Origin of the sequence: Aromatoleum toluolicum, assembly GCF_012911005.2 — a bacterium.
Taxonomy (GTDB): Bacteria; Pseudomonadota; Gammaproteobacteria; order Burkholderiales; family Rhodocyclaceae; genus Aromatoleum; species Aromatoleum toluolicum.
On the sequence record NZ_WTVS01000037.1, the window covers coordinates 1 to 52160 of the forward strand.

Annotated in this window: 65 protein-coding genes; 5 read left to right on the top strand and 60 right to left on the bottom strand. The window is 61.8% G+C overall.

Annotated features, from left to right (window positions below):
* Positions 1 to 642: 642 nt before the first annotated feature.
* The 21 genes from GPA27_RS16810 to GPA27_RS16910 form a co-directional block, all read right to left on the bottom strand.
* A complete protein-coding gene (locus tag GPA27_RS16810) occupies positions 643 to 1290 on the bottom strand; it encodes a phosphohydrolase (protein WP_009242119.1) in 648 nt (215 codons plus the stop codon).
* The gene (locus GPA27_RS16815) at positions 1287 to 1814 is read right to left on the bottom strand and encodes a retropepsin-like aspartic protease family protein (protein WP_009242120.1); all 528 of its coding nucleotides are present in this window, start codon (positions 1812 to 1814) and stop codon (positions 1287 to 1289) included. The genes GPA27_RS16810 and GPA27_RS16815 overlap by 4 nt, the downstream gene beginning before the upstream one ends.
* Complete coding sequence (locus GPA27_RS16820; protein ID WP_009242121.1) at positions 1811 to 2212, bottom strand: DUF1294 domain-containing protein; 402 nt, start codon at positions 2210 to 2212, stop codon at positions 1811 to 1813. The genes GPA27_RS16815 and GPA27_RS16820 overlap by 4 nt, the downstream gene beginning before the upstream one ends.
* On the bottom strand, positions 2209 to 2991 hold the full coding sequence (locus GPA27_RS16825) for a hypothetical protein (protein WP_009277738.1): 783 nt from the start codon (positions 2989 to 2991) through the stop codon (positions 2209 to 2211). The genes GPA27_RS16820 and GPA27_RS16825 overlap by 4 nt, the downstream gene beginning before the upstream one ends.
* On the bottom strand, positions 2988 to 3806 hold the full coding sequence (locus GPA27_RS16830; RefSeq protein ID WP_232295879.1) for a retropepsin-like aspartic protease family protein: 819 nt from the start codon (positions 3804 to 3806) through the stop codon (positions 2988 to 2990). Before GPA27_RS16830 ends, GPA27_RS16825 begins: the two co-directional genes overlap by 4 nt.
* A 9-nt stretch (positions 3807 to 3815) precedes the next feature.
* Complete coding sequence (locus tag GPA27_RS16835; RefSeq protein WP_009242124.1) at positions 3816 to 4871, bottom strand: OmpA family protein; 1056 nt, start codon at positions 4869 to 4871, stop codon at positions 3816 to 3818.
* A gap of 3 nt (positions 4872 to 4874) precedes the next feature.
* On the bottom strand, positions 4875 to 5150 hold the full coding sequence (locus GPA27_RS16840) for an HU family DNA-binding protein (protein ID WP_009242125.1): 276 nt from the start codon (positions 5148 to 5150) through the stop codon (positions 4875 to 4877).
* A gap of 155 nt (positions 5151 to 5305) precedes the next feature.
* Positions 5306 to 5830, bottom strand: coding sequence for an HAD domain-containing protein (locus GPA27_RS16845; RefSeq protein WP_009242126.1), 525 nt, complete (start codon positions 5828 to 5830; stop codon positions 5306 to 5308).
* On the bottom strand, positions 5827 to 7038 hold the full coding sequence (locus GPA27_RS16850) for a DUF1173 domain-containing protein (protein WP_009242127.1): 1212 nt from the start codon (positions 7036 to 7038) through the stop codon (positions 5827 to 5829). The genes GPA27_RS16845 and GPA27_RS16850 overlap by 4 nt, the downstream gene beginning before the upstream one ends.
* A gap of 15 nt (positions 7039 to 7053) precedes the next feature.
* Positions 7054 to 8736: a zeta toxin family protein gene (locus GPA27_RS16855; RefSeq protein WP_009242128.1), complete on the bottom strand. Its 1683-nt coding sequence runs from the start codon at positions 8734 to 8736 to the stop codon at positions 7054 to 7056.
* Between the two features lie 17 nt (positions 8737 to 8753).
* On the bottom strand, positions 8754 to 9014 hold the full coding sequence (locus GPA27_RS16860) for a hypothetical protein (protein ID WP_009242129.1): 261 nt from the start codon (positions 9012 to 9014) through the stop codon (positions 8754 to 8756).
* Positions 9015 to 9026: 12 nt separating this feature from the next.
* Positions 9027 to 9488, bottom strand: coding sequence for a hypothetical protein (locus GPA27_RS16865; protein WP_009242130.1), 462 nt, complete (start codon positions 9486 to 9488; stop codon positions 9027 to 9029).
* Positions 9489 to 9520: 32 nt separating this feature from the next.
* Entirely contained in the window at positions 9521 to 10609 is a 1089-nt protein-coding gene (locus GPA27_RS16870; protein WP_009242131.1) for a Fic/DOC family protein, read from the bottom strand.
* A complete protein-coding gene (locus GPA27_RS16875) occupies positions 10606 to 10833 on the bottom strand; it encodes an antitoxin VbhA family protein (protein ID WP_009242132.1) in 228 nt (75 codons plus the stop codon). The genes GPA27_RS16870 and GPA27_RS16875 overlap by 4 nt, the downstream gene beginning before the upstream one ends.
* A 12-nt stretch (positions 10834 to 10845) precedes the next feature.
* Entirely contained in the window at positions 10846 to 11076 is a 231-nt protein-coding gene (locus tag GPA27_RS16880; protein ID WP_234710895.1) for a hypothetical protein, read from the bottom strand.
* Between the two features lie 140 nt (positions 11077 to 11216).
* Positions 11217 to 11585 carry a hypothetical protein gene (locus GPA27_RS16885; RefSeq protein ID WP_009242134.1) on the bottom strand — a complete coding sequence of 123 codons (369 nt, stop codon included), beginning with the start codon at positions 11583 to 11585 and terminating at the stop codon, positions 11217 to 11219.
* A gap of 23 nt (positions 11586 to 11608) precedes the next feature.
* The gene (locus tag GPA27_RS16890) at positions 11609 to 12133 is read right to left on the bottom strand and encodes a PD-(D/E)XK nuclease family protein (protein ID WP_009242135.1); all 525 of its coding nucleotides are present in this window, start codon (positions 12131 to 12133) and stop codon (positions 11609 to 11611) included.
* On the bottom strand, positions 12130 to 12549 hold the full coding sequence (locus GPA27_RS16895; RefSeq protein ID WP_009242136.1) for a CFI-box-CTERM domain-containing protein: 420 nt from the start codon (positions 12547 to 12549) through the stop codon (positions 12130 to 12132). The genes GPA27_RS16890 and GPA27_RS16895 overlap by 4 nt, the downstream gene beginning before the upstream one ends.
* A complete protein-coding gene (locus tag GPA27_RS16900; protein WP_009242137.1) occupies positions 12549 to 12809 on the bottom strand; it encodes a hypothetical protein in 261 nt (86 codons plus the stop codon). Before GPA27_RS16900 ends, GPA27_RS16895 begins: the two co-directional genes overlap by 1 nt.
* A gap of 11 nt (positions 12810 to 12820) precedes the next feature.
* A complete protein-coding gene (locus GPA27_RS16905) occupies positions 12821 to 13546 on the bottom strand; it encodes a M48 family metallopeptidase (RefSeq protein WP_009242138.1) in 726 nt (241 codons plus the stop codon).
* Positions 13547 to 13621: 75 nt separating this feature from the next.
* Positions 13622 to 13951: a TrfB-related DNA-binding protein gene (locus GPA27_RS16910; protein WP_009277741.1), complete on the bottom strand. Its 330-nt coding sequence runs from the start codon at positions 13949 to 13951 to the stop codon at positions 13622 to 13624.
* Between the two features lie 83 nt (positions 13952 to 14034).
* Between GPA27_RS16910 and GPA27_RS16915 the strand changes: the two genes are divergently transcribed.
* Both GPA27_RS16915 and GPA27_RS16920 read left to right on the top strand, forming a co-directional pair.
* Positions 14035 to 14289: a hypothetical protein gene (locus GPA27_RS16915; RefSeq protein ID WP_009242139.1), complete on the top strand. Its 255-nt coding sequence runs from the start codon at positions 14035 to 14037 to the stop codon at positions 14287 to 14289.
* Positions 14289 to 14600 carry a hypothetical protein gene (locus GPA27_RS16920; RefSeq protein ID WP_232295882.1) on the top strand — a complete coding sequence of 104 codons (312 nt, stop codon included), beginning with the start codon at positions 14289 to 14291 and terminating at the stop codon, positions 14598 to 14600. Before GPA27_RS16915 ends, GPA27_RS16920 begins: the two co-directional genes overlap by 1 nt.
* Before the next feature lie 24 nt (positions 14601 to 14624).
* Here the strand turns inward: GPA27_RS16920 and GPA27_RS16925 are convergent, their stop codons facing one another.
* The 22 genes from GPA27_RS16925 to GPA27_RS17030 all read right to left on the bottom strand — a co-directional run bounded on the left by GPA27_RS16925 (position 14625) and on the right by GPA27_RS17030 (position 34547).
* Entirely contained in the window at positions 14625 to 17672 is a 3048-nt protein-coding gene (locus tag GPA27_RS16925) for a conjugal transfer protein TraG N-terminal domain-containing protein (protein WP_009277742.1), read from the bottom strand.
* 11 nt (positions 17673 to 17683) lie between these two features.
* Positions 17684 to 19138, bottom strand: a complete 1455-nt coding sequence (locus GPA27_RS16930) for a conjugal transfer protein TraH (protein WP_256223008.1) — start codon at positions 19136 to 19138, stop codon at positions 17684 to 17686.
* A complete protein-coding gene (locus tag GPA27_RS16935; RefSeq protein ID WP_009242098.1) occupies positions 19101 to 19913 on the bottom strand; it encodes a conjugal transfer protein TraF in 813 nt (270 codons plus the stop codon). The genes GPA27_RS16930 and GPA27_RS16935 overlap by 38 nt, the downstream gene beginning before the upstream one ends.
* A 4-nt stretch (positions 19914 to 19917) precedes the next feature.
* Complete coding sequence (locus GPA27_RS16940) at positions 19918 to 20280, bottom strand: hypothetical protein (protein WP_009242097.1); 363 nt, start codon at positions 20278 to 20280, stop codon at positions 19918 to 19920.
* Entirely contained in the window at positions 20277 to 21521 is a 1245-nt protein-coding gene (locus GPA27_RS16945; protein WP_009242096.1) for a conjugal transfer protein TraN, read from the bottom strand. The genes GPA27_RS16940 and GPA27_RS16945 overlap by 4 nt, the downstream gene beginning before the upstream one ends.
* Positions 21518 to 22816: a hypothetical protein gene (locus GPA27_RS16950; protein WP_009242095.1), complete on the bottom strand. Its 1299-nt coding sequence runs from the start codon at positions 22814 to 22816 to the stop codon at positions 21518 to 21520. Before GPA27_RS16950 ends, GPA27_RS16945 begins: the two co-directional genes overlap by 4 nt.
* Entirely contained in the window at positions 22813 to 23589 is a 777-nt protein-coding gene (gene trbC / locus GPA27_RS16955; RefSeq protein WP_009242094.1) for a type-F conjugative transfer system pilin assembly protein TrbC, read from the bottom strand. The genes GPA27_RS16950 and trbC overlap by 4 nt, the downstream gene beginning before the upstream one ends.
* Positions 23589 to 24590 (bottom strand): conjugal transfer pilus assembly protein TraU, encoded by a 1002-nt coding sequence (gene traU, locus GPA27_RS16960; RefSeq protein WP_009242093.1) that lies wholly within the window; start codon positions 24588 to 24590, stop codon positions 23589 to 23591. The genes trbC and traU overlap by 1 nt, the downstream gene beginning before the upstream one ends.
* Positions 24587 to 25225, bottom strand: a complete 639-nt coding sequence (traW, locus tag GPA27_RS16965) for a type-F conjugative transfer system protein TraW (protein ID WP_009242092.1) — start codon at positions 25223 to 25225, stop codon at positions 24587 to 24589. The genes traU and traW overlap by 4 nt, the downstream gene beginning before the upstream one ends.
* A complete protein-coding gene (locus GPA27_RS16970; RefSeq protein WP_009242091.1) occupies positions 25212 to 25688 on the bottom strand; it encodes a S26 family signal peptidase in 477 nt (158 codons plus the stop codon). The genes traW and GPA27_RS16970 overlap by 14 nt, the downstream gene beginning before the upstream one ends.
* Positions 25688 to 26116, bottom strand: coding sequence for a hypothetical protein (locus tag GPA27_RS16975; RefSeq protein WP_009242090.1), 429 nt, complete (start codon positions 26114 to 26116; stop codon positions 25688 to 25690). Before GPA27_RS16975 ends, GPA27_RS16970 begins: the two co-directional genes overlap by 1 nt.
* Positions 26106 to 28670 (bottom strand): type IV secretion system protein TraC, encoded by a 2565-nt coding sequence (gene traC / locus GPA27_RS16980; protein ID WP_256223010.1) that lies wholly within the window; start codon positions 28668 to 28670, stop codon positions 26106 to 26108. The genes GPA27_RS16975 and traC overlap by 11 nt, the downstream gene beginning before the upstream one ends.
* 97 nt (positions 28671 to 28767) lie before the next feature.
* Complete coding sequence (locus GPA27_RS16985; protein WP_256223011.1) at positions 28768 to 29355, bottom strand: TraV family lipoprotein; 588 nt, start codon at positions 29353 to 29355, stop codon at positions 28768 to 28770.
* Between the two features lie 59 nt (positions 29356 to 29414).
* Positions 29415 to 29564 (bottom strand): hypothetical protein, encoded by a 150-nt coding sequence (locus GPA27_RS16990; protein WP_009242087.1) that lies wholly within the window; start codon positions 29562 to 29564, stop codon positions 29415 to 29417.
* Entirely contained in the window at positions 29561 to 30310 is a 750-nt protein-coding gene (locus GPA27_RS16995) for a DsbC family protein (protein WP_009242086.1), read from the bottom strand. The genes GPA27_RS16990 and GPA27_RS16995 overlap by 4 nt, the downstream gene beginning before the upstream one ends.
* Positions 30303 to 31652: a TraB/TrbI/VirB10 family type IV secretion system protein gene (locus GPA27_RS17000; RefSeq protein WP_009242085.1), complete on the bottom strand. Its 1350-nt coding sequence runs from the start codon at positions 31650 to 31652 to the stop codon at positions 30303 to 30305. The genes GPA27_RS16995 and GPA27_RS17000 overlap by 8 nt, the downstream gene beginning before the upstream one ends.
* Entirely contained in the window at positions 31645 to 32382 is a 738-nt protein-coding gene (locus GPA27_RS17005) for a type-F conjugative transfer system secretin TraK (RefSeq protein WP_009277744.1), read from the bottom strand. Before GPA27_RS17005 ends, GPA27_RS17000 begins: the two co-directional genes overlap by 8 nt.
* Positions 32318 to 32911, bottom strand: a complete 594-nt coding sequence (locus GPA27_RS17010; protein ID WP_009242083.1) for a type IV conjugative transfer system protein TraE — start codon at positions 32909 to 32911, stop codon at positions 32318 to 32320. Before GPA27_RS17010 ends, GPA27_RS17005 begins: the two co-directional genes overlap by 65 nt.
* Before the next feature lie 14 nt (positions 32912 to 32925).
* Positions 32926 to 33219: a type IV conjugative transfer system protein TraL gene (gene traL / locus GPA27_RS17015; RefSeq protein WP_009242082.1), complete on the bottom strand. Its 294-nt coding sequence runs from the start codon at positions 33217 to 33219 to the stop codon at positions 32926 to 32928.
* Between the two features lie 15 nt (positions 33220 to 33234).
* Positions 33235 to 33567 carry a TrbC/VirB2 family protein gene (locus GPA27_RS17020; RefSeq protein ID WP_009242081.1) on the bottom strand — a complete coding sequence of 111 codons (333 nt, stop codon included), beginning with the start codon at positions 33565 to 33567 and terminating at the stop codon, positions 33235 to 33237.
* 94 nt (positions 33568 to 33661) lie between these two features.
* A complete protein-coding gene (locus tag GPA27_RS17025) occupies positions 33662 to 34045 on the bottom strand; it encodes a hypothetical protein (RefSeq protein WP_009242080.1) in 384 nt (127 codons plus the stop codon).
* Position 34046: 1 nt separating this feature from the next.
* The gene (locus GPA27_RS17030; RefSeq protein WP_009242079.1) at positions 34047 to 34547 is read right to left on the bottom strand and encodes a lytic transglycosylase domain-containing protein; all 501 of its coding nucleotides are present in this window, start codon (positions 34545 to 34547) and stop codon (positions 34047 to 34049) included.
* 294 nt (positions 34548 to 34841) lie between these two features.
* On the opposite strand from GPA27_RS17030, the gene GPA27_RS17035 reads away from it, so the two are divergent.
* On the top strand, positions 34842 to 35690 hold the full coding sequence (locus tag GPA27_RS17035; protein WP_231403503.1) for a response regulator transcription factor: 849 nt from the start codon (positions 34842 to 34844) through the stop codon (positions 35688 to 35690).
* On the opposite strand, the gene GPA27_RS17040 is transcribed toward GPA27_RS17035, so the two are convergent.
* The 8 genes from GPA27_RS17040 to GPA27_RS17075 all read right to left on the bottom strand — a co-directional run bounded on the left by GPA27_RS17040 (position 35659) and on the right by GPA27_RS17075 (position 43968).
* Positions 35659 to 36594 (bottom strand): sensor histidine kinase, encoded by a 936-nt coding sequence (locus GPA27_RS17040; RefSeq protein ID WP_232295875.1) that lies wholly within the window; start codon positions 36592 to 36594, stop codon positions 35659 to 35661. The genes GPA27_RS17035 and GPA27_RS17040 overlap by 32 nt on opposite strands.
* 41 nt (positions 36595 to 36635) lie before the next feature.
* The gene (locus tag GPA27_RS17045) at positions 36636 to 36911 is read right to left on the bottom strand and encodes a YunC family protein (RefSeq protein WP_009242076.1); all 276 of its coding nucleotides are present in this window, start codon (positions 36909 to 36911) and stop codon (positions 36636 to 36638) included.
* A 32-nt stretch (positions 36912 to 36943) separates the two neighbouring features.
* Positions 36944 to 37798, bottom strand: a complete 855-nt coding sequence (locus GPA27_RS17050; RefSeq protein ID WP_009242075.1) for a PAS domain-containing protein — start codon at positions 37796 to 37798, stop codon at positions 36944 to 36946.
* Between the two features lie 90 nt (positions 37799 to 37888).
* Positions 37889 to 38101 carry a hypothetical protein gene (locus GPA27_RS17055; RefSeq protein WP_009242074.1) on the bottom strand — a complete coding sequence of 71 codons (213 nt, stop codon included), beginning with the start codon at positions 38099 to 38101 and terminating at the stop codon, positions 37889 to 37891.
* Positions 38102 to 38242: 141 nt separating this feature from the next.
* Positions 38243 to 41119, bottom strand: coding sequence for a MobF family relaxase (gene mobF / locus GPA27_RS17060; protein WP_232357563.1), 2877 nt, complete (start codon positions 41117 to 41119; stop codon positions 38243 to 38245).
* A 5-nt stretch (positions 41120 to 41124) separates the two neighbouring features.
* Complete coding sequence (locus GPA27_RS17065; RefSeq protein ID WP_009242072.1) at positions 41125 to 41580, bottom strand: protein-disulfide reductase DsbD N-terminal domain-containing protein; 456 nt, start codon at positions 41578 to 41580, stop codon at positions 41125 to 41127.
* Between the two features lie 11 nt (positions 41581 to 41591).
* The gene (locus GPA27_RS17070) at positions 41592 to 43589 is read right to left on the bottom strand and encodes a type IV secretion system DNA-binding domain-containing protein (protein WP_009242071.1); all 1998 of its coding nucleotides are present in this window, start codon (positions 43587 to 43589) and stop codon (positions 41592 to 41594) included.
* Between the two features lies 1 nt (position 43590).
* Positions 43591 to 43968 (bottom strand): plasmid mobilization protein, encoded by a 378-nt coding sequence (locus GPA27_RS17075; protein WP_009242070.1) that lies wholly within the window; start codon positions 43966 to 43968, stop codon positions 43591 to 43593.
* A 312-nt stretch (positions 43969 to 44280) separates the two neighbouring features.
* Here GPA27_RS17075 and GPA27_RS17080 point away from each other — a divergent pair, with 312 nt between their 5' ends.
* Both GPA27_RS17080 and GPA27_RS17085 read left to right on the top strand, forming a co-directional pair.
* Positions 44281 to 44601 carry a hypothetical protein gene (locus tag GPA27_RS17080; RefSeq protein ID WP_009242069.1) on the top strand — a complete coding sequence of 107 codons (321 nt, stop codon included), beginning with the start codon at positions 44281 to 44283 and terminating at the stop codon, positions 44599 to 44601.
* 592 nt (positions 44602 to 45193) lie between these two features.
* Positions 45194 to 45415, top strand: coding sequence for a hypothetical protein (locus GPA27_RS17085; RefSeq protein WP_009242067.1), 222 nt, complete (start codon positions 45194 to 45196; stop codon positions 45413 to 45415).
* Positions 45416 to 46049: 634 nt separating this feature from the next.
* On the opposite strand, the gene GPA27_RS17090 is transcribed toward GPA27_RS17085, so the two are convergent.
* The 9 genes from GPA27_RS17090 to GPA27_RS17130 all read right to left on the bottom strand — a co-directional run bounded on the left by GPA27_RS17090 (position 46050) and on the right by GPA27_RS17130 (position 52038).
* Positions 46050 to 46667 carry a recombinase family protein gene (locus tag GPA27_RS17090; RefSeq protein WP_009242066.1) on the bottom strand — a complete coding sequence of 206 codons (618 nt, stop codon included), beginning with the start codon at positions 46665 to 46667 and terminating at the stop codon, positions 46050 to 46052.
* 7 nt (positions 46668 to 46674) lie between these two features.
* Positions 46675 to 46911 carry a hypothetical protein gene (locus GPA27_RS17095; protein WP_009242065.1) on the bottom strand — a complete coding sequence of 79 codons (237 nt, stop codon included), beginning with the start codon at positions 46909 to 46911 and terminating at the stop codon, positions 46675 to 46677.
* A 12-nt stretch (positions 46912 to 46923) separates the two neighbouring features.
* Positions 46924 to 47250, bottom strand: coding sequence for a ParB N-terminal domain-containing protein (locus GPA27_RS17100; protein WP_009242064.1), 327 nt, complete (start codon positions 47248 to 47250; stop codon positions 46924 to 46926).
* A gap of 14 nt (positions 47251 to 47264) precedes the next feature.
* On the bottom strand, positions 47265 to 47594 hold the full coding sequence (locus GPA27_RS17105) for a hypothetical protein (protein WP_009242063.1): 330 nt from the start codon (positions 47592 to 47594) through the stop codon (positions 47265 to 47267).
* Between the two features lie 172 nt (positions 47595 to 47766).
* The gene (radC, locus tag GPA27_RS17110) at positions 47767 to 48261 is read right to left on the bottom strand and encodes a RadC family protein (RefSeq protein WP_009242062.1); all 495 of its coding nucleotides are present in this window, start codon (positions 48259 to 48261) and stop codon (positions 47767 to 47769) included.
* Between the two features lie 554 nt (positions 48262 to 48815).
* The gene (locus GPA27_RS17115; protein ID WP_009242061.1) at positions 48816 to 49034 is read right to left on the bottom strand and encodes a hypothetical protein; all 219 of its coding nucleotides are present in this window, start codon (positions 49032 to 49034) and stop codon (positions 48816 to 48818) included.
* 43 nt (positions 49035 to 49077) lie between these two features.
* Positions 49078 to 49527 carry a hypothetical protein gene (locus GPA27_RS17120; protein WP_009242060.1) on the bottom strand — a complete coding sequence of 150 codons (450 nt, stop codon included), beginning with the start codon at positions 49525 to 49527 and terminating at the stop codon, positions 49078 to 49080.
* A 13-nt stretch (positions 49528 to 49540) separates the two neighbouring features.
* Positions 49541 to 50008, bottom strand: coding sequence for a stable inheritance protein KleA (gene kleA, locus GPA27_RS17125; RefSeq protein ID WP_009242059.1), 468 nt, complete (start codon positions 50006 to 50008; stop codon positions 49541 to 49543).
* A 53-nt stretch (positions 50009 to 50061) separates the two neighbouring features.
* Entirely contained in the window at positions 50062 to 52038 is a 1977-nt protein-coding gene (locus GPA27_RS17130) for a DUF3560 domain-containing protein (protein ID WP_009242058.1), read from the bottom strand.
* Between the last annotated feature and the right edge of the window lie 122 nt (positions 52039 to 52160).

Here is a 52160-nt window from a genome sequence, read left to right on the forward strand (position 1 = left end):
AAAAGCCTGATTTTTCGCGGGTTCCCGGCTTGTGTTTCTTCGGGGTTCAGGCAAGCTACCTTGGAGCCTCGGGGCGGGGTTTGGGGGCCGGAACAGGCCCCCAAGGTGTTGCAGTTGCTCTTGCCCCGCAGGGGCACAAGCTCCCCTGCTCCCCGTCGATTACCCACATGGCCAGCGGAGCGCGGGGCCGGCTTTTGCATCCCACCATCTACCTCGTCGCCTCGGCGTCCAGGGGCACGCAGGACGGGCGCGGTCAAGGGAGAAACCGGAGGCCGCACGCGGAGCGCAGCCCGAAGGGCGAGCACCGAACGGGTGAGGATTTCAGGGCGCAGCCCGGCCCTTGACCGGAGAAGCCCGGCCGGAGGGCACCATGACGACGAATAAAGGCGCGAGGTAGTGGTGGGGTGCGGCCCCGCGCGTAGCGGATTCAGCGCACCAGCGCCGGCACACCACGGATCAGATCCACAGCCTGAACTTTCGCGCGCGAAAGTTCCTCGATGCGGCCTTCAGGCCGGGCAAGCGGAGCGCGCAGCGCCGGCACGGCGCGGAGGCGTCAGGGATTGACGCCCGAAGGGGCGAGACGCCGCAGGCGGCTCGATGCGCAGCACGAAAGCCCGGCCCCGCAGGGGAGACGCCCAGGGGTCACGCTTGCGCCTCGATCTGCCCATGCACAGCAGCACGCAACGACTCCAGCGCATCCAGGAACCGCTCGGCCGCAACGTCAGCCGCCCACGGCTCCCACGGCCGACAACCGTAGATTTCAGCCAGCGGATCGACATCAAGCACCGGATGCACGATGCCCAGGACATCACGCACTTCATGAGCTGCCCAGCCAATGCAATGCACAGCCTCGGAAGCGGCCGCCACCGAGTCGGCCCGCTTGTGGACGGCGTGCGCTGCCGGCGACCAAGCGCGCAGCTCGTACCGTTCCGAAACCGCAGCCATCAGGCGAGACGAAACAGCACGGAAGGAAAGGCCCAGCACGTCCTTCAACGGAGAAATGCAATCGAACCCAAGGAAACCTTCCTCGGCGTCGTGTAGAAGCTCCAGGAGCGCGTCAGAGGCCGGCAAAGGGGTGTCGCTCCACAGCCGGCGCAAAGCGAGCACCAGGAGCGAATGCTGGGCCACAGAGAGGGGCAGGGGCCATGATGATTCCCCACCCCAGCGGTACGTCCTCGCCAAACGCAAGGCAAGGTCACTGTCGAGCCACGCGCCGGGATCGGGATTGATGAGGTCGAGGCGACGGCCAGAAGGAAGCCGAACCCACGCGCGCGCCTTTGCCTGCGTCATCGGCCGCCTCGCAAGATCATGAAGCCGCCCGAATAGGCGATCTGGAAGCGGTTGAGCACGTCCATCCCCAGCAGCGGAGCGGAAAGGCGCTCCAGGACGGCGATAGCCGCACCCTCAACGGCGAAGGGGCCGACGATCACCGTGTTGGCCGCAGTGATGCCACCACGTTCACGGCCTGCGGCCGTGTCAAAGGATGTTGCGCGGCCAGCGCGGATGCCAGCATTGCGGGCGAGCTTGACCGGCAGCGTCGTGAAGCGCGCTCCGGTGTCCACCATGAAGACCACGGGAAAGCCGTTGACGGCCCCGGCGATGTAGTAGTGGCCGTCCGCAGCGCGCGGGATGGAGTAGTCCCCATTGCCCAGGCGCTGCGCCGGCTTGACCATCACGGGAGAGGCCGCCGCAACGTCTAGCTGGTCGCCGGGGTAGCTCTGGCCGTCATAGACGATGTATTCGCGCTGCTGCGCGTGCGATGTTCCAATGGCAAGGCAGGCCATCAGTGCCACAAGGGCGCGAGTAGCGTTCATTGCCAACTCCAGCGATAGAAGCCAGTCAAGTGCGCGAAAATAGCGGCGTTCGCGGCACTGGCCAGCCAGGTGAAAAACAGAAAGGAAGCCTTCCGCGACTTGTGGCGGAAGGCATGTTGACCAATCAAGGCACCGGGCCAGCCGCATAGCAGCGCGATCCAGTGCAAAGACTTTTCAGACCAGCGCCAACGGTCAGCGACGGCCGCTGATTTGTCGAGGCCGTAGGCCAGAAAGGCCAAGTTGCTCATGAGCGCATAGGCCCAAGCGTAGTGAGGCCGGATACGCCCGGCGATGCTGGCGACAATTACGCCCCCAAGGAACACCGTGCCCAGCGCAAAAGCGGCCCAGCGATGGGCGATCCAAAAGCGATCCGCCAGTGACAGGCCCGGCGCGTTCATTTCGCCAAAGCAGGATCAGCGGAGAGGCCCAGGGCCACAATCAAGCCGGCAGCCTCCTGCAAGCCCGCAAGGGACGACTGGATGAGTCGCGCCGGCACCAGCTCGGCATCCTCGGCCGTGGCTAGCACGGAGCACTTCTGTTCCGTGCTGCCTTCCTTGCGCGTCAGGTTGACGACATTGCGCTGACGGTAGCGCCACGTCTCGCAGCGCGACAGGCATTTGCCGTCCGGGTCGCCGGCCGTGGCCGCGTTCACCGAGTCCTGCGCGCCGGTTGCATTCCCGACATTGGATGCAATCGTGCCGATCAGCATGGCCAGCGGGTTCAGCGACAGCATCACGGAGCCGCCCCGGCCGCTTTTGGTGGCCAAGGGTGCGGGGTTCTCGGCATAGTCGCCCACGCGAACCTCGGCGGTACGCCGGGTCGCGGGGCGCAGCGCCTGGAAGGCACCATCCAGCTCGTACACCACGTCAGCCTGTTCGCGGGTGTCCACCAGCTCGAAGCCGCTGGAGGCCAGCGAAGCCCGCGCGGCGGCCGTCAGCTTTGGGCTGGCCAGGAATTCGATGAAGACTTTGCGCCCTCGATCAGCAGTCAGGTCGATGCGCCCGGTGATGGCCACCTTGACCTCGGCGGCCGTGGCGGCCGCTACAGCAGCCGGAGCATCGTCGGGCACCGCTTCAGAACTGGCCAGCGCAGGTAGGGTGCAGCCGGCCGCAGCGGTCAGAAGCAGGTAAAGCGGAAGGTGACGCATGTTTTCCTCCTTGTTGTTCTTGATGTTCAATCGTCTTCTCGGAAATGGGTGGTGGAGAACAGCAGCGCCGATCCGCGTTGCTCGATCTGCACCATCCCCAGGATGTTCATGCCCAGCAATGCAGGGCCGTTCATGGTGGGCATGACGGCAACCTGGACGTTATGGGCACGGAAGGAACCGAAAACCACTTCTGCTACCGTGGCGACGCATCCGAAGACCTCGCCGGCCGCCGTGCTGAACTGGCGAGGTTCGCATGATGTGATGCCCAAGGGTTTGGCCAGCGAGCCAGGAACGGATGTCACGCCCGCGCCGGTATCCACAATGAAGGTGACAGGCTGGCCGTTGATGCTGCCCGGCGTCTCATAGTGCCCGCGCTGATTCTTTGGCACGCTCATGGTGGCCACGCGCGGCGGCTCGCCCGCTCGTTGTGCGGCCGTGGCGGCAGGCTTTTTGCCGAAGTAATCGAAGGCAACAAAGCACAGGAACCCGATCCCGATCCAGACATAGGCGATGCCGGCGAGGCGCGGCCTTGCCATGTAGAAGGCCGCACCGGCCACCATCAGGAGGCACAAGACCGGATGGCTCAACACGAAACCTTTGAGCCATTGGGTCGTCATCAAGAGGGCGTCGTGTGGAGTCGCCCCATGCGCTATTTGCCAGATCGCGCCCGCGACAATCAGAAAGGCGTAGGGCAGCGCATTGGCGATGACGAACTGCAAAAAGGTGATACGGGGTTGGTCTGCGCGAACCTCGCGCGAACCGCGAAACACCTTCGGGTCATAGTAATGATCCTGCATGGTTTTCGCGGCCCGCTCTCGATACCAATCCCGGTCATCTGCGCTCATGGCCAGCTTTCACTTACTGAAGACCACGGCCGGCACTGGCATCACCAGCTCAACCTCTACGCGCCGGTTTGCGCTGCGCCCAGCCTCGGTGTCATTCGAGGCGACAAAGCAGGTCACGCAGTAGGAGACTTTCAGCTTTCGGGGGTCAACGCCACCACGGGCAAACGCGGCGCGCACAGTCGCAGCTCTTGCGATGGCCAAGGCGCGATTGCCGGCCACGGTGCCGGTCGAATCAGTGCGGCCACGGATCAAGACGCGCTCGGCCGTCATGGCCAGTGGCAGCAGCTCGGACAAGCTACGCTTGGCCTCATCGTTCAGATTTGCCACGGAGCTAGAAAACGGGAGCGAGCGCAACGAACTGGAGGCAGTAGCCGCGACTGGCGCGGCCGTGGCCGGGCCGACTGCAACTACCGTCACGGGGCGCACGTCGTCGGTGAGCTGGGCGGAGCCGGCCGGGATGGCATCCGCTTCGGCCGGGATGGCGAGTGTGGCGACAGTATGGGCGTCTAGCTTGGCCAAGACCGAAGGCTGCGGCCGTGCAGCCGCCTTGCCAGTCGCCTCTGGTGCAGCATCGGTGCTGCCCAGCATCGGAGTCTTGGGCGTTGGTGCCGCACACGGATTGCATGGCACAAAGTAGTCGGTGCCGGTTTGTGGATCGCGCACTTGGGCCAGCCCGGTGAGCACGGGCGCGCCCATCAGGAGCACACGGGGTTGCTCGGGAGGCATCGGCGCGCATCCGGTTACGCCAGCGGCAAGCATGGACGCCCCTAGCGCCCAAGTCACAGGCGCTGGCCAGAACGGCGTGCCAGGATGGAGTGCGCGCCGGCCCTTGCGCGTCAGAGACAGTCGGATGGATGTGCCGGCAGGCTTGCGCGACAGATAGCCGCGGTCGATAAGGTGGCGGGTTTCACCCAGGTACTCGCGCATCACGGCCAGATCGACAGCACCGCACAATGGGCGGCCCGCCGCGCGTTCCGAAAGCACCCGAATGCCCCGCACTTCGCCACGGTCGAGCGCACGCAGCAGCGCAAGCGCGGTTCCGTTCAAGTCGGGATGTTTGCTCATGGTTCAGTCCTTCACCAAGTCCTTGAACGTGGCCCCAGGCGTGAACTTCGGCTTGTGGGTCGAGGGAATCTTGATCGGCGCGCCGGTCTTCGGGTTGCGCCCGGTGCGCGCCGCGACGGCTGCTTTCTCGAAAGTGCCAAAGCCGGTGAGCTTCACCGCGCCGCCCTTGGCCACCTCGTTTTGTACGATGGTGATGAGGCTATCGAGAAAGCGCGTGGTGGCCGCCTTGGATGCTTCGGTGTCTTCAGCAATGGCGTCGATCAGGTCTTGTCGGTTCATGGAAATCTCCGTGTGTCAGTTGAGAATATGACCCAGCACCTTGCCGCAACGGGCGCAGCGCCGTTCATGTACTTGGGTTCCGTCCCAGCTCGAATAGATGGGCGTGGACAGCGGCGAATGGATGCCAAACAGGCAAAGCAGGGCGTTCCACACCTTCACGGTGCGGCCCACATCACGCGGGTGAGCTGAAGCAGCGACTCCCCGGTAAGTCCGTCCAGATACTCGGTGGCCACCAGCCGGCGTGTATCTGGAAATTCCTGCACGCGGTCATCGAGGGCAGCCCACTGGGTGACGCCGTACTCGCGGACAACGCAAAGGATCTCGTCCAGCCTGGTGCAATCAGGCAAAACGGGCGTGCAGCCGATAACGCGCTCGCGCAGCTCGATGGAGAAGAAGTTGCGCAGCTCATCCAGCGTGTGCGTCTCGCGCCAGTTGGACGAAATCACCACATCAACATCGGGATGCGTTCGCAGCCATGTTTCCAGCAGGGGCAGGTAAATCAGCGTGCCAGACTGGCCAGGGTGTAGAACCCCGTCGATGTCCAGCATCAGGACGGGGCCACGGGGAGCACGCTGAAGCGCCCATCGTGTTGCGCGTTGAGTCGCCGGCAGACTTTCGCGCGCGAAAGTCGGGGCGACGGTCGGGCGAATGCCGACGAAGCGGAGTAGGGCGCTCATCATCGGCCGTGCTCCGGCAGCGCCGGCAGCGCCGGCATAGGAGCCTCGCCAGCCACCCACTTCCATGAAGGGAGCTTGCTTTCCGCAATCAATTCATCGACGGCGGCCGCATAGTCTTCACTGGCCCCAGGCGGAACCACGTACATGGCGGTCGGCTCCGGCTCGGTATCCGAAGCCACCGCGCAGGCCAGTGGCCGCGTGGAAGGCAGGTTGTACCGCATCCCTTTCATGAAGCGCCGGTTCTGCTGCGTCAGAGCATCGAGCGCCATCTTCTCGAAGGTGCTTTCAAACGGAATCCAGTTCTCGGTCACGCACATCAGCGCGACTTCCTCCAGCGAGGCCACGCCGGTAGCGCCGATGCTGAAAGTGCCGATCATCATCAGGTGGGTGCCCTCCAAGGCATCCCACAGGCCCAGCTCCACCTCGAATCTCTTGAGCAGCCTCTTGTAGATGTCGTCGTTCATCATGAAGTGGCAATCGGGCAGGTGCTTGAGGACGATCTTGTGCCCGTAGCGCGACTGAGCCAGTTCCTTCACCTCCCCCACCACCAGCATCAAGCGCCGGGTGCCCTTCTCGGGCGTGGCGATTCGCATCATCTGCGCGAGTCGCCGCTGGGTGATTTCGTTCTTCTTCTCGGCGTTGAACGATTCGGGCATGTAGAGCATTCCGGCCAAGCTCGCGCCTTTTGCAGTCTTGTCCTCGGCTGCTTGCAGCAGATACTTGCGGATCACGTACCAACTGCGCTTGCCGGCCATCGTCGGTGCCCATCGGTTGAAGCCCGCTTCTTCCCACAGGTAATGCAGGGTGCCGCGCAGGGTCAGTTTGTTGCCATCGGTCTTGACGCTATCCGTCTCCTTTCCGCTCGGTGCCGGCGCGGATCGGCTGGCCCCCTTGGACAGCGCGAAGTCGAACTTCAGCGCCGTGGTGCCTTCGTCGGGGTTCTCCTGGATCGCGGAGCCAATGACTTGGCCAAGCCCGGACAGCTCGGGCGGCGGCTCGTAGGAATCGCAGGCCGGGGCGTGGCCGCTACCAGAATTGGGCATCCGTTTGATGAGGTACTTGTCATCGACCTTGGCCACGTACATTTCAATGCCAGGGGTACGGCACAGGCACAGCGGCCGCTCCCGCGAGCTGTAGATATTGGCCAGCAGCTCGGACAAGGCTGGGTCGTCTGAATGAATGGATTGCCCGCCAATCTGGTAGATCGCCATGTTTTTCTCCCTTGCTTACCGGCCCATGTCCCGGCCCACGTCCCGCGCGTTCTCCCGCGCAGGCTCTTTGCCCTGCTCGTACACCTGACTCTTTTCGTTGCCGTGCTGGATCGTCACTTTCTCGCCTACCCGGACATCCCGATCCAGCCCTTCCTTCTCGTAGCGCACAGCCACCATGTCGGACATCTTCACCAGGGCGTGATGCGATGAGGTGGCCACCACTTCGCCCTTCACGTCCTGCTTGAGTTCTTGCGCATCCAGCACCACCAAGCCCCGATGACTGGCGGCCATGTCGATCACGCGCCGCGATTCATCCACGGTGACACTTCCCTCCGGGACGCGGCCCCGATGAAGCTGCTCGGACAGCTCGGCACGCGCATTGAAGTAGCTGGTTTCCCGCTGGTCTTGACTGGTCTGAGGTGTCCAGCTCTGCTTGATGTCGTGAAGCTGCTTGTAGGCCCCGTCCAGCTCCGGGTGGCGCTCCAGCGCCTCCCGCTTGGTGAGCTGGTCGAATGCCTGGGCGCGCTGATAGGCCGGGGTCTGCTCGAAATGGGCCAAGTCGTTTCGAGCCGCTTCGAGCTTGGCCGCCAGCTCGTCACGGTCGGCCAGCACCGGCCGCGCGGTGCGCTCCTGTTCCGGCCGCAAGGCATCAGCGTAGGCCCGCTTCAGGGCCTCGTCGTTGCCCCCGATGTACTTGCCATACTCCCGCACACCCTCCTTCTCGGTGTACGTGGTCTGCCCCGGCGTCGAGGCCGACTCCCGGCCATTGGGAAGGCGCTCGGTGCGGATCACATAGGGCTGGTCTTCAGCCTTGGCATCCCGGAAGGCCCTGGCGGCTTCATTGACGTTGCTGTAGTCCTTCGCATCGTTCTTGGCCACGGTGCCCACGGTGTAGGTCACGTTGTCGCGCACACCTTCCCGCTGCTTGGCCAGCGTATTGATGTCGTCCAGGGCGGACACGTAATCGCGCCGCTCGGCGTGCGTCCAGGCGCGCCCGCGCTCCTGCTCCAACACATCAACCGCTGCTGCTCGCCGTTTCCACTCTCCGCGCTCTTGGCTGTTCTCGTAGATTTGCCGTTGGTTGGCGTCATAGACGCGCACCGAGTCGGTGAGCTTGTCGCGCTCCAAGGCGCGCACGGACTCCACCATGCCGTTGTAGGCGTTGTCGTGCTGTTCCTTGTTGACGAACCGCCCGGTGCCGCGCTCGGCCACCTGTTCCTCGAAGCGCAGCCGTGCGCGGGTCACTGAGGTTTCCGGGTTGACGGCCAACACTCTGGCCTCCACCTCGTAACCCTGTTCCTTCAGGCGAGTGGTCAAGTCCCGGATGTTCTCCGGGCTGCGCATCGTGCCGTCCACCACCAGATTGCGGCGGTTCTCCACGGCGGCCAGCGTGAGGCGGGTAGCCCATTCGCCGGCCTCTTTCTGCGTTCGGTCGGCGGCGTGCTGGGGGTCTTCGCGCGAAAGCTGCTTGTAGCGCGGGTTTTCCTCGCGCATCCGGTCGGCGTCGATCACCACAGCGCCACCGTTGGCGCGCAGCTCGCGGATCGCCTCGGCCGCCAGCGCCGATTTACCCGATCCCGGTTGGCCACCCAACAGGATCGCCTTCGGATTCTCCTGCGCCGTCGTTCTTGCCAGTGCATCGCGCTCTACGTCTTTGTAGGCGCTCTCCATTGCGTACTTGGAAACCTCCCCAGCCATTTGTCTGCCCTCCTGCCTTATTGGTAAAGGTCGCGGGCCTGCTGGCCGTACTGAGTGATGACGCGCTCGATGGCCTCGTCAGCATTCGGATCGAGGTCTTCGCGGATCGTGCGCAGCTCGTCCTTCGCTTTCTGAGCGGCCGCAATCACGGCCTCGTCAGGGGTAGCTTTTTCGCGCTCGGCGGCAATGGCTTCGGAGTGGTGGGCGATGATGGCCCCCAGGACATCCAGCGCCACCTCGTAGCGGACGCCGGCACGGCTGAAAAGTTGATTGGTCATGGTCTGGATTCCTCACTGATTACCGGATTGGTTCTTGGCTTGGTTTGCATGGAGCGGCCACAGGGCCGCGTGCAGCAGGCGGTAGGTGATGCGGTCGCGCTTCAGCAGGCGCGCATACACGTCGTTGGCCGTCAGCCCAAGGCTGCGGGTGGCGTACAACCCCCAAGCCAGATAGACGGCCAGCAGCACGGCAGCAGCCGGGACAAAAGCCAGAAACCACACCCCAGCTATGACAAGCCCCACCACAAGCAAGCGGCCCCCTACGGTCGCCCACTTGGAGCCGAACATTTCGAGCTGGGCCTTACGGTTCAGGTCGTGCTCGGCATGAGCGCGCTTCCAGACATCGGCCCACAGCTCTCCGGGGGAACGGCTGAAGACGGCATCCAGGTAGGCACGAAACTCGCGCATCAACAGGTAGGACGCGGCAAAGCACATCCCCACAAAAACCAGCAGCTCAAGCGTTTCTCGATTCATGTTCTTCTCCTTTGGTCTTTCGCGCGCGAAAGTCAGCGCGGCGTCGGCACGCGCTCGCGCTCCATCTGCATGTCCTTGCCGCCACGATCCCGCGCCGGCTCCTTGCCCTGCTCATAGACTTGGCTGCGCGCCTTGTCGTACTGGATCGTCACGCGGTCGCCCACGGCAAGGTCACGATCCAGATTGGCGCGTTCGTAGCGCACGGCGATCATGTCGCCCACTTGGAGCATCGCGTGGTGCGACGAAACCGCCACCACTTCGCCCTTGAATTGCCCGCCAAGCCGTTCGGCATCCCGCACCATCAGGCCGCGATAGGCTGCGGCGTGGTCGATGACTCGCTTGGACTCGTCCAGCGTCACGCCATCGCCCACCAGCCGGCCGCTGTGCAGCTCTTTGGAAATTTCTGCCCGCAGGTAAGCGGCGTCCTGCCCGGCCCGGTGGGCGTCGTGCAGCATCTTGTAGGCACCATCCAGCTCGGGATGCTTGGCCAGAGCTTCGCGCGTGGCCAGCTTGTCGAAGGCCACCGCCCGCTCCACGGTCGTGATTTCGTAGAAAACCTCGCGCGCCGGCTCCAAGTTGCCGCGCGCGGATTCCTTGGCGGCCTCGTTCCACGTCTGCTTATCGACCTTGGAGTAATCGAGCTGGTAGCCCGCATCCTTGGCGAGTTGCCCGATGAATTCGCGCGTCGTGCGGCCGTTCCCTTCGCGGAAGGGGTGCATTTCGTTCACGCCGGCATAGACCTCGGCCATCTTCCCGCTGAACTGCTCCTTGTCCATCCCGCGCAGATAGTTGGCTTCCTTGATCGCGGATTGGATTTCCTGCGCCTTCTGCGGGATGTCTTCCTTGAAGGTGAACAGGGTTCGGTCGCCCGCAGGCCCCTTTGCAATATCCACCTTGCGCACTTCGCCGGCCCACTCGTAGACATCCCGAAAAACCTGCTTGTGGATCGCCTGAAGGTGGGCCAAGTCGTATTCGCCCCGTACCGGGTTTTCGCGCAGCTCCTGGATGCGAACGGCCGTTGCGCCGCGCTCGAAGCGTTGAAGCGCCGCGAGGTCGCGGATGTCGGCCTTGTTCTTGAGAACGTGCGTGCCGGGGTAGGTGTAGTCCTCTTGCTCGCTCATTGGCTGGCCCCGCGTGCGCGCTCCAGGTACTTGGCTACCGCCTCGTCAGGGGTCAGGGTGCCGGCGATGACGGCCTCCTGAATGGCGAGGTCGGCGGCGTCCACCGGCATCCCCTCCAGGGACAGGGAAGCATTGGCTTGAACAAACTGCGCACGGCGCACGTCGGCCGGATGGGGCGCAGCCACGGGGCCGGTATCGAGTTCATAAGGGTTCTTGTCTTCCATGTTCGCCTCCAGTCAGCCCAAGCCGGGCACAGCAATGCCAAACACCCGCACGGCAACAAACACCACTGCCGCCAGCCCCGCCACGATCAGCACGCCGCGCAGCACGCGCGCGAGCAACAAGCCAACGACAATGCCGATTAACAGCGGGGTAGGGGTTTCAGCGAAGATGCGTTGCAGTGCGGCCCAGGCCCCGCCCACGTAGGGAGAAACCATTTGCCATATCTGCGTCAGCAGCGCATCCATCGGTAAGTTGTCCATGCGGGTGTCCAGTGCCAGTATTCAGATGCCGTTTGTTTGCTTTCACGGTGAAAGCAAGTTTATCAAAAAAATCCTACTGGCACTAGGCGTTTAGCGCGATAACGTCAATAGGAAGGGGAGGGCGATCACGCCACCAAGCTCTCGCGCACCGGCCGCAGCGCGGCGGATGTCTGGCTGATGATCTGGTGGATTTCGCCCAGGTAGCTATCCACCCGGTTCTTCATGCTGGCCCAGGTATGTTTGGTCTGAACCAACGCATCGAGCGTTTCAGCGTCGAACCGCCCCGCCTGGATGCAGTTGTGGATGGTCAGCAGGCGAATCTCCATGTTGCGCAGCGCATACTCGCAACGATTGATTTGCTGGCCGTCGATGGGGGTATGGCAGTAGCGGACGTTCTCCACGTCGCGCACGAAGCCCTCGAAGTCCTTTTGATGGTCGCTGAGAAGGCCGACAAAGGTTTCCATCAGGCGCAGTTCGCGGTCAGGGGTAGTCATTGGTGGAATCTCCATGTTGTTGGTTAAGGGTTGAGAGAAAAGCATTCGGAACGATGGCCGCATGTGTCGCATTTGCGGCCCCGGCTTTTGCGCGCCTTGGCCCTGCGCTCGGTGAGGTCGATGTACCGGGCCACCAACTGCTCGCAATAGGCGTCGTCGCGCAGCTCCACGCGCATGGCTCGGCGCTCACGGGTTTTTCGGTTGTTGATGGCCACGAAGCCAAAGGGCGCTGTTTCGAGTCCGTTCAGGCGAAGCAGCCACGCTTGCAAAGAGAGCTGTGCAATGTCCGTCTCATAGACGCGGTGGGCATCGCGGTTCTTGTTTTCGAGGGGAACATGCAGCCCATCAGGAAGCCGATACACCTGATCGGGCCGGCCCACGACGGGGAACGGTGCATTGATGAACAGGTTGCGCTCCACTTGAGCCACCTTGCCGGCCGCAAGCTCGGGAGGGAGCCAGTTCTGAGTGAACCCTCGCCAGACCATGAATGTCCAGCCGGCCAGCACCAGGGCCAGGGCGAATAGGATGTAGCTGGCCAAGTTGCTCATCGCGGCATCCCCAGCAAGCGAAGCAGGGCGTTCAGCCCAGCGCGCACAGCCGTGGCCGCGCACCGGCTCCTGCACAGCAGAGGCACCAAGCCAGGTGAGACGACGTAGTAGGCTCGGACGAACAAGCGCCCTACCATTGCCGGCATCAGCACCCGGTCACGCCAAGCGCGGAGGAAATTTGTCTCGGCGGCGTCAGGCCCGTAGATCGCGGTGGCAATGAAACAGCGCCGGTCAATCGCCGCGCGCGTCTGCCCTTCGACCTGAAACCGTAGGTGCTCGAAGGTGCCGGCAGCGGCCTTCGCCCGAACCTCCAGCGGCCGGGCATCCCCGCGCTCACGGTCGAAAACCACCTTTTGCTCGCAGTAAACCGTGCCTACGATGTCGGTGATGGTGTGGTACTTTTTCGCCCGCCTCATCACCCCTCCTGCTTTCGCGCGCGAAAGCCGGGCTTGGCCAGCATCCAGCGATAAATGCCCAGCAGGCTTGTGGCAGTGAAAGCCACCTGCATGAAGATAAGGCCCGGCGCGTCGGTCATGACGCCGAAGCCGATCCAGCAGACATTCGAGGCTAGGAAAGACACGAACCCCCAGCCCGACAAACGGTTGTTGAGGGCCAGCAGCAAGGCCCCCAGCACCCCAAACGCGCAGCCGATCCATTGCAGGTAGAAGGCATCCATGCGCACTCACCTCACAGAAGGGCCTTTCGCCCGGTTTCCACGGCCCGCATCCGCATGGCCAAGGTTGGGTAAGCATTGGCGAACGAGAACCAGCGAACCCAGGATTTCGAGGGGTACAACACGGCCAGCTCGCGCAGCGCCGTCAACATCGCTTCGCGCCCTACGGACTGCGCAGCGCCGGCATCCGCCCGGTACTCGCAATACCGGCGAATCCCCAGGAACAGGAGGAAGGCGGCAAAGAAAAAGTTGTTGTTGTCCAGGAGGTGGCTGCTCACAGCAAAGCAGCAGGCATAGGTGAACGTGGCGAAGATATGGCGCTCATGAACATGTGCGTTTTCATGGGCGATCACGCCCCGCATACCCTCGTCGCTCATGCTGGCCAGCAGGCCGGTTGTCACGTAGATGCGCGAATGACTCGGCAGCAGCCCCACGGTGTTGGCTTCCTTGTCGGCATGGTCATACAGGAAGACGGGGCGACTATCAGGGACGGTTGCCACTATCCTTGCCAAACGCTCTTGAAGCACAGCATCCCGCGACGGTCGCGGAGCAAGGAAGCGCGCCGATAATGGCGCGCTGGCATAAAAGCCGAACAGGAATATCAGGCTACCGAGAGCCTGAGTCATTGGCTTGGCGGCCGGATTCGTGGATAACCTGCCAGTTACCCACAAAATGCCGCCAGCAACCTCCATGATGAAGACGATCAGAATGATCCGTCTGAACCAGTGAGACGGGATCATTGCAAATTGCAGTCGTCACAGATTAAGGCTGTGGGGATCGAGCGATACGGCGTTTGATCGGTGCCAGCGCGCCAGTCATTTCTCATGCTGAGAGGCTGTTGCGAAGCACATCCGCCCAAGGTGGCCGTGGTAATGAGAATCAGGAGTAGTTTTTTCATCGGTTGCCCTTTCAGGGGAAAGTTGGTTGTTGATTTCTTCCAGCAGCTCCCGGCACACTGAATGCACCCGCTGACGCGAGACGCCGACGTGGCGCGCGACGGTTGCCTGCCGGTAGCCTTTGAGGAACACTTCTTCAGCGATGCGGTAAGATTCGGACGAAAGACCCAGCCGCCGCGCTGCTTTCACGAAGACAGCACGCGACACATGGCCACACGCTGCGGAAACAGTCTTGAATATCTGGCTCATCCCCTTGCACCGTAAGGGTTTTGAGCGTATTTTGTCAATAGACAAGATGCGCAAATTCTATCCAAATTGGAAGGAGAGTTGTAATGAAAAAGATGCTTTACGTTGCTTTCATCGTGGCAGCACTTGCCGGCATGACGAACGCCAGCGCCCAAGCGGCCGCCGCGAAGCGTGGCGGTGTCTGCATCGGCCCCTTCCGTGGTGGCGACTCGGTGTTGCAGTGCGAACACATCGGCAAGGTGACGATCAAGCAGATTTACGAAAAGGGCTTCCGTGTCGTGCATATGCAAGATGACAAAAACACGGCCACCTACGTGATGCTGGTTATTGAGGAACAATAATGATGCGACTGAAAAAAATGCTGTTCTCTCGAAGGCGCTGGATGCTCTGGCTTCCATTGCCGGCCGCTGCCGCACTTTCGGCATCCGGTGGTAATTTCCTTGCCGACTACATTCCAATGCTCGGCGGCGGATTGATTTTCTGGATTCCATTCTGGCTTGCATGGTGGTTAAGCGATGGATTCAAGGGAATGTCGAAATGGCCCGGCACTGGCGCGCCAAATAGCGCAGCAGGCGTTAATCCATTTACCGGCAAGTCTTGTGTTGTTCATCATTTACCCTGGGGCGATAACTACACGGGCGGCAATTCTTGAAAGGGGGCAAAGCCCCCTTTCCCTTTACTTGCTGCCGTTGTTGATCTGAACCGAGGCGGCCGTTTCCCGCTTCATGTTGTCGTTCAGCTTTTCGCCGTCTGCCGTACCGTCGCCGCCAGTCAGCTTGTCCCAAGCCTTCTGAACGGTGTCCTTGCCGTCGCGGATCATGTTGTCCTCGTTGACGGCTGCGGGATTGGCCCGCCCAGCGCCTACAGCCTTGTCCGGGCTGGCCCAGGCATTCACGTTCTCGTCCAAGGCCCCAGCACGCGCCGGGATGCTGCCCTTGTTCTTCGGGTCGAGCTGGCCCTGTACGTCCCCTCTGGATTCCGCAATGATCGGAGGCGCAGAGGTATCGACCTTGAGCGGAGCGGTTCCGCCGTAGCCGGTCTGTGCCACCTTCTTCTTGTGGACGCCCTGGATGTCCTGCGGGATGCCGGCGCGATCCTTGGCGGATTGCTTCTCCAGCTCGCCCTTCGTGGTCGGCAGTTTTTCGCCTGCGAAAGTCTGCTGCGGCATGGTGGTAGCTTGTTGAACCATGCCCTTCTCGCTCACGTAGTCCTGCACCATGTCCATGATCCGGTCTTCGGATTGGTTGGCGAAACGCATGGCGGTCATGCCATTGCGCGCGGCCACCTTCTCGAACAGATACGGATCGGCCATCAGATCCTTGTGAGTCGTGAAGCTGTTGCTGTCGCTACGGTTGGCGCGGTCGCCAGTACCGAACTCACGGCGGTCAGAGACATCACGCACGCGGGAAACTTCATCCACGTTTGTGAGGGCTGCATCGCGGCCGTGGCGGTCGTTTTGGGCCGATTGGTTGCCCGTCCCGGCCTGCTCGGTTCGTGAGCCGCGTTCAGCAAACGTGCGCTCGGTGCGCGCGGCTTCCTGGTTGCCATGAACCGTATCCACGCCCCGATCCCGGCCGTGCTCGGCCGTGTAGGTCTTCGCGCCGTTGTACCCCAGGCCCGCGTTGATGAGGCCGCCCGAAGGCTGGGCACCACCCTTGCCGCCCCGGTAGTTCTTCAGAGCTTGGTCGATCTGTTGCTGGTTCGCGCCGCCCTGCTTCATGGCGTCGGCAATGCGCTTTTCCTCGCGCGGATCAGGCGCACCGCCTGCACCGCCAGCACCAGGCGCACCGCCGCCGTTGGGGTTCCCACGGCCAACACCCAAATTCATGTGGAGCTGGTCATTGGCACCGGCCGCCGTGCGGAAGTGCGAACCCTCACGGAAGTTGCGATCCAAGTTCTGGCCGGTTGAGTGCTGGCCACCATACCCACCCTCGCTCCCGCGAGCCGCCACCACACCCGTATTCTGATATTGACCACGGGTTGTATCGTGCCCCTTCACGTCCGTGAGGCTGGAGCTGTCGCCGTGCCGGCGCGCCAGTTGATCCCCGGTCGATGTGATGTCGGTACGATGCGCTTCCTGGTTGCGGCCGGCTTCCAGTCGGTGATCCATGTTCATCTGCGTCAGCATCCGGTTTTGGAGCTGTTGCAAGGCAACCGCGCCGTTCGCGGCCATCGTGGCCGTCGAGCCATTGCCCCGACCGATGGTTGCCCCGCCGCCTTGCAGGCCGATGTTGCTGTCGTACTTGTTCATCGAGGTCGTGTTGACCGATGCGGTATCAAGTCCAGCTTGGCCCATGCTGACATTGCCGCTGGCATTGCTTGCGCCCACCGCCGCCCCGGCAGAGGCAAAGCCGGTCATCATCCGGTCGGCAACACCCATGAAACCGCCCTGCCCCAGCTTGATGATGGCCCCGGCGATGAATGGCACCAGGACAACCATGTAGCCGATGGCCGCCTGCTCGTTGGTCAGCGTGGCGTCGAAAGCATCGGTGAGCTGGAACGGCACACCGGCCGCCAGCTCCAGCGCGCGCGCCTTGTAGCGCAAGTGCATGAGCGACAGGTGGTTGATGACGGCAAACAAGATTGGCCACAGGCCGATCCAGGCCAGCGACATCATGTAGCCCGCAATGATCTTCTTTGCCCCCTCGGTCGAGCTGACAACCATCAGCACCACAACAACCGGGAACAGACCGTAGATGATTGCCTCGATCCAGTTGCGCATGTGGGGCAGCGTCTCTTGCGCCAGCAGGCTCAAGGTGCTGTTGGAGCCGTCCGCTTGCCGCGCCGCTTGGGCAGCGCCGGCCAGGGCATTAACCTCGGCCACCCGCGCAGGATCGTTCAGCAGCGCCGGCAGCTCGGTGCCGGCCTCCTTCCAGATGTTGTTGAACATCGCCTGCTTCATCGCGTCTGAGGCGTTGCTGGAGTTGTTCAGAATCCAGTCGTAGGACGTGCCCACCGTCGAAACGAACATGCTGGTAGCGATAGCATCACTGCTTGCCCGCGTGAAAGCCTGCTTGCCGTAGAAGGCTTGGCCAGCCGTTACCGCGTCGTTGACCTTCTCCTTCAGGATGGCCGCAACATTGGTGCAGGTATCGGTGGTAGGCGCATTCGTCAGGGTGTTGTAGGTGACGAAGCGGGCTGGACTCGTGTTGTTGAAAATCACGTTCCAGGTATCGGTGCCGCCCACAATCTGCTGCGGGGTGATTTCACCGTCTTTCACGTCGTACAGCGTGCATTCCTTGATGAACTGCATCAGGTCGGAGCGCAAGCTGGGGTCGCGGATCGTCGCGTTATTGACTTGTTTCAGGATGCGGTGCCCGAAGCCCACATCCCCTTTTTGCAGGCCCAGGTCTTCAGGGACACCGAAGACCGTTTCATAGGTGTTGGTCAGCGCGCCGAACACCAGATTGGTCGTCTGCGCAGTGACGGCCAGGGCAAAGGGCACGTTATCAACCACGCGCGGCGGCTCCAGCCCTGTCTTGTCTGTCAAGGCAACGCGCGCGATCGGCAGATTGAGCACGGTCACAAAGGCCAGGGCGTGGATAAACCACTTCGCCATTTCGAGCTGCTTGTTCATGTAGCCGAACATGCCGATTGCGATGGCGAACAGGAAAACCAGCTTCAGCAAGCCAGCGAAGCCAGCGCCGGCCATCATCGAGGCCACGGCGTTGAAGACGTAGTAGAGCGTTTCTACGTTCCAGTAGGTTTGAATTTCGATGTCCACGGCATCCCCCCTTAGCGCAGGCTCTTGCCGAAGGCGAGCGAGTTACGCAGCGTCTGCGACAGGTTGGCATTCAGCGCACGCTCCATGTACTGCACCTCCTGGGCGATGTTGTAGGTGCTGATGGTCTGCGAGTAGGCAGTGGCCAGCACCTGCTTTGCCGCGCGCGAAATTTCCTCCAGCTCGGGCTTCATCTTGCCCAGCTCGGCGGCCTGGGTGGCATCGGCTGCGGCAGAGAACTTCGCCATCGCGCCGCGCAGGTCGGTGACGGCACGCTGGATGTAAACCTCGGCGTATTTGGCGGCGATCAGCTCCTGGTAGCGGCCAATCAGCGCGTCGGCCATCGAGGTGTTGTTGAGGGTTGTCGTCACGGCCAGCATCTTGTAGATGGGCAGATCGGTTGCGTTCAGGAAGCCGATGGTGGCCGCCATGTCGTCGTGAGCTGAACGGTTGGCGATCTTGTCGGAGATTTTTTCCATCTTCTCCCGCACCATCGTCTTGAAGCTCTTGGTGGTCACTTCATCCTCGGTCGGACTCAAGCAGCCGTCCGCGCTGGTGGTGTCGCAACGCCAGATCGGCACCGTGATGGTGTCGGAGGTGGTACGCGCACCCACCAGGGCCTCCACCGTGATTTCCTTGCGCAGCAGCGGGATAGGCAGTTGCGGGGTGTCGCCGGTCGGGAAAATCATGCTGCCGATCATCGACATCAGGATCATGCGTTGCTCGTCGGTGACGCCATCGAGCTTCTTGAGCGCCTTCCAAACCACGTTGCCGGTCGGGAGCTGGTCTTTCGCCTCGGGTCGCGCGCTGGCCGCCGAGTTCACCGTCTGGTTGGCCCGGCTTTCGCTGTTCATCACGTTCGTCCAAGCGTCGGTGATGTTCTCGAAAATGTTGGTGTCCACACCGAAGTTCTTAGCCGCGTTTTGCTTGCCGCGCGTCCAGGTGTCGGGCACGGCCGCATTGACGATCCCCTTGGCCGCCTCGCAGGAATCCATGTTGAGACGATTGGCAGCTTGCGCCGTGGCTTGCAGGGCCTGCATCACGTTGTCGCAGGTCGGGCACAGGTTCTGAATGGCCAGCTTGAAGCCGTAGCCCAGGGCATTCGAGCCAATGTTGCGCAGCATGGCCACGAACTGCTCTTTGTTGATGAACGAGAAGCCGCCCGCGAACAGGTCAATGCCGCCGCACCCAGCGTTCCAGCTCGGCGGCGTCACCGTCGCCAGTTGGTAGGTGCGCTTGGGCATCCGCATGAACAGACTGCCCCCGGTGTAGAGGTTCATCGTCTGGCCTTGCAGCACGGCCGGGTTGCTGACGTTGCCTTGAGCATTCACGGAGTCGAAAAGCTCCTGCATGTTCATGGCGTAGGTAGAGGTGGTGAAAGCAAATGCCGTCACCAGCGCCGTTACTTTTTTCAGTAGCATGGGCAGCTCCTTAGAAGTTATCGCCGGGCTTGGTGCCGGTGAGGACAAAGATTCGATTGACGATTTCGGTTAGGGCCATCATTCCGAAGCCCACGGGCGCACGGTCGCCGGTCTGCTTTGAGCCAATGAACAGTGCCGGCACGCGCTCAATCCCCCAAGCCGCAGCTTGCGCGCGGCCGTCGCGGGGGTTCGGGAACTCGGGCAGGCCCATGCCATCGACTGATACCGGCAGCACCTCGATGCCGTACTTGTCGGAAAGCATCTTCAGCGTCGGGGCCATTGCATGGCAGTACGGGCAGTCGCTACGGAAGAAGAAGATCAGCCCGTGCTCCTTGGCCAACATCTTCAGTTGCTGTTCCTCGTTCTGAATGCGGCCTTCGTCGTAAATCTTGATCGCGGAGTTATTGACCGGCCGCTTTTGCGCGTAGTCGAGGCTCGGGTTTTGCCAGACCACGCGCCGCCAGTTGTCAGCGAAGACAGCCCCCTTGTCCTGCGTCATCTGCCAAAGCTCCAGGTAGTCCTTCATGTTCTGGTCGGTGGGGTTCATCACCGCCACGTCTTCCCGGCGCTTCAGTTCTTGTCGCAGTTGCTCGGCGGTCTTGATGTCCTTCAGCTCGATGCGCTTTGGCTGGTCAGCCTTGCGGCTAGTCTGCTGCCGTGCCGGTGCCGGCGTCGGCTGCACAGGTTGCGGCTTGGCGTCTTCCATGTCGCAGTACCAGTTGGGCTTGTTCGCATCGCACTGCCAAACAGACGGGTAATCCAGTGACTGCGCATTGGCGTACCCGGACAGCAGGGCCAGCAGGAGAAGGCTTCGCTTCATCATTGGCTTACTCCACGGAAATTGGCGGGGTGCCGTCGAGGCAGTAGTTGAGCTGGGTCTTCAGGATCGCGTCGGTGCGGCCTTGTGGGGTATCCACGTCCTTCTTGGTGAACACCATTTCAAGGCGCTTGCAGTCGGCGCGGCTGAAAGACTTGATGACCTTCGCAGTCACCAGCAGCGGCCCGGTCGAGCGGAATTGGCGCGTGAAGTGCTCGGCCACCTCCCCTTCCATGACGCCGCTGGAGCTGCCGTTGCGGATCGCAGCGGCCAGCACGTCGTGTTGCCGGGTATAGACGGTTGGCCCAGCGAGGCTTTCGCGCGCGAAAGTCGAGCAGGCCAGCAGAATGAGGGCGATAGAGAGAGTTTTCATTGGTCGTAGTAGCTCTGAACTTTTTTGTTGACGGTCTGCTGCACCCGGTTGCTCATGGTCGATGCCGGCACATCCTTGGGCACGATGTCCGCGATGAACTCGGACAGATCAATCCGGGAGAAATCGAGGGCCTGGAGCTGCGCCTGGTTGAAGCCGCCGCAGCTATTCATCGGCATCCCGAGTTGGGCGCGGCCTTGGCGGTTGATGATCTTGGCCAGCTTGGAGTTAAAGCAGCAGTGGCGTTCCTTCTTCTCCACGCAGACCTTGAGCACCTTCTTGCTGCAATACGTCTCAATATGGACGCACAGGTTTTGGCCGCGCTTCATGGCCATGACCTGCTCGGCCGAATCGCAGCTCAACCATTCCTGCACCAGCATGATTGCCACGGACAGGGCGAAGCTGTACGGGTCAAAACCGACGAACTGGAAGCCGTTGGCAAAGGTGAACTCAAAAGTGAAGCCATAGAACCCGAATTGCGGATTGAAGACACCATCACCCAAGCCGGAGGCCCAGCTATTCATTGCGCCAAGTCCCTTATCTACAAGGGAGCTGTCGAGCTGGCCATACAGCGAGTCGTACATGTACTTGGAACCCAGCACGATGGATTCGCGGCCCGCTTCGCCTGCCGCCTTCATGCCGGCGCCCAGGAGCGCGTAATTGCTGAAGGCAGCGCCACCACCGGCTGACTTGCAGCAGCTCTTGAGCGTGGTGCCACCCAAGACCTTGATGCTGCATTCCTCCATGTAGCCCTTGAAGATTTCGACCTTGTTCGGGTCGATGCCGTACACGCCGGCCTCGCGGGCGGCCTCCATCATCACGGCCGCTTGGCCAAAGTCCTTGTCGGGTGGCGCGCTGGTATCAAAGCACCCAGCCCCGCCGTTCTGGCAGAAGGCGCTTTGATCGCACACCGTTTTCTCGGTGTAGGTTTCAGGCTTGTCCGGGCAGTTGTATTTCTGCTCGTACATCACGCAGGTGCCGGAATCGTCGCGCTCCACGCATGACGATCCGATCTGAGAGCACCCCTTGTCTCGCAGCGGCTGGCAGTCGTTGACCATGTTCTGGCTGCGGCATTGATAGGTGTCCTGGTATTCCCAGCATTCACGAAAGACGGACAGGCCCGACACGTTGCGGGTCTGGTTGGGCGCGGTGCAAACCGTTCCCGTCTTCTGGCAGTCAGGCGCTGCGAAGGCGCTGAAGCTGGCGACAAAGGCCAATGCGGCAAGAATCTTCTTCATCATCATTGAGCCCTCTGTTCCAGGGGAGCGCACTGGCTGTTGTCCCATTGGTCATAGCAGTTGCGCGGGCACAGTTGGCGCGTCGTGAGCTGGATCGCCCCTTCCCCGCCGCCCGCAACAATCGTCCGCATGAAGATCGTGTTGGAGCCGTTCTTGAGGTAGGGCTTCACGTCGATGTTCAAGCCGAAGTTCCAGCTCGTCGAAAGCTCCGGGCCGCTGAAGCAGGTGGCGCAGTACTGAACCATGCCGGTGCGGTAGTCGCTGGTTGTGCAATTCCAGCCGCCGCCCACGGCCGTGCAGGATTGGTAGGAGACGGCATTACCGCCACCGCCGCCGCCCCACCAACCGCCGCCGCCCGTATCGGAGCACTGCCAGCCACTGCCCCAATCGTCCCAAGTCTGCGTGCATGAGCGCGTGCTGGAGGACTCGAAGACCGGAGGCGGCGAATAGATTTCGAGGCGGTCGCCACCACGCGGGCCGACATAGACGAGGTTGCCGTTCACCTTGACCATCAGCCAGTCGTCAAACGCGGCACGGGTCAGGGCGAAACGGGTAATCAGCCCCACGTCACGGATGTCGAAAGTGAGGTTGCGGTCGTACACCGCACCCCAGCCGCCCCAATAGTTGTCCGCGATGGTGCCGAACTGGAGGATGTAGTTGCCGGCCCCGTCCGGGGTGAAGCTGGTGGCCATGTCGCCGGCCCAGCTATTCGGGACAATGCCGCCCTGGTCGCAGCCGTCGCGTTCTGGATCGCACGCCACCTTGAGCACGCGCTTGCAGGACAGGTTTTCCAGCGTCTGCGTTTCCGTGCAAGTCTCGGTGATGTAGGTCGCCGGGTTTTTCACGCGCTCCACGCGGCATTGCTGCGTCGAAGCGCCGGGGATGCTGCCGGGGTTGTTGATGACGCCTTTGGAGCCGGTCAGGATCGGGTCGGTCTGCTTGTCGATGGTGAACTTCGGCCGCTGCGTCGGGTTCTTGCTCATGAAGTTCACCGCGTCGCATTCCTGCTGCTGGAAGGCATTGGGGGCCTTGTACGTCTCGCACTGAATCTGCTTGTTCGTGCCCGCCCCGCCGATGAGGTTGCGCCCCTCCTGGAAGTTTGCCGTCTCCGGTGCCGTGGTGCTGTAGTACGGCAGCACGTTGGAGCCAGTTGCCCCATTGATCTTGCCCCCCACCACACCTTTGCCCGTGTTGGCGAAGTCCTTGCCGGCATTGAAGGCGTCGGCCGGCGTCGTGATGGTTTGTGCGCTGGCTACGCCCACAGCGGCCAGCATCGCGGCGATGGAAAGGACGCGCTTCATTGGTTCCCCCTGATCTGGCGAAGGTAGCGAGACGCCACGGCTTCAAACTGCGGCGCGCGGCGCACAATCTCGTCCAGGGCGTAGTCCAGCGAAACGTCACCGGCCACTGCCACAAAGTTGTCAGGGAGGGCGCAGCCCTCGTTGTCCACTTGGTCGATGGTTGCGGCCTTGGCCAGCACCATCGTGGGAACAGCCTTGACCTTGTACTTGGTGAAGGCGTTGGGGTTCACCAGGACGTTGCCGCCCTGCTCTCCCAGCTCCTTGATGGCCAGCGCCGTATCCTTCAGCGAGTTGTTCTTGAAACCGCGCAGCACCACAGAAGCCCCCACCCGGTTGGCTTGGCTGACGATCCGCTTGAGTGATTCGGCCGGCATCGTGAAGCTGGCGAAAATCATCAGGTCATCCATCTTGCGGGCCTGGGCCTTTTGCTCGTATTGCTTGGCCAGCGCCTCGATGTCGATCCCGGCGCGCTCCGGCGTCGGCACGTTGGGGAACACGTTGGCGGCGTTCTTGGTCGCGGGGTTGTTTGGATCGAACATCTGCTTGCGCTCACGATCTACGCGGCGCATTTCCCGGTCGATGTCGGCCGAGTTGGGCATAGCGCCCTTCTTGGCCTTCGAGGCGGGGTTGTTCGGGTCAAACATCTGCTTGCGCTCAAGCTCGATGCGTTGGCGTTCTTGGTCGAGCTGGGATGCGGTCGGCGTGCTCTGCGCCACGCTTTCGCGGGCGAAAGCGGCCAGCAGCATCAGCCCGATGACAGTTTTCTTGTTCATCAGAATCCCACTCCCAGGCAGCAGTTTTTCTTGCGGAAAATCATGTAGGCGAAGTCTTCGCCGGCATACGGGTAGCTCTTGCCAGCGCCCCAAATCGCGGTCGTGCGGCCATAGGGTTGGCAGCAGCGCCCGTTGATCTTTTCCGTCTGCGGGATCGGGTAGAGCATCTGGTACTTGTATTGGGTCTTGTCCATCACCGGCTCGGGATAGATGCCGCACAAGCCGTCAGCGCCAGAGGTGCCCCACATCAGGAATTCGCGGTGCAGCTTGGCCGTCATGCGCTGCACCAGCAGCGAACTGGCTTGTACGTGTGAGACGTGGGCCTGCACATGGCCGTTGAAGGGGTAGATCGAACCCTGGCAGCCGGCGCACCAGAAAAGCGCGTTACTGCCAAAGCCAGCCGATGACAACACGCAGTCGCCGGCACACGCGGCTTGGGCAATGGGGTTGCCGAACAGGAAAGTTTCCGGGTTCAGCAGCATGGTCAGCTCGTCGTCGTTCCAAGTCGGATCGACTTCGGTGATGTAGGCCACGTCAAAGGAACCCGTCTCCAGGCACGGGTTATCCAGGATCACCTCCAGCCAATAAAGGATCGGATCGGCGTACCAATGAACCTGATAGTTGGACTGCTTGGTGTTGTCCTGCTGCAAACGGATCTCGCCTTCCGGGGCACGGATACCGGGATCGAGCTTGATGCCTCCCAGCGAGACAAAGCAGTACGGGGTGCGGGTCACATCCACGCGCCGCGCCGGCTCCCAAAAGCCGGTCTTGATGCCGATGCGCAGCGGGTTGGTGCAGGTGCAGAGGAAGCCGTCCGGGTTGCCGGTGTCCTCCTGGCCCATCGTCATGATCGGCGTGCCGCCCAACGTCAGCGGGAACAGGCAGCTCCAGCAAATATCGGTGATGGGGTTGGCAAACTTGCCCTGGCACACGCCGGCCATACTTTCGCGCGCGAAAGTCGCCGCGAGCACCATGAAAGCCATTACAAGCCAGCGTTTCATTGCAGCTCCTTCGCGGGAATCTCATCGAGCACAAGCATCTTTCCCTGCTGACGAATCACAGCCGGCACGGCCGTGATGCCGAACCGTTTGGAAAGGGTGCCCTTCTGGTCGTAGAAAACTTGGGTCTTCCAGGCTTTGGTGAGGTCGAGCCAAGACCCAGCAACGAGAATCGGCTTCACCTTGAGCTGGCCGCCCTTGGCCACCAAGCGCCCCACTGCTTCGCGCTGTTCGGGGTCGCGGCCGTCGAAGAAAACCAGCGTCTTCGTCAGGCTGGTCATGTCCAGCGGGTTGATCTTCGTTCCAGCCGGCACCACGATGCGGCCGTCGTCGGTCGTCACCGGCTTGGTGTAGGTCACGGTGGGGTCGATGAAACGCTGCGCGCGGGCGCGCACGGTGGTGATACCGTCCACCGGCTTCATGTTCTTGATGCTGCCCATCGAGCGGCGGATGGCTTCTTCCTGCAACCGCTTCAGCTCGCCGCTACGCTCCTTTTCGCGCAGCTTCTTCATAATCATGTCGAGGGCGCTTTCCTCCCCAATCGGGTAGGTCGGCCCGATGCTGCCCAAGCTCGCCGCGTTCGCGGCAGGCAGGATCGAGGCGATCAGCAGGGCTGCGATCAGCTTAGAAAATCTCATAAGCCCTCCCGATGACTTCGGCCTGCTTCACGTTGCCGGTCAGCGCATACCGCGAGTCCAGGCTGTTCGGGTTGGGCGTCGAAACGAAATACTCCCCTGCCCCGATAACGCCCTCTTGCGCGGGCTGGAGAGGCACGCCAGCCTTCGAGAAGGGCTTGGCGGTGCCGATGTATTGGTCATTCACCCAAAACGCGCTGCCGGCCCGTTTAACCGTGTCGCCAGCCACACCGGCCACGCGCTTGATGAAGGTGGTGCCAGCGGGATAGGTCGCACCGCCATGCCAGCGGTAGGCGATCAGCTCGCCCTTCTTCACTTCCCCGCCCTTGTGGATCACGTAGAGGGTGCCGGGCAGGCTGTTGGTGAGGTTGAAGGTGTAATCCAGCCAAGGGGTAGTGGCGGCGGCCAGCGCACCCACGGCGAACACACCCGCGCAAACTGTCCAGTAGATGCGCTTCGCCTTCATCACTTCATCCTCGCCCGGACTTGATCCGTGTAGTCGATGGTCACGCCACCCAGCAGCGCCGCCTTGTTGACGATCACGCAGTTGCACTCTTGCCCCAGCGCATCCACGGTCGCGGACAGCTTCTTGGCAAAGTCGATGGTCAGCTTCTGCGCCACGGCGCGCTGCTCGTCGGTCACGTCGCCACCCTTCCCGATCACGTCGAGGGTGCGCTTCTGGTCTTCCTCCACCAGCACCTGCAAATCAACGGTGGCCACACGCGCAGGCATGTTGCGGTTGATGACGTAGGCCACTGGCGCGAGCGCCACCAGCGTGAGCAAGGTGGACAGCACGGCCGGGATCACATAACGCATCCGGTCGGCGGCCGGCACGGCGGCCTCGGCCGGCGCTGGCGTCTCGGGGGTTGGGTTGGTGTTCGGTTCAGTAGTCATCTTTCCTCCGGCGCGGGGACAGTTGTTCTTGAGGGGCGCGGCGGGCCAGCATGATTTCCAGGGCTTCCATCGTGGAATGGCCCTGCTCCAGCAGCGCGTTGCATTCGTTGAAGTCCTGCGCGTTGGTCGAAGCCATCAGCAGGGAGAAGGGATCGGGGATGTGGCGCACCACGGAATCGCCGTTGGGCGAGGAAATGAGCATTTCGCTGAAGCGGCCGCGCTCGGTGCGCAGCGACAGCAGCATCCGCTTCACGGCCGGCGAGAAATTCACCATGCCGTCCTCGATCAGCTTTTCCAGGTTCTTGCGGTCTTGGCGCAGCAGAATCTTCCAGTCGGCGTTGTTGTAGGCCGCCTGGGCCGCATCATTTTTATAGGCGTCTTCGATACCTTGCGTGCCCACACAAAAAATGCCGTTGTACTTCCGGGCGCGGCGGTAGCCTTCCTCGATGAACTCTGCGGTTTCCTTGTCAGCCCCCAGGAGCTGCCATGCCTCATCGACCAGACACAGCTTCTTGCGGTCGCGGGTCAGATACATGTCGTGGGCAATGCGCGAGGTCAGCACGAACAGCACCACGCGGCGCAGCTCGGGAGCGTTCTTCAGTTCCTCCAGCTCCAGCCCCACCATGTCGGCGTCCAAGCTGATGTTGGCGCGGCCGTTGAAGAAGTCCCCATAGACGCCATCCTTGGTGAACGGCGCGAGCTGCTTGGCCAGCTCGTAGGCCACGCGCTCGGTGCTGCCCGACTCGTTCTTGATGTTGCTCAACAGGTAGTCGCGGATGCGGGTCGGGTTGGTGTCCTGCCCGTAGTCTTGCCAGACGGCGGTAATCGCCTCCCCGATCAGCGCGTACTGGAATTCCGTCAGCGGCGCATTGGGGGACGCCATGCGGCCGATCATCGGCTTGAGCATCCGCATTTCCGCCTTGAAATCCAGCTCGTCGTCAGTGCCCACCCAAGTGAATGGATTGATGCACAGCTTCGTGCTCGGCGTGAACTCCAGGAAGGTGCCTTTCTGGAGCCGGATCAGGTTCTGATAGCTGCGGCCCACGTCGATCACCCACACCCGCGCGCCAATACCTCGATAGGCCGAAACGACTTCGTTCATGGTCACGGACTTGCCCGAACCGGACACGCCCGCCACGAACACGTTGTAGTTGCCCTGCTGGTTGCTGTAGAAGTCGAGGAAGGTAGGGGTGCCACGACGGCCAAAGAACATCATCACCGGGTCGCCTGCGCCCTTCCATTCGCCAATCACCGGGGCCATGTCCACCGCGTTCACCGTGGTCTTGGACGTGATGAGGCGTAGCTTCTGCAAGTCGTCGCGCACCGTCTCGGTGAGCGTCATGGGCAGGCTGGAATACAGGGCCGTCAGTTGCAGCAGTTGCAGCGGGCAGATCGTGAAGCGTTCGCTGCGCCACACGTTCAGGGCCACTTGGCTTGCCCGGTTGATGACGCGCTTGGGTGCGAACAGCAGCAGCGTGTGGTACAGCTCGCACATGCTGCCGCCGTTGTTGAGCTGGTGCAGCACGATGTCCCAATCGTTCGCCTGGGCCTGAAGCTCGGGCTGGAACTCGGCCATCTTGGACTTGGCGTTTTGCTTGGTGCGTGCGGCCTTGATCTGAGCCTTGCCGTCCACCACGTTGGGGTCAAGCGTGAAGACGCCACCGCACACCAGGAATGGGCACGGGTATTGAAGGCCGTCATCGAAAAACGAACCGATGATGTTGGCCATCTCCCACAGCTCTTTCTTCTGCGGGTACTGAAGCACGCCGAAGCCACGCACGGCGATGCGCTTGTCTTCGTCGCCCTGCTTCTCGGGCGGCAGGCCAAACAGCAGCTCGTTGGCTTTCACGCGCACATGCTGGCCAAAGGCCGTGACTTGGTTTTTGATGGATTTCCCGTCGTCGTAGCGCAGATCGGGGAACGGCTCCTTGCTGAACATGCTTTCGGGGTTGAGGATCGGCCACAGGAAGCTAATCAGCCCGTCAGCATCGAGGGGGAAGGACGGCAGGCTTGCCGTGCGCAGCGAAGCGCGCACTGTCTCGCGCAGCTCGTACATTTCCTCCACCAGCTTGGCGTCACGGAAGGAACCGGCTTTGGTGATGGAGAACAGCAGGCGGATGTTCTTCACCACGTAGTTGTCATTGGGCCAAAGCGGCTTGCCCTTTGCCTTGTAGATGTACTCCACGCGGCGCTTGGCCAGCTCCTGAAAGAACGGCGTGGTCTTGCCGTTGTCCACCGCGATATGGCGTTGATCCATGTACGCTTGGAACTGGTCATCCAGCACCGGGCTACCGAACAGGCACCACTGAATTCCGTAGTGCGGCGGCACCGGGGTAAAGAGCGTATTGAGGCGGCTCGCCATGTCGTCGTCCGCGCCGGTTTGCGCGATGACTTCAAAGCAGAAGGCCACCGAGTTGTCGTTGTAGAAAAGGCCCGTGTCGGGGTCGTATTGGTCGTACTTGAGGATGCTGTGCAGCCCATAGAGGCTCGTCACCTCGTTGGCGGCCGCCACGGGGGCCGGCTGGCTCCCGACATCCGAGGTGTTGCCCAGCACGGTTTCGTCCCAAAACCGGGCGGCAGCACCCTTTAGCTTGTCCATCATGCTGTCTTGCATTGAATGTTCTCCATGTTGGCCGCCCGGCCAGCGATGCTTATTCGCTGTCCGGGATGACGTTGCCGGGGCGCATGATTCCGTTCAGCAGCTCGGTGGCTTGCTCGTTGCTCATGCGGTCTTGACGGACGCCGATAGACTCCATCCCGTTGTCAGCGGGAGGCGTTGGCTGCTGCCCCAGCACGCCAGGGCTTTGCCGTTGCTGGCCAGCGCCGGCCGTTTGCGGCTGCGCAGCCTGGGCCGTCACATTCGACGGGGCGCGTACCGGCCGGTAGTTGTCCTGGATGCGGCGGCGGTTGTGCTCGATCAGCCAGCGGCCGGAATCGACCGGCAGGTACACGTAGGACTGGTCGTGCAGATCGCCATCGGTGTCTTCCCACGGGGCGAACCAGACGCGAAGCAGGCGCGGTGCGCTGCGGATCGGCGTGCCCGAGTAGATGGGCTTGGTCATCACGTTGCTGCCGGCTTTCGCCTGCGAAAGTTCCACCGGAGCCTCGCCGCGCGCATTCACGCGCTGGCCCGGCAGGTTCTTCGCCTGGGCATTGGCGTAGATGCCGCTCATCGACTCGCACAAGATGCCGTCCGGGGCCTTGCACGCGAATTCGGATTTCGCATCAAAGCCAGACATGCTGCTGCAACCGGATAGGGCCACCACGGCCCCGATGCCAAAGGTCAAGGCCAGTGCCTTCATTTGCTTCCCTCCCATGCGTGCGCGGCACTGCCGCTGAAACCGACACCCTTGCAGCAAGCGCCGCAGTCGCGGCCAGCGAGCGAACCGCAGCCCGTCAGGGCCAAGGCGAGCGCGCCGGCACCAAACATCAAGGCGGTGCGCTTCATTGGGTTGCCTCCTGCGCAGCGGCCGGCGCGCCAGGCTTACCGGCGTTCAGCCACTGGTCGATCTTCTCGGCCGGTGCGGAGCCAGGCAGGACGCGGCCATCGGCGGCAATCAGGGTAGGAGTGCCCACCACGCCCAGCTTGGAACCCAGCACCAAGTTGTCGTTGACGGGGTTGTTGCAGGCCACCAGCTTGGGCTTCTTGCCGGCCAGCATCAGCTCGCTCCAGGCTTTCGCCTTGTTCGGCGCGCACCACACGCTGACGGCCTTGGTCTTGGCTTCCGGGTGCAGCGATTCGAGCGGGTACAGGAACGTGTAAATGGTCACGTTGTCCAGGCGGGCCAGCTCGCCCTCCAACTGCTTGCAGTAGGGGCAATCCGGGTCGCTGAACACGGCCAGGATTCGGCTGCCGTCGCCCTTGACCGTCTTGATCGCTTGGCCAAGTTGCTGTGCCGGGAACTCGGTTTTCTTGCTATCGAGCTTGCGCTGGGCAGTCAGATCGACTTGCTGCTGCATGTCGAACAGGTGCCCGAAAATGAAGTAGCGGCCCGACTCGTCGGTGTAGGCGATGTTCTCGCCCATCACTACCTCATACAGCCCGGAAACTTGCGACTTGCGAATTTCCTTGAAGGTCGTCTTCGGGTACATGGTCTTGAACTTCTCGACCACGGACGCGGGCGCTTCATCTTGGGCAAATGCGGGAACAGCCAGCGCAGCAGCCAGCGCGAGGGTCAACACTCGTTTAATCATCTTCGTATCTCCTGGAGTTGGTGCCGGTGCGCTTCAGGAGGCCCCGGTAATCGTCCTTGGCGAGCGCCTTGCCGGAATAAACAGCGCCCTTGGTGATGAGGATTTCGACGGTACGGCCGCCATCGGTTTCGATGACGGGGTACAGCTTGTCCGCAGCCTTGAGGTAGTACTGAGCGAGCTGCTGGCCCGCGCTGCCTACCCCACCACCGATAGCGGCTTGCCCGATCTTGTCCGGGTCGATGGTTTGCGTGATGCCGCCGCCGCCTGTGCTGGTGATGGTTGCGGAGGACTGGAAGGCTTTGCCGATACCACTGAGCGCGCCGGCAAACAGGGCATTGGCGAGCAACTGGCCCTGCTTGGTGACGAGACGGCCCCGAACCCCAGCCTTGCCGTCTTCCCCAATCACTTGGCCCTTGATCGCCATTTCAACGGCCTCGCCGTTGATAACGCAGGCCAGGGTTTCGGTGCGGCCCATCATCCGCTCTGAGGACAGATCGCCCCAGGTGGCGGCCACGATGCGGCAATCCTTGATGTCCAGCTTGTGCTTGTTGGCCAGATTGGCGACATCGAGCACATGGAAAGCCACCGGCAGCGGGTTCGATTGGGCTTGCCCGCCTGTCGGCGCATCCACGCCGTTGAGCATGGCCACGCGCACAAAGGAGCCAGCCGGCAGAAACTCGATGGTCTGCTTCTTGCCGTCTGCCCCGCCCGAGGTGGTGCCGTACTTCTTGGCCTTCTCGTCGGTTGGGAAGCCCAGCACCTCGGTGATGCCACCAGCGCCGCCAACGGCTGCGCCCGCTGCGCCCTTGCCCTCGGCATTGTTGAAGGTGATGATTTCCACTTCCCGCCGCGCCGGCACATCCACCTGATTGAGCGGCTGGTTTAGGGTGGTGGCCCCGCCCTTGCCGTTCGGTGACTGGAGAACACGCTGGCCCGGCCCGGTGCCGTTGCCAATGGGCAAAGGCTTGTCCAGAACCGAAGCATCTGGCTTCGCAGCCGTTGCGCTGCCAGCCGAACCGGCTGCGGCCTTGTTGGCCTTCAGTTCCTCCAGCGCCTGCGCGAGCTTCTTGTTCTGTTCCTCCTGGGCCTTGAGCTGGGTCTTAACTTCCCCGATCAAGGCTTCGTTGGACTTCTCCTTGGCCGCTTGCTGCGCACGCCACGCATCCTTGTCATCTACGGTGCCCGGTGCGGTGATGCTGACGGTCTTGGGCTTTTCGCGGTGCTGTGCTGGGCCACTGTCGAACAGGAACATGCCAGCCCCGGCCAGACCGAGAATGCCGGTCACTGCCCCGCCGATGAGCATCATCTGGCGTTTCTTTGTTTGTGCGTTCGGCTCACTCATTGTCTTTGCGCTCCCGAACGATGTAGATGTCCGTCCCGTCGCCCTGCATCAGCGTGTGGTGCTCTACGGCAATGGCGCGCACGCCACGGCGGTAAAGCTCCTGCTCGACCAGCAGCATTTCGGAGGGGGAAACGTTGGTCAGGCGGTATTTCTCGCCCACCACTTCGCCATCCATGTACTTGGCCACCAAGATCAAGCGCCCCTCTTTCCACAAAGGCACTTCCTTGTTCACCTGGATGGTTTCAACGCTGTCCTTCAGCTCGTCGTCGGCCATCACCAGCATCAAGTCCTTGATGCGGCGCTGGTAGGAGACGGTGCGGCCATCAGCGGCTGCGCGGCTCGAAGGCGTAGCCTTCTCGCTCGGCGGCCGGATGATGATTTCCTCGCCGGCCACCGGACGCGGAACGAGGATCAGCTTGTAGGTAACGCCCTTCTCGTCGGACACGAAAACCGTGACCGTGCCCTGGTTGGGCGACTCGCTGGCCAGCGTGAAGTAGTAAGCCCCCAGGGCCTCGTCCTTCTGGCCTGCCAGCACGCCCTTCACGCTGGGCACCACATTGGCAATGCGGCGCCCGTCGATTGCGAGACGATTGGTTTCGTTGACCGAGATATTGACTTGAACGTGGCCCCGGTCAGCGTTCTCAACGACTTGCGTTGCGCCTGCTTCAGTTGCCAGCAGGCTTGTTAGCAGAAGGATCGCGCTTAACGATTTCTTCGATCTTGGAAACATAGAGACGCCCCGAGGTAGTGATGGTGAATTCAACGAGATAGTCCTTCTCGCGTTCGGAAGTGAGCTTGTCGGCAATAAAGGTCTTGAGTTTTCCGCTGACCTTCACGCGCTTGTCCTGCTCGCTGACTTCCTCTTTGCGAGGAACCCAAATAGTGGTGACTCGCTCCTGTTTGAGCCGCATTGCGGCCGCATCAAGCGCGGTCTTCAACCCGGCGTAGCCGTCCGGGTCGGCCATCTTGAGAATCACCTTGTTGTTGTAATCAACCGTCTCCGGCGTGACGGTCAACACCGTGCCCAGGACATAACCGGCCATATCCAGCAGGTAGTCCTTATTGGCGTAGTTCGATCCAATCTCGTAGGGCCGCTTAACTTCAGGCGGCACGATCTTGGTTGTGTCGCGCACGACGACGAAGCCCAGCAGCAGCACCCCGAAAAACAGAGTGCCCAGCAGGCCCGCGTTCATCGCGCGGTGGAAGCGGACTTGCGATTGCAACTTGTCCCGCTCATTGATTGCTTTATCTGGTGCCATAGCGCGTGTAGCCCCTATCCATTGAGTTCTCGAATGTGGCTACCCGGCAGCTCTTTCGGCTCGGGAAACCCGGTGAACCAGTACAGGAGGTGGGTGGCCATGCCCGGATGCTTCCCAGCCTTCAGCTTCCCGTAGAAAAAGGCCGCTCCAATACCGAGGAACAGCCCAATCACCGGGAAGCCTGAGCCAATGCCAACCAACACGCCCATGAGGCCGATCATGGCAACGTCCATTTCCCAAAAGAGGAATTTGGCTCCGTCGTCCAATCGGCGCGGGATGTAGTGAGAGAGATCCGTTTTTTCGGACATGGCCACCTCCTGCGCTTAGATGACGGCCGTGAAACTGGCGTTGACGATGCCGACGATCACGCCGATACCCATCGACAGCACCACCGCGCCGAAGAACCAGCTCCAGTCCTTCTTGACGGCGGCGACGACGGAACCCACGCCGATGGCGATCAGGGCGGCCAGCTTGCCCAGGTTGCCCTTCACCCAGCCGTCCCACTTGGTTACGGCGGCGTCGAACTCCGTGCCGTCACTGGCGTATGCGCCGGAAGCCAGCATCATCAGACCCAGGATCAGGCCGGCGAGCATCAGGGCCTTGAACCACTGGCCCGCTTCCTTGCGAACATCGACTGCTTGAATTGCTGCGTTCATCTTCAATAACTCCTACGTAGAAAGTTGGTTGGAACCCCTGCATTTCCCCGTGTGGGGCCTTGCGCCAGGGGGATGCGCAAAGACGGAAAGCCCATCACTTCGGTTTGCTGACAGGCTTGCATTCGTACTGAATCGCGGGCTTCTTCCGCTTCTTCTTCAGTGGCTTTTTCTTGGCCGGGACTTTCGCGTGCGAAAGTTCTTCGGGCGGCTGGATGGATTGAGGCGCAGGCATGACCGGCTCTTGGACAGCAGGCGGCGGTGGAGGCGGCACGTACAGATGCTTGATGGAGCGTTCCGGGCAGTCTTCCCCGTCGCAGAACACAAACTTGGTGTCGCGGGGCACGCCGAACTGCACCACGTCGGAGAGACGATCCAGGGGGTTGGGCTGGTTCAGTGACTGCGCATTGGCAGCAGTGACGCCAGCAGCAGCCAGCGCAAAGACGATAGAAATGCGAAACGGTTTGGCTGGCAACGCCATATCAATCCCCTTGGAAACTGGCCACTTGGGCCGGTGAAGTTGAAATTTGGTGGGCTTGCTGTCTGCGGTAGCCCTCGTAGAACCGCTGCACGTCGCGGACGTACTCAACCTGGGCGCTCACATTGGTCGATGCCGGGCCGGCGTAGTAGCAGCCCACGGACTTCCAGGTAGCGCCGAAACGCTGGATGCAGTCGGCCAGAACCCAGGCCCCCACCTTCTGCGAGGTGCAAGCGTCGAACAGGTGTTCACGGCGGATGCCGAAGCGCGCGAGGTTCGGCAGGTGGATCGTGTTGATCTGCATGAGGCCCAGCGCGCGGTTGCCGTCTTTCAGCTTCGGGCCGACTGCACCCGTCCAGCCGCGCGATTCCTTCCAGGCAATCGCCTTCAACAGCAAGGGGTCGATCCCGTAGCCGCGCCCAGCCTCATCCCAGCACGTTGCAGAAGCAGCGAGCGGCAGCATCAGCGATGCCGCCGCGATCAGTGCGCGTGCAGAGAAGTACATAGAGGCGTTTCCCATTGCGATATTGTAGCAGTCAACTTGCTTTCACGATGAAAGCACGATAACAGAAAAAACCTAGAGCGACAAGGCATCTAGCCTAGGTTTGTCATCGTGGGAGGTGGCGTTGAGGCACCCATCCGACAGCCCCGCTTTACCCGCCGAATCCAGCTTGCCAAAGGCATGAAATGCCCACGACAAGGGGCCAAATGATACCATGCAGGAGAAAAATAACTTCCTGTCAGCGGAAGCAATAGGTTAGTTCGCACGTATAATGCCGTCCCCCGAACGGTGCGGATCATGGCTAGATCAGCCGGGCGCGGTATATCGAATGCGGCTTTTCTGTCAAAATTCGGTTATTGCCTCGCCGGCGAGGGTGTTGCACCCACCGCCGATCTGCATGGCCGCTATCCGCCAAGCACGGCAGCGCCTGCCTGCATGGCCAACGAACTTCGGGATCAATACGATCCCAAACCAATAGGTGACGTTTTGGGAATAAAAGTATTTCTTGCGGACGATCACCGGCTGCTGGTAGCCGGTTTCCGCGATGTATTGAAGGACTACGGGATCGACGTAGTAGAGGTGGCCTACAGCCTGGATGGGCTGATCGACCGCTTCTTAGAGGTCAAGCCGGATGTCCTGGTGATCGACGTGCGCTTTGACAGCAAAGGCTGTGGTGAGAACGGGCTGGACGTGTGCGAGGAACTACTGGCCCGCGACCCCTCGGCCAAAATCATTGTCTTTAGCCAGTTTGACGACCAATACATCATCGAGCGTTCCTACAAGCTCGGCGTGCTGGCCTTTGTGCGCAAGGATGAAAGTACGGAAGTGCTCAACGAGGCGATCAACACGGTAGCCCAGGGCAAGGAATACTTTTCCCCCGAGATTGCCCGCCTACTCGCATGGTCGGCCGTCAAGGATCGGAACCCGAACCGGCTCCTGGATGAGAACGAAATGCGGGCCTTCAGCCTTGCAGCCGATGGCGCATCCATGACCGAAATTGCCACCGCGATGGACTTGTCCACCAAGACCATTGGCCACTTGATGAAGGGCGTAAAAGCCAAGCTAGGCGTTGAAAGCCAAGCTGACATCACCAAGCTGGCGATCCGTCACGGCATTACGACAACTGCCCTGAAAACGAAAAGCTGAGTTTCGTTCCCGGCCGCTTCTGGTTGGCAGGATCGGCCGCCTGTATTTTCAGCGCACCACCAAGCACCCGCACCCGCTCGCGCATGTCGATCAGTCCAATGCCGGCGTGCTCTCCATTGCGAGCCGTGGCTTTCATCCCCACCCCGTCATCGGTGATTTCCACCTTGTAGGTGTCTAGCGCCTTGTTGTGGTGGATGCTGACGCGCACCTGGGCAGCTTTGGAGTGCTTGATGGCATTGAAAATCGCTTCCCGGATGATCTTGTAGGCGCTGATAGCCGATGCCTCTGGCATCGCAGGCCGCTTTGGTAGATCGTGCTCCAGCGTGATGGCCGGCTTTTCGGAAATGTTCGTGTAGTGGGCCACCAGCGACTCCAAGGCCGCAGTGAAGCCGATGGAGTCGATCACCTCGATTCGCGTGTTCTTGATGATGTCGCGCATTTCGGCATAGGCATCATTCAGCATTCCCGAGGCATTACCCAGCAGCTCGGCGGCCCGCCCATTCCCAGCCACCAGCGGCTCAAGCTGCTTCAGTACGTTGCGCGTGAGCAGGAGCTGGGGATTCACCTCGTCGTGCAGACGGCGTGCAAGGGTGCGCCGTTCCTCGTCAATGCGCCGGTTCGATTCAGCCAGGACACGGCGGGTTTCTTCGTGAGAAACGTCCACGCGCTCCATCCCATAGCGGACGGTGATGTAGAGCACGTAGAGAAAAAACACAAGCATCAGGCCAGCGGCGATGTGCGAAATCATGTTGGCCCGGTTCATGAGCGGCAGCGCCAGGATCATCAGCGCCGCCCATACCCACAGGAAATACTTGGCCGCCTGGTTGCCGCGCAGAGCCAGCACCATACTGACCAAAAAGACGGTCAGCAGAAAAGCGCAGCTCGTATAGAAGATGACTTCCACTTGAATGGCCTTGCTCCAATCTCCAGGCGGCACGGTCTAAATCACCGCATCTTGTTCAGTGCGTCTTGGCCAGACTCACCCACTTGGATGCCCAGCTCAACCGCTTTGTTCGAGGTGGCTACCACCTTGGCCTTGCGCATGTCGTCAAAGGTATTCACCCCGGTGACGATGGCGCAAACCTCGCCGGTCTTGTTGCAGGTTTCCACATTGATATAACCGCAACCGAGAATCCCCTTGGGGGCCTTCATTACCAGTAGCGGCCGCGCCAGATCGAATTGCAGCAGCTCCAGGTGCTCTTGAATGGCTCCAGCGTCCATAGTCATTTCCTTTACAGAGAGGGTTGAGAAAATCAGTTCTTACGCTTGCTGTTCTGGATCATTTCGTTAATGGCGTCATTGGCGATGGTAGCCTTGAAGGTATCAACAAAATGCTCGATATATTCCGGGTGTTTCTTGTCCATTTTCGATATGTCGATATTGATGCAGATGAATCCGATCAAGCCGTACACATCGTGAAAAATCGGGATCGTGGTGGACTTCACCGCGCGTCCGTCTTTCAGGGTGAGGTCGTAGCTCACAAACGAAGCACCACGCCCCTGGCCCTGCCCTTCGCCATAGCTGTAGTTCTTGATGAGCTGGATACCGAAGTTGGTATTCGTGTCGCCCAGCCTGCGGCCGGAAATGGGGTTCTGCACAGCCACAATCGAGCGCAGCGGGTTGCGCGTGTCGTGCAAGACGATCTCTACCGGCGTGCCCGCGAACGTCTGGCCAATGCCGTTCACGATGTCCGCATAGGACTGGAAGATGCGATCCTTCTCCCGATCCACCTCCGACAGCGCCACATAGTCGGGCTGCTGGGTCAGCATGAGGTACTTGGCCTTGGTCGGCCCGTCCAGCAACAGGGTGACGTTGTTGGAGTTGCCCAGGTAGATCAAATCCGCCACGGCGCGCGGCGAGGGATGCTGAGAGAGGTAGTTGACCGCCTTCACGAACAATTCCCGATCCAGGTATAGCGCCCCGGTGTCATCGGCGCGGATCGGGTAGAAGTCGTCGTAGGCGGCCAGTGCTTTACCGGGCAGAACCCTAAGATCAGGGGAAGGCGGGGCACGAAAGCCCAGCACATAAATGCTGATGGCTGCGATCAGTACGCCCGGCACAAAAACCGAAGCCAGACGTTTCCAGTTGATCGTTGAAATAATAGACACGCGCGCCTCTCCCTGAATCCACCGATGAACCTCACATGATATTCGGGTTCTCGGCACCCCGGCAAACAGGGCGAGGCGTCTATGGCGCGGTCACTTTTTCCGTTTCTTCAGGTCGGTCTCGATGAGTCCCGAAATATAGGTGTTGGCAGGTATTTTCAGATCGTCGCACAAGTCCATCATGCGCTCGTGCAGCTCGGGGTCCATCCGCAGGGATACCGTTCGGCGGTCGCCATAATTGCGAGTTCTACGGCGTTTAGTTCCCTGCCCATCGGCCGACATCTCGGCGTCCTTTGGGTCGGTCATGGCTTGTTCTTTAGCATAGTCAAAGGTTCATCACACAAGTCTAAGCCGACTTGCCTACTGGCGAAAGGCAGAACCAGCCGCCAACTTTCGCGCGCGAAAGTTGGTTAAGGCCAGCGCGCGTAAGTTGACATTTTATAGGGATTACCGTTGAACGTCACCGTTTCGCTGCGGCGACACCGGGCGTTCTCCCGCCTTGTCGGCCGTGATTGCCGTGGCCCGTTCGTGTTGCCGGAGCGTTTCCACCGCACTGGTCTTGTCTTGCTTCGCCGCCACCGCCTTGGCCGCCACCGCCTTGTCGTTGGTGTAGATGCGCAGCTCATGCGAGGCGCGCGTGGCCCCGACATAGAAGCTCCGATCCCCGAAGACCTTGGCCATGTTCTCCAGCGCCCGCTCCTGCTTCTTCTCGCTCTCGGTCTGAGGCGCTCGGATGTGGAAGATGGCCCGGTGCTGAGTCGCGCCCTGGGAGGCGTGAACCGTCTGCGCGTAGGCATGATCCCAATGCTTGTTGCGAGAGAGATCCACTTGGTGCAGTGACACATCCTTGCCTTGCTTCAGCTCCAGCGTCACCTTGTCCCCAGCCACAGCCGTGACGCGCGCCACCTCGCCGTTTTTGAACTCGCCTTCGTTTCGGGTGATACGGATCAGGTCGCCCTTGGCCAGCTCGCGGGTGTCGCGGTCGTACACCTCGATTTTGTTGTGCTTCTTCGGCTGCCATGCGATCACAGAGCCGTCTTCCTTCTGGAGCACCACAGTGCCATTGGGGGCATCCACGGCCGACACGCGCATGTATTCGCCCTTCTTGGCGTCGATCTGCTGGTAGTCCCGCCCGAAGCGCACCACGTCGCCGGCCTTGTAGTATTGCGCCTCCTTCTGCATGGCCCGCGTCCACCCCTTCGAGGTGTAGATTTCGCGTGTGTCCTCGGAGCGCGACAGTTCGCCCTGTTCCTTCAGCCCCTCGCGCACGCCGGCATTGATGGCCCGCCTGTCTTCGTTATAGGCGGTAATGACGATGGTGCGCTCCCGCTCGGCCTTGTCGAGCTTCAAGATGTCCTGCACAACGGCCGCCACCAGGCGGCCCTTGTCGTCCTCGGACTTCTCGGGGATTTCCCGGATCATCCCAGCCTTGTCCATGTACTCGAAGGCCCGTGCGTTGTTGGCCAGCTCCACTTGGGTGAGACGCTGCCCGTCCCCCAGGTTGTCGCGGCCGGTGATGATGTCCACGGCTTGCTTCAGGTCGGCGGTCTTCTGGCGGTTGATTTCGGTCATGTAGGCGGTTTCCATGCCGTCCCGCTGGGCCAGCTCGAAGGGCTTGCCGGCCTCTACACCCTGCAACTGGAGCGTGTCGCCCAGGTACACCACCTTGGCCCCGGCCTTTTCGGCCATGTGGTCGAGCTGGGCCTTCTGGCGCTGCGACAGGAAGGACGATTCATCCACGATCCAGACTTCCGCCTTGCGCTGGAAGTCGGGTGCGTACTGCTTGGCAAACTCGATGTCCTTCTGTAGCTGCCGCTCCTTGATCTGGAACATCGAGACGGTATCAGTAGCAATACCTGTCTCCCTAGCCAGCACCTTGCTGGCCGCCCCGGTCGGAGCCATGCCGCGCACCGTGTAGCCCTGCTCCTGCGCCATTTCGCGCACGCCTTTGAGCATAGTGGTCTTACCCGTCCCGGCAAGGCCCTGCACCGCCACGTAACGATCTTCAGTGGTCAGTACCTTGCTGATGGCCTCCTTCTGGCCTTCGCTGTATTTGAAGCCCTGCCGGCCCTCGGCCTGCGCGATCCGCGCTGCCACCGCTTCCGGCTCCATCATCTTCGGCGTCTGGCCCTTCTGTGCGCGCACTTGGTCGAGTGCCCACATTTCGCTGCCCAGCATCTTCTTGGTCGTGTAGTTGCCGTCAGGCAAGGCCACCAGATCACCATCCTTCTCCAGCTTGTCGAAGGCCCGCTTCACCTCCGATGCCGATACGCGCCCTGCCCCGTGCTCGATGGCCGCCGCCATGAGGTCGTTCTTGGATACCACGGCCTCGCGCTCGATCAGGTGTGCGGCCGCAAAGGACATCGCCTCGCGCCCGGTGAGCTTGTCAGCGCGCACCACACCACCTTGCGCCCGTTGCGCGTCGGCCTTGGCCTGGATGGCGTCGAAGTCGATCCCGATGTCTTTGGCTCGTTCCTTCCAGCTCCCGATCAAGGCTTCATGATCCACGTCCACCTTGCGCGCTCTGGTCTTCAGCGTGGCGTCTTCCTTCTGCTGCGCGCTGGCATCGTCGATGTCCACGCCCTTGGCTTTCAGCGCCGCCTCTATTTCTGCCCGGCGCTGGCTGAAGTGCTCGATCTGCTCGCGGGTGATACCGGCAATCTCGAAGTTGCCTTTCTCGTCGGTGCGGCGAATGTCGTAGCCCAGCGCCTGGAGCCGGTCGGCCAGCTCGGACGTGTAGATGGCCCCGATAACGCGCTGGGCGTTGTAGATTTCTTCATTCGTCAGGGAGCGCCACTGCCCATCCTCCCGCTTGGTGGCGTTCATGATGACGGCGTGCGTATGCGTCTGCGGGTCGAGGTCGCGGCTTGTGTTATGCCGGAACATGGCCACAGTCACGTTGCCGGTCTGTACCGCTTCGGTCTTCCCGTCCACGGTTTGCCGCGTCCTGGCCAGCTCGGTTTCGATGTGGCTGAGTGCCTTCTTGACGGCCGCCTCATGCGCCTCCCGCACGTCCCGCTTGCCGTACACCTCGGCCATGAGAGAAACACTCTTGGGCGCGGAAAACGTCATGTCGGTGCCCGGCCGGTGCTCGCGTTCCTTCTCGCCGGTTTCCTCGTTCTTGACCCACTTGCCCAGCTCTTGGCCATCCACCTTTCCGTTCAACACCTCGAAGAAGGCTTGACGATCAATCTTGCCGGAAAGCCCAAGGTGTTCGGCCCCCTTGCCGAACCACTCGGAATGCTCCAAGCCCTCGTCCTGGGTGTAGTAGTTGTCAGCGGAAAAGTAGTGCAGTGCCTGCCCGGCGCTGCCCACGTTGTTCATGCTAATCATCCCTGTCTTCCTCCCATTGCCGGCACGCTGAAAGCCTTGGTGATCGGTGCATAGCACACCCCCACAATCGCCGCGCAGCCCTGTGCCGTAGCCACCAGTTTGACGGCCTGATTGCCCCCAGCCAAGCGCACGCGCACCGCCACCCGCTCGGTGTAGTAGCGCATGTTCTGGCCCATCGCCTTGTCGAACTTTTCAAGCGGTGGCGGCAGCTCAACGCCGGCCACCGTCACGGCTGGGTTGTCCGTTTTGAAGCTGAAACGGTCGCGGTACAGGTGATAGCCCGGTGCGATGATGTACTCCAGCTCCACCACTCGCGCATCCACCCGGCGAGCCGACACCCGGAAGGCTTCATCAGGTTGCAGCAAGTCCGGCTCGGCCTGCACGGAAACGCAAAAAGCCGCCAAGCAGGCGGCCGCGACGGAATGTAGAAATGCCCGTCTCTGAGTTTTCATTCGGTATCCTCCTATAGCGCATCCGCCAGCGGGTTGGGCTTCTTGCCCTGGCCGGCTGATTTCGCATCTGCATCATCTTTCGCGCGCGAAACCTTCTCGGCTGGCTTGATGATTTCGCCGGTTGCCTTGTCGATCACATCGCCATTTTCGTTGCGCATAACCTCCACCGTAGCCGGCGCGTCCATATCGTCGTCATCCAACATGTCGCCTTGCTCCGGCGCGGCCGGCTGCTGAACTTCAGCGGCGGACGGAGCGGGTGCCGGCGCTGCGGCCGCCGTGGTCGGCTTGAAGCTGATCGCAAAGCCGTCGCGCTCGATGAAGCCGTTGGCCTGTTTCTCTGTCGGCACGTAACCATACTTGACGCGGGCAATGGGATAGTCGCCCGGAACCAGCAGATAGCCGGTCATATCGGGCAACGTCAAAATCTCCGATGTCAGCACAAGGTCGCGCATCTGTCGGCGCGCCATCACGCTCACGCCGTCACGCTGCGAGCTGAGGCCGTAGCTCAATGTTTCATCCTTTTCATCCACCTCGGCCTGTCCCATCAATTCGGCCAACAGCTTCGCCGCAGCTCCATCCGTCACACGCAGCAGCAGCTTCGTTTGGCACCCGGAAATGATCGTCTTGGCCAGATCGTGCCCGTAGATTTCGTAGAGCTGGCTGAAGTCCTGCACGCCCAGCACCATGCACAAACCGTACTTCCGTGTGTTCGTCAGAGCCAGCTTCAGGATGTCGAGTTTTTGGAGTGTCGGCAGCTCGTCAATGCAAAACCAAAGCCGCTCGCGGTGGATCGGCTCCAAGTCAAGCACGGCCTTGATTGCCGTGTCGATCCACAACGACAGAACGGGCTTCAATGCCTCGCGCATCGCTTCCCGTGCTGTGATGAACATCCATGAATCGCCTTCTTCATGTACCCATTTTCGGATGGAGAACGATTCGCCCTCATCTGGCAAAAACCGGAAGGCTTCAAGCTGGTTCTGAACAGTCATCTTGAGTGACATCCCCGTGCGCTCGGTCGTGGGATCAACATAGGTTGCGCCCGCTGTCCCCTGCAACAATGCGTGCATGGCGTCCAGGTTGCTCTTGGCGATAGCGTTGTAGAGGTCGCGGTTCGTGCGGCGGCCCTCGCGCCCCAATACTGCAATCACGTCCTTTAGCACCATCCGGCCCGCAAGCGCCCAAAATGGATCGGACTCGGCCGGATCGGGGATCAGGCCGTTCGCCATGTTGTCGAAGTGGTAGTCCTTGGCGATTTCGTTCCAGATGTTCCAGTTCGGGCTTCTGGAGTCCAGCGGGTTCATCAGGATGTCTTTGCCTTCACGGTAGAACGCCTGGGTGAACTCGCCGGTCGGGTCATACACGATCATCCGCTTGCCACGCGCCCGCACCTGTTTCATGAGTGCGAAAAACTGCTGTGACTTACCCGTACCCTGCGCGCCGGCAAACAGCGTATGCAGCGTCTCTGACTTCACGCGCATGGGCACGCCCGCAATCTCATAAGGGCTTGCCTCGTCGCGGTGTCGGATCAGTCGCGCAAGCTCCTTTCCTTCCACCAGCTTGGCCCCGCGCAGTTGGTTGTCCTGCATCCGTTCACGGCCATAGCCCCACCAGTACAAAGAGATCAGAAACACCACACCGATGGAAGTCAGCAAGCCGAACATGCCGCCGTTGCGCAGCTTTCGCCAAGCATCTTCGGCCATGTCGTCGGTCAGCAAGGCAACCTCGGAAACTTCCATCTTGCGCAGCTCGCCGTTGACGTTCAGCTCCATCTTTCCGGCCGTCATGTAGAGCGCATCCCGCGTGTGCGCCAAGACGTTCCGCTCCAGCGCGTACTTTTCGTCTGCGGTAGTCGCATTCCAGAAGTACGCCGTCGTGACTGCCAGACCGGCCAAGATGGAAATCAGCACAACCGTCCAGATGGCCACCACGAACAGCCTGGCTTGGTGCATCCACAACTCGGCCCCACGGGAGAAGCTACCGGCGCTTCCCTTTTCCTCTCTCTTTGCCATTTCAGCCTCCTTTCACTCGCTTGAGCTTTGCCTTCGCCTTGTTCTGCGCTTCGTACAACTGCTGCACGTCACGCGCCTCAACAATCGCCGCCAGCATGTACTCCGCAGTGAAGACCGAAAGCCACAGTTCATCGGGAATCTCGACCTTTCCGCCACCCTGCCCGCCAGCGCGGATTTCATCGAGAAGGCGGCGCAGCCGCTGCTCGATGTCTTGCACGTTTTCTGCGATCACGCCCTGCACCAGCGTTTGGCGCAAAAACTCGGAAATGCTGATTCCGTGCTCGTTTGCCTTGGTTCGATAGAACCCCGCCGTGTCCTCATCGAGTCGGATGTTGAACCGCTCGGTTGGGCCTTTCCCTGTTCCTTTCGCTCTCGGCATTTTCCTTTACTCCATAAGGGTTTAGGCCATTATAGCATTTTCGGTGTCGCCGCGTTGTCTTTTCGGTGTCGCCACGCTAAAAGGCGCGCCACAGCGCGGCTTTTAGCACCGGCAACCATGTTGCGTGGTGTGTGACCGTTCTTCCGGGGCGCGGGGCTTGCCCTGCGAGCTGGAAGAACGGTGCCGTTCTCTCCCCCAGGCCCTAGTGGAAGAAAACCGCGCATTTGGTAAAATGCAGCCGATCAGGGACGCAGCACGTCCCGCCAGATCAGGCAGGTTTTCCACTAGAACCCACAACGCGAGGTAAGAGCCATGAGTAGTGAAACGACGAATCCGAAGTCAGGCCGCAAGGCCAAGACGCTGGATGAAGAAATCGCAGCACAACGCGAGAAGCTGCGGAAGCTGGAGGAACGACAGCGAGAGCAGCAGCGCAAGGAACGCGAGCGCAACCAGAAGGCAGTGATGGAACTCATCAAGACGGAACGGCTTGATGCGGTTCCATCTGATCTTTGGCGCGAAGCGATGCCAAAGATCAAGGCCCTTCTGGTAGTCGATGCAGCGAAACCGGCAGAGCCGGTGACGCCTGTTCAGACTGCGCCTGAAGTAGCAGCGACGGCCGAGGCCAGCCAGTGAGCGTTTTCCACAAATCCACAGGCCCCGGTGCCCTCGACCGGGGATACCCAAATATCCCAAAGGGAGAGGGTCGCGCCCGGTTTTCCACAAGAGACTTCTTGTGGAAAACTGGAAAAGCGCGAGGGCCTGTGGGGCTTGTGGGAAACGCGGCGGTTGCAGGAGAGACGGCCCGGAGTCCAGAGGCGCGCCTTTGGTCGGCTCCCCTCACGGGGAGACGAAACGGGTGGGGTTGGTTTTTGACTCACCCAGGGGCAGAAGGCTGCAAGCAGCGGACGAGCGTTTTCCACAAATCCACAGGCCCCGTAGCCGTTGCCCGCGATACCTCAATATCGCAAGAGGCAACGGTCGCGCCCGCTTTTCCACAAGAAACCTCTTGTGGGAAAGCGGATCAGCGCGAGGGCCTGTGGAGCTTGTGGGAAACGCGGCGGTTGATAGTGGCACGGTCTAGCGCCCGGAGGGCGCAAGCGAAAGGGATGTGCAAGGCTGCGCAGCAGTCCCCGCAACGCGGGGATGAGCGCGAATGCGCGAACCTGGAGCAGCCCGGTCGGCCCGCAAAGCGGGACGATTCGCCCAACAACGGACGGTGAAGACGATGGAGCAAAGCATCGGGAGCCAGGAGCTATACCAGCACCTGAAGACCCACGGACGCGCGGAAATTGACGGCTGGGCGATTAACGCGGACGGTGCGGAAATTTGGCTCACGAACCCCTACGGCATCGACGTGGGGTTCTACGCAAACAACGCGGAAGGATGCGCCGGCATCCTGGAGCGCATTTCAACTGACGATCACGAAAGGGAATGGGGCACGCTGTAGTGCAGCCATTCAGAATTCAAGGCAACCGACACACGCCACGGAACGGGCGCGGTTGCGTGACAAGGAAAGGCGAAGGCGACGGACGAAGGAAGTCGCCCTCGCCTTTCGCACTTTCCGGCCCTGCGTGACGCGGCACAAGCGCGGAACGAAACAGCAGGACGGAAAGCGGGAGAAGGCGCAAGGCGAACCGCTGCGAAGCAAGGGAAGCCGTATTGCGCCTCCCCGACTTTCGCGTGCGAAAGTTGTACAAAACCGGCAGCGGAGCGGACGGGCCGGGACGGCCGCCGAATGGCGGCAGCGGGAACCGAGACGGCCCGGCGACACGAAGCAGAATGGCAACGGTAGCAGCCTACGGGGCGAGAAGTGGAAAGCCTAGAAGCGATAGCGAATAGGCGATCACCAACTGCGAGCCAGGCCGCGCATTGCGTGGCCTGCGTCTTTCGCGGCGATCCAGATCAAGAGCCGCGAGAAAGGCATACGGCAAGGATGGTGGTCGGCCGAAGGCTGGCCACCATCGAGCCAGTGCAAGCGGAGAGGTTGCGGCCTGAGTTCCGGCGAAGCTGGAACGAAAGACCGGCAAGGAAGCGGAGCGGGAAAACCGGATTGGCACGGTTGGGCCGAAGGGCCAGCCGTGTCAATCCGGCGCTTTTTTGGGGAAGTGCCGCGCAAGGAACTTGCGCATGGTTTTCTCGGTGACGCCAAAGTATTTGGCGAGCTTCGGCGTCGTCAAACCGAGGGCGTGCAGCTCCCCTACTTTGTCGCGTTGAGGGTCGAGCTTGAGGCGGCCGGTGCTGCCTTTGCGCCGGCCGCCGATTCGGCCCTCAAGGCGAGCACGCTGCAAGCCTTCACGGGTGCGCGCACGGGTGAATTCCACCTCGATCATGGAGGCCATAGCGAAAGCGGCGGCCTGAATTTGAGCATTCAGGCTACCGTCCATGACGGTGCCGTTCTTCGTGATGATGATGGTGACGCCGCGCTCGGCGGCAGTCTCCAGAATCGAAAAGACTTGTCCGGGAGACCCGCCCAAGCGGGTGAATTCGGAAGTTAAAAGCAAGTCACCACGCTGGGCCTGCTCCGTTAGGAGCGAGCCCAGCGCGCGTTCCCGCCAGGGAACAGAGCGACTTGCCGTTTCTTCAACGACAACGAGCGGGGCGTAGCCGCGCGAGTTGGCGAAATCCAGCAGGCCAAGCCGCTGGTTCGCCACGTCTTGCGAGTCGCGCGAGACTCGCAAGTATGCGAAGTAACGAGGCACGGCAGATTCACGCGGAGAACATGAGTTTGTAGGCGAGAGGGAAAGCGGCCAGGACGCCCACAATCGGGCACAGGCGGCGGCAGAATGCCGCGCCGGTCTTGGACTGGATGCTGCGAGCGAGAGCGAAGCCCAGCAGCCAGCCAAGGCCCCAGCCGGCGACAAGCACCAGGAGCGCAAAGAAGGTGTTGCGGCTGAAATAGTCGAGGGATGCGGACATCACTCGGTCGGCGGTTTTGTCATCCATGAAGGGCTCCGATCAGTAGACGCAAACGGAGCTGGCCAGCAGGTCAGCGAGTTTGCGGGCTTTGGTGGTCTTGGGCATGGATTGGCCAAAGTCGGTGATCGCGTCCACCAGGACGCGGCACTCGGCTTTGGTCAGTCGCACGCAGGGAATGGGATAGGTAGCGCCATTGCGGAATCGACTGGCCAGCGCCGGCACGGCGCGCAGCCGGCGATTCTCGCAATGCACGGCATCGAGCACGTCGGCCACGGCCACCATGTCGCCGGCTTTGCCGGTGAACATGTGGTCGGCTTGGGCGTGGTCGCCGTCCGAAGTCAGCAGCGCGAAGATGTCGAGCGCCATGATGGGCCGGCGCGTCAGCGGGCGCGCGGAGCGCGCAGCGCGGTGGCCATCAATGGCTCCACAAAGCGCAGCAATGCGCTTTGCTCGTCCACGGTGAAACCGCTGGTCAGGCTGTGCTCGATCAGCTCCAGTGCGGCCTCCTTGTACTCGATGGGGAGAGCACTGAGCATGGCCAGACTGAAAAGGTAGTCCGGGTGCGCGGCGGAAGCGGCGCACTGGAGCAGGATCAGCGCGGCCTCGTTAGACGGGTTTTTTTCGATCAGGTGAAGGGTTGCCCTCACCGGCTCGGGAAAGTCGCTCAAAACGGCTGTATTCGCGCCGTAGATCGGGCGATGCTCGCTCATAAGGGCCTCACGGTAGTTATTTGTCCAGAAAGGGCGAATTTTACCGGATTCGACGGTAATTAAAAGGTACGTTTTAATGCCGCTTTTTCCGGCAGGAAAAACGGTCGTTAAAACTACCGGGCAAAACGCCCCGGAGGGGCGTTTGCCGGGTTTTTCACCCGGCTGGCAGCGGCTACAGCAGGCCGCGTTGAGCGAAGGACACGGACGCCCCGCCGGCGACGATGACGTGATCCAGCACGCGCACGTCCACCAGGGCGAGCGCATCCTTCAGCACTTTGGTCAGGTTCTCATCGGCGCGTGACGGCTCGGGCACCCCGGAGGGGTGGTTGTGCGCGAAGATGACGGCGGCGGCGTTCAGGCGCAGCGAGGTCTTCACCACCTCGCGCGGGTACACGCTGGTCTGCGTCAGCGTGCCCCGGAACAGCTCGATGTACTCGATGACGCGGTTCTGTGCGTCCAGGAAGATGGCCGCGAACACTTCATGCTCCAAGCTCCCAAGGCGCAGCGAGAAGAAGGCGCTGGCGTCAGCCGGCGCGGAAATCAGGCCGTTGCGCATCACCTTTTCGTCAAGGATGGCCAAGGCGGCCTCGATGACTTGGCCGGCGCTGGCCAGTTGAAACTGGCCGTTGTCGTCAATGGTGAAAAGGTCGATGTGCGAAGCAGTCATGTCATGGACTCCAGGAAGTGGGCGGGATTGCCTACTTCCTCTGGATCGGTTCGCAGCGCAGCGGTCAAGGGTGAAACGGCCAGCGGCCGCAAGCGCCCGCCAGGGCGCGCAGCCCTTGACGGCGAGAACGAACTGATACCCTTGGAAGTGACAGGCAACCCCACCCTCTGCACACCACGGACGCCTTTGTGCAGTTGTCTAGCTTTCGCGCGCGAAAGCTCACTTCAGGCCGACAGGCCAGCGCCCGGAGGGCGCAAGCGAAAGGGATGTGCAAGGCTGCGCAGCAGTCCCCGAAGGGGATGAGCGCGAATGCGCGAACCTGGAGCAGCCCGGTCGGCCCGCAACGCGGGACGATTCGCCCGGCAGGATTTCAGGGGTTAGAGGAAGCCAGGGAGAGAGAGGAACACGGGGAAGGAGAAGATCGACCCAGCCAGCAGCAGCGACACAAGGAAGGACGCCGGCAGGACGGCGCGCGCAGCGCGCAGGCTTGCCGGCCCAGCCAGCAGGGCGAAGCCCTGCCCTTCCAGCCCGGCGCAGCCGGGCTTGTCGCCGGCCTACCGCTCCACCTGGGGAGCGGTCGCGGCTACGGCCGCCCTGCCCGCCTCCATAGCAGCATCGGCCCGCTTGTCCAGCAGGGCGCACAGGAAGGCGGCATCGTTGGCCACGTCCACCGGGTCACGGGTCAGCGCGGAGCGCAGCGCGTCTTTCATCCAGTGGGAGGCGGCGGGATCGGCTAAAACTTCGTCAATAGTCGGGACATGGGCGCGGGGCATAGTAGGTGCTCCAGTTGCGGCCGCCACCGGGCGGCCGCGCGTTTCAAAAAAGGGCCAGTTGCGGGGGTTCCGCCTCGGCCAGCTCGGTTTTCACGTCCTCCAGCTCAAGCGTCAGCTTGACCAGAATGGACAGGTCATAGGAAATGTGGGCGTCCTTCAGGCGCAGCGCCGTGCGCAGCGCGCCCAGCGGGTTGTTACCGCTGGAAATGCACACGTCGTAAGCGGACAGGGCCGCTAGGCCCTGCTCGCGGTAGCGCGTATATGTGGCGATGTCGCGCTGTAGCTCGGCCTCGTACTGCTCGATTTTCAGGGCCAGGTACTCGGCCCGGTCGGCCGGGGCCTTCGGGACGCGGTGCCCTAGATGGGGATCGAGGCTTTGCCAGTTGGCGCGGATGCCCACCTTCTCGGCCTCGGGGAATTCCGCGATCAGGGCCGCGACAGCGGCCGGATCGACGGCGGCCACCAGTGCGGCGGCCTGCTCCTGTATAGACATCGGCCGCCCTCCCCTAGCCTTCCAAGCGGGTCAGCAGCGGGACAGCGCCGTAATTCCACCAGTCGAAAACCCGGTGCAGCGTGGCGCGCTGTTCTTCCTCGGTCGCGGTGCTGAAAAGGTTGTGCTGCCGGATCACGCGGCCAGCGTGGAAGGCTTGCAGCACCTCCAGCGGGGACGGGGCACCATCGAGGGCGCGCAGCGCCTCGCGCAGCTCGCCGTCTTTCACGAAGCCAGGCGGGAACGGCTGGCCACGGTCGGCGGCTGCGGTCGCGGCCTGCTCGATGTCGTGCAGTGTCCATTGCTTCATGATTCGATCCAGCAGGGCGGCGCGGCCCTCACGGACTCCCGCGCGCAGCGCGGCCGCTTGTTTTTCCAGTTCCTCGGCGCTGGCCAGCTTGGCGGCCAGCTTGTTGCGCTCGTTGCGGATCGGGTCGCCCACTTCCGGCAGCAGGTCAACCCAAGGCATGAATTTCGGTTGCATGGCTCGTACTCCTTGAGAGGCCCCGGCGAAGCCGGGGCGCGTGCGTTGGTGGGTTAGGCGGTCAGGGTGAAAAGGGCGGTATTTACGGCGGTGCCGGATTCCGCGAAGGTATCGGGGGGCAGGTTCTCCCATTCGCCGCCGTGCTGCTCCACCAGCGGGCGGAGCTGGTCATTCTGGCGGGGGCCGTTGGCGCAGATCGCCACCAGCTTGCCGCCCGGCTTCAGGAAGCGCAGCGCGTGGCGGATGTGCTTGATGTCGTCGGCGTTGGCAAAGGGGGGATTCATCAGAATGCGGTCGAACGATCCCCACAGGGTTTCGGGCGTGCATTGCAGGAAATCACCGATCACCACGGCGCGGCGGTCTGCATCGAGGCGGCCGCCCAAGGCCGCGTTAATCTCCACGGCCACCACTTCGCAGCCCTCGGGCAACTGCTCCAGAATCCGGCCGGTGCCGGCGCTCGGCTCCAGCACGCGCATTCCCGGCTCGATGTCGGCCAGCTCAACCATGCGCGCGGCCAGATCGGCCGGGGTCGGGAAAAGTTGCGGGACGCTCACAACCTGCACGCCGGCTTTGAGCTGGTCGCGCATGGCTTGGAAGTCCTCGGCCATCGCGGCGCGGTTGTCGGTGCTCTCGGTGCTGGCCGGGGCCTGCTCGGCCGTCACCGGGGCCGGGGCCACGGGTTCGCGCTCGAATTTCACCGGCTCGGCCGCCTCGGGCGCGGGCTTGTCCACGCGCTTGGCGTCGGTGATGTAAACCTGCACGATCCGATAGCCGCTATTGGCCAAAAAGGCGGTGCGGTAGCGGTACGCGCCATGCTCGGCCGTGGCTTGCGCGGTGCGGGTGCCCTTGTAATCGGTGGGCTTGCGCTTGTATTCCTCGGCGGTCATTTCGATGAAGCCTTCACCGGGGAAATTCACCAGCGGCGGCAGCTTGGCGGCCTTCTTGACCTTGGCGGCGTCTTCCTCGGTCGGCGCGCGGTAGTCCTTGATTTCCTCAATGCCACGCACGCGCACATAACGGGCGTTCGTGGTCACGCTGTTGATCTGGCCGCCCTTCTTATTGACGCGCATCACCACCAGCCATTCACCATCAACCAGGACACGGCCGCCCGGCTGGATGTCGAAACCCTCGGCCTTCAAACCGCCTTGCTCGTCCAGCATGGCGCGCTCGTAGGCAATCCGGTTTTCATAGTGGGCAATCCAGCGGTCACAGTGGGCAACCGTGGCCGGGTAGGTCTTCTTGGCGGCCTCGATCACTTCGGCCAGGGTGCGCGGCGCGTAGAGGTTCGGATGCGAGCCGTTCAAGGCGTCGTAAGCGGTCGGGGTGTGGCTCCAGTCTTCGCGGTCGCCTTCCTTGCGCGGCAAGTGCAGCCAGCACATGCCAGCGATGCGCAGGGCCACGGCCTTTTGCAGCTCGGCGTCTTGCTCGGCCTCGCATTCAAGCCACAGCTTCAGCCACATTTCGGCCTCTTGCTTGCTGCGCTCCTGTTTGCGCTTGTCGGCCTCCAGCCCCTTGATGCGGCGATGACGGACGGCGGGCAGCTCCTTGTATTTCGCATGACGCAGGGCACCGGCTGCGCGCTGCTTCCAGTATTCGGAGGTTTCCCACATCTGCACGGCGCGGCGCATCCCATTTTCCATGCGCTCGGCGTCCTTGCGGGCCTTGCGTTCGCTGTGATGGCCCACAAGGATGGGTTGCCCGAACTCGAACCGCTGCCCGATGGCCTGCACGGCGTTGCGCGCTGCGCTGGCGTCATGGGCGCGCTTGTCGCTGTAGTCCTCGAAGCGGTCGGCGCGTTCCTCGGCGCGCTCAACTAGGCCCGTGTCCTCGTCGCCAATCTCGCCGCACAGTTCCATCAGGAGGTCTTCGCGGGCCGGCGTCCACATGGGGGCCACGAAAAGCTCTTGACGGGGTGCCCACTTGAAGCCGGCCGCCTTCACGCGCTCATAAGTCGCGCTGTCCAGTCGTGAGGACGGGTAAAGGCGCAGCTTGTTGTCTTCGGGGGAATAGGTGGCGGTCAGCGTTTGCATGGTCGTTTTCCTTATGCGGAGGGTTGAAGATGGTCTAAGCGGCTGGGGTCTGGTCTGCTCACCGTCACCCCTGCCGGGGCATCGCCTCATCACTGAAGCAATGCCTATATTCTACCCGTCAA

What these genes read in the sequence shown, in the direction of transcription:
- GPA27_RS16810 (WP_009242119.1), bottom strand. Translation starts at nt 1,290, where the DNA reads ATGACGCAGGCAAAGGCGCGCGCGTGGGTTCGGCTTCCTTCTGGCCGT.
- GPA27_RS16815 (WP_009242120.1), bottom strand. Translation starts at nt 1,814, where the DNA reads ATGAACGCTACTCGCGCCCTTGTGGCACTGATGGCCTGCCTTGCCATT.
- GPA27_RS16820 (WP_009242121.1), bottom strand. Translation starts at nt 2,212, where the DNA reads ATGAACGCGCCGGGCCTGTCACTGGCGGATCGCTTTTGGATCGCCCAT.
- GPA27_RS16830 (WP_232295879.1), bottom strand. Translation starts at nt 3,806, where the DNA reads ATGAGCGCAGATGACCGGGATTGGTATCGAGAGCGGGCCGCGAAAACC.
- GPA27_RS16835 (WP_009242124.1), bottom strand. Translation starts at nt 4,871, where the DNA reads ATGAGCAAACATCCCGACTTGAACGGAACCGCGCTTGCGCTGCTGCGT.
- GPA27_RS16840 (WP_009242125.1), bottom strand. Translation starts at nt 5,150, where the DNA reads ATGAACCGACAAGACCTGATCGACGCCATTGCTGAAGACACCGAAGCA.
- GPA27_RS16845 (WP_009242126.1), bottom strand. Translation starts at nt 5,830, where the DNA reads ATGATGAGCGCCCTACTCCGCTTCGTCGGCATTCGCCCGACCGTCGCC.
- GPA27_RS16850 (WP_009242127.1), bottom strand. Translation starts at nt 7,038, where the DNA reads ATGGCGATCTACCAGATTGGCGGGCAATCCATTCATTCAGACGACCCA.
- GPA27_RS16855 (WP_009242128.1), bottom strand. Translation starts at nt 8,736, where the DNA reads ATGGCTGGGGAGGTTTCCAAGTACGCAATGGAGAGCGCCTACAAAGAC.
- GPA27_RS16860 (WP_009242129.1), bottom strand. Translation starts at nt 9,014, where the DNA reads ATGACCAATCAACTTTTCAGCCGTGCCGGCGTCCGCTACGAGGTGGCG.
- GPA27_RS16865 (WP_009242130.1), bottom strand. Translation starts at nt 9,488, where the DNA reads ATGAATCGAGAAACGCTTGAGCTGCTGGTTTTTGTGGGGATGTGCTTT.
- GPA27_RS16870 (WP_009242131.1), bottom strand. Translation starts at nt 10,609, where the DNA reads ATGAGCGAGCAAGAGGACTACACCTACCCCGGCACGCACGTTCTCAAG.
- GPA27_RS16875 (WP_009242132.1), bottom strand. Translation starts at nt 10,833, where the DNA reads ATGGAAGACAAGAACCCTTATGAACTCGATACCGGCCCCGTGGCTGCG.
- GPA27_RS16880 (WP_234710895.1), bottom strand. Translation starts at nt 11,076, where the DNA reads ATGGATGCGCTGCTGACGCAGATATGGCAAATGGTTTCTCCCTACGTG.
- GPA27_RS16885 (WP_009242134.1), bottom strand. Translation starts at nt 11,585, where the DNA reads ATGACTACCCCTGACCGCGAACTGCGCCTGATGGAAACCTTTGTCGGC.
- GPA27_RS16890 (WP_009242135.1), bottom strand. Translation starts at nt 12,133, where the DNA reads ATGAGCAACTTGGCCAGCTACATCCTATTCGCCCTGGCCCTGGTGCTG.
- GPA27_RS16895 (WP_009242136.1), bottom strand. Translation starts at nt 12,549, where the DNA reads ATGAGGCGGGCGAAAAAGTACCACACCATCACCGACATCGTAGGCACG.
- GPA27_RS16900 (WP_009242137.1), bottom strand. Translation starts at nt 12,809, where the DNA reads ATGGATGCCTTCTACCTGCAATGGATCGGCTGCGCGTTTGGGGTGCTG.
- GPA27_RS16905 (WP_009242138.1), bottom strand. Translation starts at nt 13,546, where the DNA reads ATGATCCCGTCTCACTGGTTCAGACGGATCATTCTGATCGTCTTCATC.
- GPA27_RS16910 (WP_009277741.1), bottom strand. Translation starts at nt 13,951, where the DNA reads ATGAGCCAGATATTCAAGACTGTTTCCGCAGCGTGTGGCCATGTGTCG.
- GPA27_RS16915 (WP_009242139.1), top strand. Translation starts at nt 14,035, where the DNA reads ATGAAAAAGATGCTTTACGTTGCTTTCATCGTGGCAGCACTTGCCGGC.
- GPA27_RS16920 (WP_232295882.1), top strand. Translation starts at nt 14,289, where the DNA reads ATGATGCGACTGAAAAAAATGCTGTTCTCTCGAAGGCGCTGGATGCTC.
- GPA27_RS16935 (WP_009242098.1), bottom strand. Translation starts at nt 19,913, where the DNA reads ATGATGAAGCGAAGCCTTCTCCTGCTGGCCCTGCTGTCCGGGTACGCC.
- GPA27_RS16940 (WP_009242097.1), bottom strand. Translation starts at nt 20,280, where the DNA reads ATGAAAACTCTCTCTATCGCCCTCATTCTGCTGGCCTGCTCGACTTTC.
- GPA27_RS16945 (WP_009242096.1), bottom strand. Translation starts at nt 21,521, where the DNA reads ATGATGATGAAGAAGATTCTTGCCGCATTGGCCTTTGTCGCCAGCTTC.
- GPA27_RS16950 (WP_009242095.1), bottom strand. Translation starts at nt 22,816, where the DNA reads ATGAAGCGCGTCCTTTCCATCGCCGCGATGCTGGCCGCTGTGGGCGTA.
- trbC (WP_009242094.1), bottom strand. Translation starts at nt 23,589, where the DNA reads ATGAACAAGAAAACTGTCATCGGGCTGATGCTGCTGGCCGCTTTCGCC.
- traU (WP_009242093.1), bottom strand. Translation starts at nt 24,590, where the DNA reads ATGAAACGCTGGCTTGTAATGGCTTTCATGGTGCTCGCGGCGACTTTC.
- traW (WP_009242092.1), bottom strand. Translation starts at nt 25,225, where the DNA reads ATGAGATTTTCTAAGCTGATCGCAGCCCTGCTGATCGCCTCGATCCTG.
- GPA27_RS16970 (WP_009242091.1), bottom strand. Translation starts at nt 25,688, where the DNA reads ATGAAGGCGAAGCGCATCTACTGGACAGTTTGCGCGGGTGTGTTCGCC.
- GPA27_RS16975 (WP_009242090.1), bottom strand. Translation starts at nt 26,116, where the DNA reads ATGACTACTGAACCGAACACCAACCCAACCCCCGAGACGCCAGCGCCG.
- GPA27_RS16985 (WP_256223011.1), bottom strand. Translation starts at nt 29,355, where the DNA reads ATGTCTGGCTTTGATGCGAAATCCGAATTCGCGTGCAAGGCCCCGGAC.
- GPA27_RS16990 (WP_009242087.1), bottom strand. Translation starts at nt 29,564, where the DNA reads ATGAAGCGCACCGCCTTGATGTTTGGTGCCGGCGCGCTCGCCTTGGCC.
- GPA27_RS16995 (WP_009242086.1), bottom strand. Translation starts at nt 30,310, where the DNA reads ATGATTAAACGAGTGTTGACCCTCGCGCTGGCTGCTGCGCTGGCTGTT.
- GPA27_RS17000 (WP_009242085.1), bottom strand. Translation starts at nt 31,652, where the DNA reads ATGAGTGAGCCGAACGCACAAACAAAGAAACGCCAGATGATGCTCATC.
- GPA27_RS17005 (WP_009277744.1), bottom strand. Translation starts at nt 32,382, where the DNA reads ATGTTTCCAAGATCGAAGAAATCGTTAAGCGCGATCCTTCTGCTAACA.
- GPA27_RS17010 (WP_009242083.1), bottom strand. Translation starts at nt 32,911, where the DNA reads ATGGCACCAGATAAAGCAATCAATGAGCGGGACAAGTTGCAATCGCAA.
- traL (WP_009242082.1), bottom strand. Translation starts at nt 33,219, where the DNA reads ATGTCCGAAAAAACGGATCTCTCTCACTACATCCCGCGCCGATTGGAC.
- GPA27_RS17020 (WP_009242081.1), bottom strand. Translation starts at nt 33,567, where the DNA reads ATGAACGCAGCAATTCAAGCAGTCGATGTTCGCAAGGAAGCGGGCCAG.
- GPA27_RS17025 (WP_009242080.1), bottom strand. Translation starts at nt 34,045, where the DNA reads ATGGCGTTGCCAGCCAAACCGTTTCGCATTTCTATCGTCTTTGCGCTG.
- GPA27_RS17030 (WP_009242079.1), bottom strand. Translation starts at nt 34,547, where the DNA reads ATGTACTTCTCTGCACGCGCACTGATCGCGGCGGCATCGCTGATGCTG.
- GPA27_RS17035 (WP_231403503.1), top strand. Translation starts at nt 34,842, where the DNA reads ATGGCTAGATCAGCCGGGCGCGGTATATCGAATGCGGCTTTTCTGTCA.
- GPA27_RS17045 (WP_009242076.1), bottom strand. Translation starts at nt 36,911, where the DNA reads ATGGACGCTGGAGCCATTCAAGAGCACCTGGAGCTGCTGCAATTCGAT.
- GPA27_RS17055 (WP_009242074.1), bottom strand. Translation starts at nt 38,101, where the DNA reads ATGACCGACCCAAAGGACGCCGAGATGTCGGCCGATGGGCAGGGAACT.
- mobF (WP_232357563.1), bottom strand. Translation starts at nt 41,119, where the DNA reads ATGAACAACGTGGGCAGCGCCGGGCAGGCACTGCACTACTTTTCCGCT.
- GPA27_RS17065 (WP_009242072.1), bottom strand. Translation starts at nt 41,580, where the DNA reads ATGAAAACTCAGAGACGGGCATTTCTACATTCCGTCGCGGCCGCCTGC.
- GPA27_RS17070 (WP_009242071.1), bottom strand. Translation starts at nt 43,589, where the DNA reads ATGGCAAAGAGAGAGGAAAAGGGAAGCGCCGGTAGCTTCTCCCGTGGG.
- GPA27_RS17075 (WP_009242070.1), bottom strand. Translation starts at nt 43,968, where the DNA reads ATGCCGAGAGCGAAAGGAACAGGGAAAGGCCCAACCGAGCGGTTCAAC.
- GPA27_RS17080 (WP_009242069.1), top strand. Translation starts at nt 44,281, where the DNA reads ATGAGTAGTGAAACGACGAATCCGAAGTCAGGCCGCAAGGCCAAGACG.
- GPA27_RS17085 (WP_009242067.1), top strand. Translation starts at nt 45,194, where the DNA reads ATGGAGCAAAGCATCGGGAGCCAGGAGCTATACCAGCACCTGAAGACC.
- GPA27_RS17095 (WP_009242065.1), bottom strand. Translation starts at nt 46,911, where the DNA reads ATGGATGACAAAACCGCCGACCGAGTGATGTCCGCATCCCTCGACTAT.
- GPA27_RS17100 (WP_009242064.1), bottom strand. Translation starts at nt 47,250, where the DNA reads ATGGCGCTCGACATCTTCGCGCTGCTGACTTCGGACGGCGACCACGCC.
- GPA27_RS17105 (WP_009242063.1), bottom strand. Translation starts at nt 47,594, where the DNA reads ATGAGCGAGCATCGCCCGATCTACGGCGCGAATACAGCCGTTTTGAGC.
- radC (WP_009242062.1), bottom strand. Translation starts at nt 48,261, where the DNA reads ATGACTGCTTCGCACATCGACCTTTTCACCATTGACGACAACGGCCAG.
- GPA27_RS17115 (WP_009242061.1), bottom strand. Translation starts at nt 49,034, where the DNA reads ATGCCCCGCGCCCATGTCCCGACTATTGACGAAGTTTTAGCCGATCCC.
- GPA27_RS17120 (WP_009242060.1), bottom strand. Translation starts at nt 49,527, where the DNA reads ATGTCTATACAGGAGCAGGCCGCCGCACTGGTGGCCGCCGTCGATCCG.
- kleA (WP_009242059.1), bottom strand. Translation starts at nt 50,008, where the DNA reads ATGCAACCGAAATTCATGCCTTGGGTTGACCTGCTGCCGGAAGTGGGC.
- GPA27_RS17130 (WP_009242058.1), bottom strand. Translation starts at nt 52,038, where the DNA reads ATGCAAACGCTGACCGCCACCTATTCCCCCGAAGACAACAAGCTGCGC.